The 56,764-nt window shown below is 67.3% G+C and carries 39 protein-coding genes; 18 read left to right on the forward strand and 21 right to left on the reverse strand.

The features are described 5' to 3' along the window. Window positions 1-233 precede the first annotated feature (233 nt). Window positions 234-14,543, forward strand: coding sequence for an ADP-ribosyltransferase (locus ON40_RS23695; protein WP_218008852.1), 14,310 nt, complete (start codon window positions 234-236; stop codon window positions 14,541-14,543). Between the two features lie 104 nt (window positions 14,544-14,647). On the opposite strand, the gene ffh is transcribed toward ON40_RS23695, so the two are convergent. The 6 genes from ffh to ftsY form a co-directional block, all read right to left on the reverse strand. After that, entirely contained in the window at window positions 14,648-16,213 is a 1,566-nt protein-coding gene (ffh, locus tag ON40_RS23700; protein WP_040826255.1) for a signal recognition particle protein, read from the reverse strand. Window positions 16,214-16,357: 144 nt separating this feature from the next. Then, complete coding sequence (locus tag ON40_RS23705) at window positions 16,358-16,669, reverse strand: hypothetical protein (RefSeq protein ID WP_040826300.1); 312 nt, start codon at window positions 16,667-16,669, stop codon at window positions 16,358-16,360. A gap of 320 nt (window positions 16,670-16,989) precedes the next feature. After that, window positions 16,990-19,404 carry a [protein-PII] uridylyltransferase gene (locus ON40_RS23710; protein ID WP_245567958.1) on the reverse strand — a complete coding sequence of 805 codons (2,415 nt, stop codon included), beginning with the start codon at window positions 19,402-19,404 and terminating at the stop codon, window positions 16,990-16,992. 92 nt (window positions 19,405-19,496) lie between these two features. Beyond that, entirely contained in the window at window positions 19,497-19,835 is a 339-nt protein-coding gene (locus ON40_RS23715) for a P-II family nitrogen regulator (RefSeq protein WP_040826256.1), read from the reverse strand. A gap of 5 nt (window positions 19,836-19,840) precedes the next feature. Continuing rightward, window positions 19,841-21,256, reverse strand: a complete 1,416-nt coding sequence (locus tag ON40_RS23720; RefSeq protein WP_085997781.1) for an ammonium transporter — start codon at window positions 21,254-21,256, stop codon at window positions 19,841-19,843. A gap of 478 nt (window positions 21,257-21,734) precedes the next feature. Next, window positions 21,735-23,231, reverse strand: coding sequence for a signal recognition particle-docking protein FtsY (gene ftsY / locus ON40_RS23725; RefSeq protein ID WP_040826259.1), 1,497 nt, complete (start codon window positions 23,229-23,231; stop codon window positions 21,735-21,737). Window positions 23,232-23,498: 267 nt separating this feature from the next. Between ftsY and ON40_RS23730 the strand changes: the two genes are divergently transcribed. Beyond that, on the forward strand, window positions 23,499-23,888 hold the full coding sequence (locus ON40_RS23730) for a DUF2237 family protein (RefSeq protein WP_040826261.1): 390 nt from the start codon (window positions 23,499-23,501) through the stop codon (window positions 23,886-23,888). A gap of 483 nt (window positions 23,889-24,371) precedes the next feature. On the opposite strand, the gene ON40_RS23740 is transcribed toward ON40_RS23730, so the two are convergent. Beyond that, window positions 24,372-25,163 (reverse strand): TetR/AcrR family transcriptional regulator, encoded by a 792-nt coding sequence (locus ON40_RS23740; protein WP_040826264.1) that lies wholly within the window; start codon window positions 25,161-25,163, stop codon window positions 24,372-24,374. 109 nt (window positions 25,164-25,272) lie between these two features. Here ON40_RS23740 and ON40_RS23745 point away from each other — a divergent pair, with 109 nt between their 5' ends. After that, complete coding sequence (locus ON40_RS23745; RefSeq protein ID WP_083895871.1) at window positions 25,273-26,169, forward strand: NmrA family NAD(P)-binding protein; 897 nt, start codon at window positions 25,273-25,275, stop codon at window positions 26,167-26,169. Between the two features lie 44 nt (window positions 26,170-26,213). Here the strand turns inward: ON40_RS23745 and smc are convergent, their stop codons facing one another. Both smc and ON40_RS23755 read right to left on the reverse strand, forming a co-directional pair. Beyond that, the gene (smc, locus tag ON40_RS23750) at window positions 26,214-29,822 is read right to left on the reverse strand and encodes a chromosome segregation protein SMC (protein ID WP_040826265.1); all 3,609 of its coding nucleotides are present in this window, start codon (window positions 29,820-29,822) and stop codon (window positions 26,214-26,216) included. 73 nt (window positions 29,823-29,895) lie between these two features. Next, entirely contained in the window at window positions 29,896-30,336 is a 441-nt protein-coding gene (locus ON40_RS23755) for a DUF1707 SHOCT-like domain-containing protein (RefSeq protein WP_040826266.1), read from the reverse strand. Between the two features lie 167 nt (window positions 30,337-30,503). Between ON40_RS23755 and ON40_RS23760 the strand changes: the two genes are divergently transcribed. From ON40_RS23760 to ON40_RS23770, 3 genes are all read left to right on the forward strand, one after another. Then, the gene (locus ON40_RS23760; protein WP_040826267.1) at window positions 30,504-31,733 is read left to right on the forward strand and encodes an acyl-CoA dehydrogenase family protein; all 1,230 of its coding nucleotides are present in this window, start codon (window positions 30,504-30,506) and stop codon (window positions 31,731-31,733) included. Between the two features lie 16 nt (window positions 31,734-31,749). Further along, window positions 31,750-32,874 carry an acyl-CoA dehydrogenase family protein gene (locus ON40_RS23765; protein ID WP_040826268.1) on the forward strand — a complete coding sequence of 375 codons (1,125 nt, stop codon included), beginning with the start codon at window positions 31,750-31,752 and terminating at the stop codon, window positions 32,872-32,874. 96 nt (window positions 32,875-32,970) lie between these two features. Continuing rightward, window positions 32,971-33,810 (forward strand): DUF72 domain-containing protein, encoded by an 840-nt coding sequence (locus tag ON40_RS23770; protein WP_040826269.1) that lies wholly within the window; start codon window positions 32,971-32,973, stop codon window positions 33,808-33,810. A gap of 91 nt (window positions 33,811-33,901) precedes the next feature. Here the strand turns inward: ON40_RS23770 and thpD are convergent, their stop codons facing one another. The 6 genes from thpD to ON40_RS23800 all read right to left on the reverse strand — a co-directional run bounded on the left by thpD (window position 33,902) and on the right by ON40_RS23800 (window position 38,882). Beyond that, the gene (gene thpD / locus ON40_RS23775) at window positions 33,902-34,792 is read right to left on the reverse strand and encodes an ectoine hydroxylase (protein WP_040826271.1); all 891 of its coding nucleotides are present in this window, start codon (window positions 34,790-34,792) and stop codon (window positions 33,902-33,904) included. A gap of 15 nt (window positions 34,793-34,807) precedes the next feature. Continuing rightward, a complete protein-coding gene (locus tag ON40_RS23780; protein ID WP_040826272.1) occupies window positions 34,808-35,203 on the reverse strand; it encodes an ectoine synthase in 396 nt (131 codons plus the stop codon). A gap of 2 nt (window positions 35,204-35,205) precedes the next feature. Further along, entirely contained in the window at window positions 35,206-36,465 is a 1,260-nt protein-coding gene (gene ectB / locus ON40_RS23785; RefSeq protein ID WP_040826274.1) for a diaminobutyrate--2-oxoglutarate transaminase, read from the reverse strand. Further along, window positions 36,462-37,052 carry a diaminobutyrate acetyltransferase gene (gene ectA, locus ON40_RS23790; protein ID WP_083895874.1) on the reverse strand — a complete coding sequence of 197 codons (591 nt, stop codon included), beginning with the start codon at window positions 37,050-37,052 and terminating at the stop codon, window positions 36,462-36,464. Before ectA ends, ectB begins: the two co-directional genes overlap by 4 nt. Before the next feature lie 74 nt (window positions 37,053-37,126). After that, the gene (locus tag ON40_RS23795; RefSeq protein WP_051193467.1) at window positions 37,127-38,185 is read right to left on the reverse strand and encodes a HAMP domain-containing sensor histidine kinase; all 1,059 of its coding nucleotides are present in this window, start codon (window positions 38,183-38,185) and stop codon (window positions 37,127-37,129) included. Further along, window positions 38,172-38,882 carry a response regulator transcription factor gene (locus ON40_RS23800; protein ID WP_040826278.1) on the reverse strand — a complete coding sequence of 237 codons (711 nt, stop codon included), beginning with the start codon at window positions 38,880-38,882 and terminating at the stop codon, window positions 38,172-38,174. Before ON40_RS23800 ends, ON40_RS23795 begins: the two co-directional genes overlap by 14 nt. A 539-nt stretch (window positions 38,883-39,421) precedes the next feature. Here ON40_RS23800 and ON40_RS23805 point away from each other — a divergent pair. After that, the gene (locus tag ON40_RS23805) at window positions 39,422-40,630 is read left to right on the forward strand and encodes a L,D-transpeptidase (protein ID WP_040826279.1); all 1,209 of its coding nucleotides are present in this window, start codon (window positions 39,422-39,424) and stop codon (window positions 40,628-40,630) included. Window positions 40,631-40,699: 69 nt separating this feature from the next. Here ON40_RS23805 and ON40_RS23810 read toward each other — a convergent pair whose 3' ends face one another. Genes ON40_RS23810 through kdpF form a run of 4 tightly spaced genes read right to left on the reverse strand, consistent with a single transcriptional unit; the run spans window position 40,700 to window position 45,665 of the window. Then, complete coding sequence (locus tag ON40_RS23810) at window positions 40,700-41,635, reverse strand: potassium-transporting ATPase subunit C (protein WP_040826281.1); 936 nt, start codon at window positions 41,633-41,635, stop codon at window positions 40,700-40,702. Beyond that, window positions 41,635-43,794 (reverse strand): potassium-transporting ATPase subunit KdpB, encoded by a 2,160-nt coding sequence (gene kdpB, locus ON40_RS23815; protein WP_040826282.1) that lies wholly within the window; start codon window positions 43,792-43,794, stop codon window positions 41,635-41,637. Before kdpB ends, ON40_RS23810 begins: the two co-directional genes overlap by 1 nt. Then, a complete protein-coding gene (gene kdpA / locus ON40_RS23820; protein WP_040826284.1) occupies window positions 43,794-45,467 on the reverse strand; it encodes a potassium-transporting ATPase subunit KdpA in 1,674 nt (557 codons plus the stop codon). The genes kdpB and kdpA overlap by 1 nt, the downstream gene beginning before the upstream one ends. Beyond that, on the reverse strand, window positions 45,468-45,665 hold the full coding sequence (kdpF, locus tag ON40_RS55795; RefSeq protein WP_040826286.1) for a K(+)-transporting ATPase subunit F: 198 nt from the start codon (window positions 45,663-45,665) through the stop codon (window positions 45,468-45,470). A 297-nt stretch (window positions 45,666-45,962) separates the two neighbouring features. Here kdpF and ON40_RS23830 point away from each other — a divergent pair, with 297 nt between their 5' ends. The 6 genes from ON40_RS23830 (at window position 45,963) to ON40_RS23855 (ending at window position 52,180) form a co-directional block, all read left to right on the forward strand. Continuing rightward, window positions 45,963-48,503: an ATP-binding protein gene (locus ON40_RS23830; protein ID WP_051193468.1), complete on the forward strand. Its 2,541-nt coding sequence runs from the start codon at window positions 45,963-45,965 to the stop codon at window positions 48,501-48,503. 98 nt (window positions 48,504-48,601) lie between these two features. Continuing rightward, a complete protein-coding gene (locus ON40_RS23835) occupies window positions 48,602-49,267 on the forward strand; it encodes a response regulator (protein WP_040826307.1) in 666 nt (221 codons plus the stop codon). A gap of 58 nt (window positions 49,268-49,325) precedes the next feature. Then, window positions 49,326-49,796: an OsmC family protein gene (locus tag ON40_RS23840; RefSeq protein WP_040826288.1), complete on the forward strand. Its 471-nt coding sequence runs from the start codon at window positions 49,326-49,328 to the stop codon at window positions 49,794-49,796. Then, the gene (locus ON40_RS23845) at window positions 49,789-50,088 is read left to right on the forward strand and encodes an acylphosphatase (RefSeq protein ID WP_040826290.1); all 300 of its coding nucleotides are present in this window, start codon (window positions 49,789-49,791) and stop codon (window positions 50,086-50,088) included. The genes ON40_RS23840 and ON40_RS23845 overlap by 8 nt, the downstream gene beginning before the upstream one ends. A gap of 25 nt (window positions 50,089-50,113) precedes the next feature. Continuing rightward, a complete protein-coding gene (locus ON40_RS54745) occupies window positions 50,114-51,010 on the forward strand; it encodes a hypothetical protein (RefSeq protein ID WP_245567959.1) in 897 nt (298 codons plus the stop codon). Then, window positions 51,011-52,180, forward strand: coding sequence for a glutathionylspermidine synthase family protein (locus tag ON40_RS23855; RefSeq protein WP_040826291.1), 1,170 nt, complete (start codon window positions 51,011-51,013; stop codon window positions 52,178-52,180). It begins immediately after the preceding gene. A 6-nt stretch (window positions 52,181-52,186) separates the two neighbouring features. Here the strand turns inward: ON40_RS23855 and coaD are convergent, their stop codons facing one another. Both coaD and ON40_RS23865 read right to left on the reverse strand, forming a co-directional pair. Next, a complete protein-coding gene (gene coaD, locus ON40_RS23860) occupies window positions 52,187-52,672 on the reverse strand; it encodes a pantetheine-phosphate adenylyltransferase (RefSeq protein ID WP_040826293.1) in 486 nt (161 codons plus the stop codon). Window positions 52,673-52,709: 37 nt separating this feature from the next. Beyond that, the gene (locus ON40_RS23865; protein ID WP_245567960.1) at window positions 52,710-53,228 is read right to left on the reverse strand and encodes a GtrA family protein; all 519 of its coding nucleotides are present in this window, start codon (window positions 53,226-53,228) and stop codon (window positions 52,710-52,712) included. A gap of 228 nt (window positions 53,229-53,456) precedes the next feature. On the opposite strand from ON40_RS23865, the gene ON40_RS23870 reads away from it, so the two are divergent. From ON40_RS23870 to mutM, 5 genes are all read left to right on the forward strand, one after another. Beyond that, window positions 53,457-54,203 (forward strand): DivIVA domain-containing protein, encoded by a 747-nt coding sequence (locus tag ON40_RS23870; protein WP_040826310.1) that lies wholly within the window; start codon window positions 53,457-53,459, stop codon window positions 54,201-54,203. A gap of 103 nt (window positions 54,204-54,306) precedes the next feature. After that, window positions 54,307-54,909: a YceD family protein gene (locus tag ON40_RS23875; protein ID WP_174435066.1), complete on the forward strand. Its 603-nt coding sequence runs from the start codon at window positions 54,307-54,309 to the stop codon at window positions 54,907-54,909. A gap of 63 nt (window positions 54,910-54,972) precedes the next feature. Continuing rightward, the gene (rpmF, locus tag ON40_RS23880) at window positions 54,973-55,155 is read left to right on the forward strand and encodes a 50S ribosomal protein L32 (RefSeq protein ID WP_040826295.1); all 183 of its coding nucleotides are present in this window, start codon (window positions 54,973-54,975) and stop codon (window positions 55,153-55,155) included. A gap of 19 nt (window positions 55,156-55,174) precedes the next feature. Continuing rightward, entirely contained in the window at window positions 55,175-55,909 is a 735-nt protein-coding gene (rnc, locus tag ON40_RS23885; protein ID WP_040826296.1) for a ribonuclease III, read from the forward strand. Then, on the forward strand, window positions 55,910-56,764 hold an 855-nt coding region (gene mutM / locus ON40_RS23890), incomplete at its 3' end, for a bifunctional DNA-formamidopyrimidine glycosylase/DNA-(apurinic or apyrimidinic site) lyase (protein ID WP_040826298.1).

Consider the following 56,764-nt stretch of genomic DNA (forward strand, 5'->3'; position numbering starts at 1 on the left):
AACTGGTCAATTCCCGACGCGCACCCACATATTCCGCACACGCACCACCCGAGATCGAATCCATCGACGGGCAACCCACGACACCACCACCACGACAACAAGACTCCTACGACCACCCGGACAACACAGCGTTCGACAACCACCTCCGCAACAACCACTCCCACGACAACCCCCTCCGCGACAACCACTTCCGGGACGACCTCGGCGGCGACCATCTCTCCGACGACGAAACAGTGCCGCGGCCCCGCGCGGGCGCAGCACAGATCGACGACACGAACATCCACAACCCGTTCGCCGCTCGCGGACCGCACTCCCACCGAACACACCCGAACCAGAACACCAACCCCACCGCAAACACAACACATCACGACACCGACACCGACACCGACACCGACACCGACACCGACGAGGCCACCGACGAGGCCACCAACCCGAACGAAACTCAAAGCAACACAACAACTCCCACAAAGAACCGCCCGACAGCCCCCACCACCCACACCTCGGACGGCAGTACACCGCACCGCCCCATCTCGAACGACTCCCCCGCAACCGCCGACGCTCTCGACAACGCCCGCATCGGCATGACCGGCAGCACACACGCCGCCGGATACGACGCTGCCGGACACACCTCATCGACAAACGATTCCCGCGACAACCGATGGGTCGAAGGCGGCCTCTACTCCCCCGCGCGACCGAGCCTGCCGCCGACCGGACAGGATCCCGACAGGTCCCGCGCGGACACCGCACGGAACGTACCGGACATCTTCGACCGGCCGCGCACACTGGACGAGCTGTACACCTCGATCACGCCGCTACAGCCGGACATCTCCTTCGACGACCTGCAACAGCTACGGGAACAGTCCTATCTGCGCAACGGGATCACCCCGGCGTCGTCCTCGCGGGAGGGCCTGGACGCATTCCTACGAGGCGTCTGGGACGCCCGCGAGTTCGTCCGCACCGACGAGGACGTCTACTACCTGTACTCCGACCGGGGAGCGGACGATCCGGTCGAAGATCCGCACGAGTACCTGCACGATCTGGTACAGATCCTCACCGAACGCGCGCCCGGCCCCGCACAACAAGCCGATGTGCAGCACGCGGTCGCGGAACTCGACGGGGTACTCACCGCGGACAGCGCCGATGACTGGATGCCCGAGGACATCTCGTTCCTGCAGTACACCAGGACGCACCCGGCCGACGAAACGCGCTCACAGGACGTCGGATTCAAGGTCTATGTGAACACCCTCGCCCCGGCGCGCCCCCTGATCGCCGCTCGCGTGGTGCACGAAGTCGTCGACGATCCGGTCCGATTCCCGGGAATCTATGCCGCCAAGGCCGCCGGGCCCGCCACTCGGCGGGTGGACGGCATCGTGATCTACGCACGAGACCAGGCCGCGGCGGACCGGGTCACCCGATGGCTGCGGACCGTGCAAGCCGACCACGGCGATCTGTTCCTCTGGGACGTGCCCCCTGGATCCGAACAGGTCCTGGCCGGTGTCGGCATCGGCGCCGAACTGCCCTGGGCGAGTTTCGGCGCCCTCCGATCCCAGCTGACCGCCTCGGCGCTGAACCTGCATCGAGACGGCACCTTCGAGGACTTCCACACCGAGGTACTCACCCAGTTCCGCGCCAACGGCATCGCTCCCGACCGGGTGCACCTCAACCTGGCCACGCCCCCGGCCGCACCGGACAACAATTGCGCACCCCTGGTCCTCGCCGAAATCCGCAGTCGCACCAACAGTCCCGTCATCAGCGCCATCGACCCACCCACCCCCGCCGGAATCACCCGCGCACAACTGGAAAACGCCGCCGGCGCCGCACTCCAGCCGTTCGGCGACCACACCGATATCGCGGAGACCCTGCGTCGACTCGGCCACGGCCATCTCGCTCTGGTCGTCGACGCCTACACCAGCACCGACACGCACGGCATCGGCGCACACGCCTACCTGCTGGCCAACGAGCACGGCGACATCAAAGTCGTCGACCCGGGATTCGGTCTGCTGCACGGCTTCCCGCCGATACCGCGCCGCGAACTCTCCGGCAGCTACGCGATCACCTACACGCCGCAGGGCTATCCGGTCACCCCGGCGCCACACACCGTCATTCCCGCCGCCATGCCCGCCACCAGCCTCATCGGCTCATCCGAACAGACCGCATCGGATACGGACGATATCTCCGAACCGGACCACACCCCCGCGTCCGAACTCGCGACGCAGGACAGCTCACACACGGCCGCACCCCACCGCTATCCAGGAACCGCGCCCGTCGATACCGGGCACGGCGATCGGGGCCGGATCGGCGACGACGGCATCCGCCGATTCGACACGTCCGAGGCCGGTGCCGCGTTCGCCACCCATCACCTGCGGATCTGGGACGAGCTGCCCGACGAGGAGCGCTCCGCACTGCACAGATACGAGTCGGACACCGCGTTGATCGGCTGGGTGCTGCGGCGCTTCTCGGACGAGGACCTCGCCGGGGACTGGATCGAGCTGCTCCGCGACAGCGTGCGAACCAGGGACATCCTGCTCGGAAATCACGGCATCGCCGGAATGACGAAGCGGCGAAACGCATTGCTGGACAGCGCTACTCCCCCACACACCGACGACATCGACGCCGAACTACGGGCACTGAATCAGGTCCTGGACGATCCGAGACCCTTCGCCGCGTGGGATCGGATCGAGGAGGACGCCCGGCTGTACACCAAGCTGGCCAAACGCTTCTCCACCTACACCGACCCCGACGCCGTCCGGGACTACATCGCCCGACTCGATCGTGCGACCGGTCGCCCGCTGCCGTTGAGCGAGCCGATCGTCGTCGTGCGCGGCCTCGACGACCTCGACTTCCTGGCGATCGACGAGCACGGCGCCACGCTGGGCAGTCTCGGTCAGTACGCGCCGGATCTCGACCGGATCGTCAATGTCCCGCAGCGCGATCGCAGTTACCTGTCCACCTCGGTCCGACCCGATACCCCTTGGCCGACGGAATACCGTCTCGAACTGGTGATTCCGCCGGGCACCCGGGGCGTCTACTTCGGCAATGACGCCAATTTCCCTATCCAGCAGGAACTCCTGCTCGCGCGCAACACCCCGTACCGCATCACCGGAATCACGGTGGACGACGACGATGTCACCGTGCTGCATGCCGTGGTCGAGCCCGGTCCGGTGACGCCCGCGCGCCCCACACGCACCGAACCGACCTCGAGCAAGCCGCCCCGCGCCCGCCTCGCACCCGCCCCGTCGAAACTCCAACCGGGCCGTGCCAGGGCGAGCCTCGGCTTCACCCTCCCCGACGGAACCATCGTCGAGATATCCGACGGCAGCAGCACCCACCGCGCACCCGGCACATCGGACGAGCGCGACACCACCACACCGGGTTCCAGCACTGCCGCACGCGCATCCGCCCCGATCCACACCTCCGCCGAGCAGACCGCCCGCTGCGGCCCGCTCACCCTCGACGAACTCCGCCGTCGGACGAACAGTCCCGTCGTCCGCCCCATCACCGGTCACCCGGGTCCGGCCGGGATCACCCGGCAGGACCTCGAGCACGCCGCCGGGGCCTGGCTGCGGCCCTTCGACGACCACGCCCACATCGCCCGTCAGCTACTGAGTCTGGGCCCCGGGCACATCGCCCTGGTCGTGGACGACTACGCCACCGTCGAGAACGGCATCGGAGCACACGCTTACCTGCTCACCAACGACAACGGCGTCATCACCGTCGTCGACCCCGGATTCGATGTGACACACGAGTTCCCGCCGCAACCTCGGCGGGAACTCGCCGCCACGCGCGCCATCCTCTACACCCCCACCGGCCACCCGACCCACGCCCTGCCGAACCCTGGCGCGCCGACCACCCACCCCGACCACCCCCTGGCCCGGTTGGAGCCGCCCACCACCGTCGGCGACGGACCGCTCATCGGTCTCAGCGGCCTGTCCGAGGAGTCGCCGCACATGGAGCCGGCGGACCCGGACGAGGAAGAGGCCGTCGATGATCTTGCGGGCGAACGGTTCCCGCAACTCCACCTCGACGACCTCGGCGTGTTCGACGCGGAATCCCACGCCCTGGACATCGATCGGCTCCCGCAGTTCGAATTCGGCGGCGCGAACCTGTCCGACTCGGATTACGAGGACCAGATTTTCGGCGAGGGTTTCGGCGACGCGGACGATCCCGATTGGGAGATCGACGACGACGGCGTCCTCGGATTCGCCACCGACGCAGCCGGTTCCGAGTACGGGCACCGCATCCTGCGCATCTGGGACGAGGTGCCCGAGGACGAGCGCACGGCCATCCACACCTACGAGCACGTCTCGGTGATCAACGATGTGCTCAAGGGCGATCTGCTGGGCGACGAACTTCCCGGCTGGATCGATGCCCTCCGCGAGACCGCCGCGGTCCACACCCTGCTGACCGCGCCCCACGACACCGATCCGGATCTCACCGCACTGCGCGCCCGGCACACCGATCTGCTCGCCCGCGACACCCGAACCCCCGATGAACAGCGCGAATCGGAGGAGCTGACCAAGATCCTCACCGATCCGCGCCCCGCGGCGCGATGGGAGCAGATGCAGACCGAGGCCGACAGATATCAGCTCTGGGACGACGCCTACCGCGAGCACTTCGACGAGGGGCTCACACCGCAGATCCTGCGGCGGCATCTGACGGACCTGGATCGAGCCACCGCCCGCGTGATCCCGCTGACCAGGCCGATCCGGGTCATCCGCGGTATGCAGGACGCGTACATCAGCGCCCTGGCGATCGACGCGCACGGCACCCCATTGGGTGATCGCGACCCACGCCTGCTGGTCGGCGTTCCGCAACGCGAACGCGGCCTGATGTCCACCTCGGTCAGTTCCGGGGCCATCGAATTCGCCGCCGACCGGAAATACCGCCTGGAACTCACGGTGCCGCCCGGCACGCACGGCATCTACATCGGACTCGACGGTTATGCCCCGACACAGCAGGAACTTCTGCTGGCGCGCGGCACCGACTACCGAATCACCGACGTCGACTACGACAGCGACGAAGGTATCTTCATACTGCGCGCGGCGGTGGACCTCACGCCGGAATCCACTGCGACGCACCCGATCCCGATCCACGACTCCGCGCACGACAGCTACGTCGAGGAGGGCGTGCGCCGGTTCCCCACCGGGATCTCCGGCGACCGCTTCGGCGTCGAAACCCTGGGCTCGGTGAGTTCGCTGCCCGAGGACGAGCGGACCGCGGTGCGCGCGCACGCGAAACTTCCGCTGATCAATACCGTGCTGCGGGAGACGGCCTCGGACGGCGATATCGCCACCCGCATAGGCGAATACGTCCACAACGCCGACCTGGCCGACGCGCTGTCGCACCGCTTCGGCACTCGCGCCGCCATGACCGCCCGACGAGACGAGCTGGACAGCCAGGACCACCGCACCGCGGCCCAGGAACGGGAAAGGCAAGCGCTGCAAGAGATCCTGTCCGACGACTCGCCCGAGGAACGCTGGGCGCGCGTGGACGCCGACTCCTGGACGCATCAGGATCTGGTCACGCTCTACGACGAGCACCTGCACCAGGATTTCACCCCGAGCGCCGTCGGGGACTACCTCGCCCGGCTCGACCGGGCGACCGGACGCGAACTGCCGCTGACCGAGCCGATTCGCGTCGTCACCGGCCTCGACGACATCGGCGACCTGACGATCGACGACGGCACTCGACTGGGCGACGGCGAACCCGAAAATCTGGTCGGCGCACTGCAACGCGAGCGCGGCTATCTGTCCACCGCACTGCGGCCCGATCCGGACGGTGACGCCGAATACCGTCTGGAACTGCTGATTCCGCCGGGCACGCGAGGCGTCTACGTCGGCAGGGAGGGTTCGCACCCGTTCCGGAACGAACTGCTGCTGGCCCGCGACACCGCCTACCGGATCACCGGAGTGCAACACGACCCTTACGGCGTCACCACCCTGTACGCGAGGGTGGAACCGGCGACCGAACCCGCCCACGAGCAGGCGCCCGCCGAACTTCCCACGACCACACCGGCATTCGAGCCCGGAGACGGCGAGACCTACTTCGGTGACGACCTGCTCGATCAGCTGCACCGGCCCGAAAACGGCGTCACCGACATCCCGCGATGGCGGATCGACCCGGTAGGACTCGAACCGCCGCTCCTGCCCGCCGACGAGCTGCTGGAGAACCTCGATGCGGCTGCCCGGGAGAAATTACTGCCCGTCATCGGCGTCCCGCTCGAGGTCCCGCACGCCACCGAGCCCGGCGGGGAGAACAGACTCACCCTCGTCGATCACCGCGGGCAGGTGACTCCGCTGCCGGGAGTCGCGTCGGTTCGCGCGACGTATCGCCCCGAGACGCCCGGGTGGCCCGCGGGCTACACGTTCCTGCGCAACGGGTATTCGCGATTCGTCCACATCGACATGGCGGACGGTTTCGATTTCGAGGCCGACGCTCCCGGCAGCAACTCCGGCATGCTGCGGTGGAACTTCCCGGACGGCGGACTGCGATTCCTCGGCCGCAACCGCGACGGCAACATCGAATCCTCGCACGTGCCACTCGGATACAACCTCGTGGCGAAGGCCGCTGCCTGGCCGCGCCGGATGGTGAAACTCGCCGGGACCGACAGCTGGTTCGAGGTCGAGATTCCGCACAGCGTCCTGCCGAGACTGCCGGTGCTCGCCGACCGTCGCAGAAACCAGCTGTTCGGGATGGACGGGCTGCCGAAACCGGAGGACGTGCGTCAGGGAGCTGCCGGCGATTGCGCGCTGCTCGCGCATCTCAAGGCCAGGGCGGCCCACGATCCGGAATCGATCGTCGAGATGATGAACGACAATCGCGACGGCACCGTCTCGGTTCGATTCACCGTCCGCGACCAGGACCAGCAGTCCGCCCGATTCGAATGGGTCCGCGTCACCAAGGACATCTATGTGACCCGGGGTTCGGGAATCGGGCACTTCGTCGCCCACCGGCGCGGAGAACCCTTGTGGGCCGGCATGATCGAGAAGGCGTTCGCACACCGTTTCGGCAAGGGTGACGGGTACCGCGCCTTGATGGACGGTGCGCACGCGGGCTACGTCACGAAGTTCCTCGACAAGGGCTTCTACCAGGCCGATCCGGATGCACGGCAGCAGCCGGTCCGCAGCCTCACCGCCACCGACATCATGAACCCGCTCGGGTTCGACGTCGACACGCTCTACGACCTGGTGGACGACTTCATGCCCAGCGGCCGTCCCGACCTGGAGTTCGTGCGCGCGATCGCCGACACCTACCGCCAGTGGTACCGGGAACGGCTGGACGTGCCGGATTACCGGACGCCCGAGGGCTTCCGGAACTATCTCGACATACACTTCCCCGACGCCTGGGATGCCGAGAAGAACGCGCTGACGAGCTATTTCCGCGAAGCGTACGGCGGCGAGCCCGAAAATCTGCTGCTGTCCACTCGCTCCGAAGTGGCCGCGCGAGCGGTCGGCTCCCAGATCGACTGGGCGCTGCGGCGCGGGACCAAGATCACCATCGGCACCCGTGCCTTCGGCGACAGCAGCGAAAACACCACGGCCGTACCGGGTTTGGTCGGAAATCACGGGTATGCGGTGCACGGGATCGAACGGGACGACGACGACAATCCGATCCGGATCCTGCTGGAGAATCCACACGACGACGAAGGCCGGTACCCCTCCCCCGCCGCGGGCATCATCTACCGACTGGATCCGGGCGGAACCGGCTATCGCGAACGCGAGGACGGCGGCATCTATCGCCGGGAGCCGAGCCACAGCACCTCGGATCACGACTGGGATGTCGAATACGGCATATACGCCGGCGGCACCCGGTACCGGCGATACCAGGACGGGGTCGAGTACGGCATCACCGCCTCGCAGATCCGGTACCGCAAGGACAGCGACGGCACCACCTACCGGGTCCACCCCGACAGCTCCAGATACCGCCAGGACCACACCGGGCTCGAGTATCTGACCGAGGCGGACGGTACGAAGCTGCGCCGGGATCCCGGGTCCGATTGGCAGCCCGACCCGAACCGGGTAGATCCCGTGCGGGACATGACAATTCCGCCTCGCGGTCTCATCGTCGCGGTCGACCTGACCCATCTGCCCAAGTTCGGCACGTTCGGGATGAGCGGGCCCGGTGCGCACGCCATGTACCCGGCCGACCACCCCGAACCGAAGGCTTCGGGCACCCTCGCCGCACCCCCGGCGCAACGACCGCTCGCCGACACCACAACGCAATTCGAGCCCGAGGACGGCGACACCTACTTCGGCGAGGATCTGCTGGAGAAACTGCAGACCGCTCTCCCCGGCACCACCGATGTCACCCGCCCCCGCCTGGACCACCCCGGACTCGCCCGCCCCACTCTGGCCGACAACGAACGACTGGACAGGCTCGACCCACGGCAGAAGCAGACGCTGCTGCCCGCCCCGGGCGTCAAGGTCGAGATGCCCCGGGCCACCATGCCCGACGGCAGCGACGCTCTGATCCTGGTCGACGCCCGAGGACAGGTGCACCGCCTACCGGCCAGCGGTGCGATCGAAGCGACCCGCACCATCGCACCGGACGGCCGCCCCTACTTCACCATCACCCATCCGGACGGAACGACCGAAGATATCGACCGCGACCTCGCCCGCGGTTTCCGCTACCGTCCGGGCGTCGACGGACGCCCCGGGACGCTGCGCTGGAATATCGCCGGAGGCGGGGTCCGCTTCCTGGGCACCGATCACACCGGACGAACCGGCACGATCGACCTGCCGAACGGGGCCACGCTCGTCGCGCGTCCGGGAGGTTCGACGGCGCGGTGGATCAAACACCCCGACAGCACGGACTGGGGCGCGGTCGAGGCGCCACACAGCGTCCTGCCGGAGCTGCCCACCCTCGCCACGCGACACGACACCCCCTTGTTCGGACCGGGCGGACTGCCCAGACCGCAGGAGGCCCGCCAGGGCTTGGCCGACAGCTGCTCCCTGGTCGCGGCGATGAAACATCTGGCGGAGAAGGATCCGGTCTCGCTCACCGAGGCGTTGGCCGATCACGGCGACGGGACCGTCAGCGTCCGGTTCATGATCGACGGCACTCCCGAATGGGTCCGCGTCGAGAAGTCGATCTACGTGGCACCAGGCACCGATCAGGGGCAATTCGTCGGCCACAGCCCTGGAGAACCGTTGTGGGCCAGCATGATCGACAAGGCCTACGCGGTCCGCTTCGGTAAGGGCAACGGCTATCACGGCATCACCGGCGGACAGCGCGCCGGTCGGACGGCCGGGCTCCTGGGCAAGGGCTTCGGCCAGGTGCACGAGCGGGCGATACATCAGCCGATCCGCAACGTCGACACCGCGCATCTGCTGAACCCGTTGCGGTTCGACCCCGACACACTGCACGCCGTGGTCAGCGCCGCACTGCCGCAGGGGCGCGTGGCCGACACCGCGTTCTCGGACGAGTTCGCCGAGACCATGGACGACTGGGAGCGCGAACTCGAGCAGCGGTACCACTCGACCTGGCAACGACTGCATGCCGATCACCCGGACGACCCGTCCACCAGGGACGCCCGCTGGCAGGAGTTCCTGCGCACCGAGCATCTGGCCTCGGCCGAGGGCTTCCGCACCTACCTGAACACCCTGCACCCGGGGCGCTGGCAAACCGAAAAAAACGCTCTCGCAGAGTATTACCGGGAGATACACCTCGCGCAGCCGGAGAATCGTCTGCTGCCCGACCGCTACCGGGCCGGGGCCGAACTGCTCGCCACCCAGATCGATTACGCCCTGCGGCGAAACACCACGGTGCTCCTGGCGACCGACCGCTTCTCGGACGCGCGCAGCGTTGCGGGTCTGTTCGACAACCACACCTACTCCGTCCTCGGGGTCGAATACGACAGCGGGACAGGAAAACCCGCGCGGCTGCTGCTGGAGAACCCGTGGGACGACCACGACGGCTATCCGGTGCCGCAACCCGGTATCGAATACCGCCTGATGCCCGCCCGGGACGACTTCGTCATCGATCGGACCGACGGGCGCGGCCGGTTCGTGCGGGCAGCGGACGGAACCGAATACGTCATCCATCCCGACGGCGCCCAGCATCGCCGCGATCCGAAGCCGTATCCGGGCGCCCCCGGCCGCCGCGCGGTATACGGCCTCACTCCTCGGGGCGAGCGGTACTACCGCGATCCGGACGGCACGGAATACCGGGCATACCCGGACGGCACGACGACCCTGCGCACCCCCGAGGGCGCCGAATACAAAACGTCCAGCGACGGCAGCGCATTCGCCCGGCGGGACAGCAGTGCCGAGTGGTCGCCGCTGCCGGATCCCCTCGACCTGTGGGCCCCCGTACCGCCCCGCGGCGGCCTGCTCGCCGTCGACCTCGCCCATCTGCCGAAATTCACGAGCGTCGGGATGAGCGGCCCCGGCGCGTACGGCCTGTTCGGGCCCGAGCACTCCGCACCGGCCCATCCGCTGTCCGCCGTGCCGCGTCCCGGCAGCGGCACACACGCCCCGGCCGCCGCGCGCCCGTTCGACCAGCCCCCGGCCGACCACACCGCCTCACTGCTCGACGGCCCGGAAGATGCTGTGCTGCACGGGCTTTTCGACGAGCACGACGATCAGGACACTCGCCCCGTACCGGCGAACTGGGAGCCGGTGCACGACGATCGCGATCCGTTGTTCGCCGCCCTCGCAAAAGTGTGGCGGCTGAAGGGGACCCCGGAGGTCGGGGAACTGGTCGAGGCCTTCTTGGACAAGCGCTATCGAGACGAACGTCGACGCCGCACCATCGCCGACCACGATCGCGGGCGGGGCGGAACCGATGACGCGCAGTGGCGAGCCGAGCAGCGACTGCGCCTCGAATTCGACCGTGGGCTGAGGCGAGAACGGCGGCTGCTGCGGCCCCGCGACCCGGGCGCGCCCCCGGCCGCACACGATCCCGGCGTCGAGGCGGCGCTGCTACGCCTGACCAGCGAAGCAGTCGGCAGAAATGTGATCGGACTGAGCTCGAACGGGCGCAGGTTCGAAGCCATCGGCAACCCGGACAAACCGCTGGTGTTCGTGCGCCGCGCACCCGAGGGACATTACGAGGTCGGTCTCACTCCCACCGGTGGCCTGTTCATGGCGTCGACCGGTGATCGGCGCATGCCCGACTACCTCAGCTCCGCACTCGCGCGAGTGCGGAGCGAGGAAATCCCGCCGCCACTCGATCGGATGCTGGCCTCGCCGCAGATCCCGCTGTTCGCCGGTGCGGCGAAAGTCCGGAGATATATCGGTGACGACGCACCCATCGCAGTCGGATCCACGCTCGATCCCGTCCCGAATCCGAGGAAATTCGGCCGTCCGGGGAGGATGAACCCGGTCCGGCACATGGACGCCGAGGAACTGGAGGCACACCGGGTGTTCATCGGCTCGGACCGCAGGCTGTACCGCGCTGTCGACGGCCGGCTGTTCGACACCCGGGCCATCACCTCCAGCCGGAGGGGCGGCGACGGCCTGGCCATGTTCGTGATGGACGAATTCGGCAACATGTACGCCGCCGACCAGGAGCGCGACGGGCTGCATCACACCTCGTTCCTCGGCGGGCGCACCGTCAGCGCGGCCGGTGAGATCGAGGTCCGCGACGGCGTCCTGGTCACGATGACCGACGGCAGCGGGCACTATCTGCCGCGTCCGGAGGTCAACGACTACGCGCTGGATTGGCTACGGCGGCAAGGACTCACGGTCTCCCACAACTTCGTCCGGCGCGACTTCGCCGGGCGACCGCGCGACCGGTTCGGCGAACTGGACCGTCAGCGCACCGAGGTCGCGCACCGGCAGATTCTGCTCGATGCCGAGCAGGAGGCGCTGACCCGCAAGGAGCACATCCGCACCGAATCCGGCACGCCGAACTCCACGCTGCCCACCATGCGCGAAGATCTCGCCCGGAAACAATCCGCGCTGGACCAGTGGCGTGCGAAACTCGCCAGCGGCGTCATCGACGAGGCGTTGCAGAACCAGATTTTCGCGCATCCCGCGCCTTCGGGCCCGCTCGACCGTCTCATCCCGCCGGAATCCCCACGCGGCTTCGCCGAATCCTCGGTGCCGGACCGGGCCACCTGGTGGCGTCGGCACGGCAGCGACTGGTGGGACGCGCTGCAGTTCCAGGACCTGGCGCCGGCCTATCAACTGGGACTGCTCACCGATCACCCCGGCCTGCGCAACGGCGAAGGCATCCCCGCCACGGTGCGAGACACCTTGAACCGCAAGTATCTTCAGCTCGAGATCGCCCGGCTCAGCGCGCCGGGTGATCCCGAAACACTGCGGCCCGGCCCACAGCGCCAGCTGCGGAATCTACGGTCGATGCTGACCGATCTGTATGCCGCGGACCTGGATTCCGCGCTCGCCGCGCCGGAGTCTCACAGCGGCACACCGGTGATCCACCTACTGTCCTTCGACCAGGACGGCCTAGGACAACGTGCCACCGCGACCATCGCGTTCGGTCCCGTGGACACCGCGTCGACCGTGCACTGGCACGCCCCGGCGAATGCCTCGATCGGATCGATGAGCGACGCGATCACCACCGTGACGCGGCAGCATGCGAAACCGACTGGGGTGCAACAGGACAACGCGACTGTCATCTGGGTCGGCCAGGACGCGGCCTCGGCTACGTTCCTACCGTCACAGCTGCTCTACGGCTGGTTCTCCCGCCCGGACCGGCTCGGTACGGCCGTCTCGGCATTCGTCGACGCGCACCGCACCGGGACCACCGGCGGCGCACTGCGACACCTGCATCTGCACACATCCGAGAATGCAGCGAAAGACGCTGCCCAGCAACTTGATTCATACATCGTCACCGTGCACAGCCCTGTTGCCAAGCGGAGTACGATACCGCTCGACGGATCACGCCCCCGCACCCGGCCGCCCGGCCTGATGCCACGGCGAGCCGCGACCACCGGCGCGATCAGCCGACCGGACATCTCCAACACCACGGTGTTCTCCCGACCGGATTTCCCGGCCCGGCACGACACTACGGCCGGGACCACGCGCCCCGACCCGGTATCCGACGGCAGCGCGGCGCGCACCCGCGCCACCGACCAGGGGCCACTCCCGGAGTCCGGTGAATCCGCAACGGCCACAACACGTATCGGTACGACTCCGCACGACGTCGCCGACGTTTCGCAGTTCCGCCCGGAATCCGACCGCCGGGAATCGGCCGAACCCGTCAACGACTGCGCCCGGTCGGCCATCGCTGAGCTGCTGGAACGCACGAACAGTCCCGTCGTCACACGCCTGGCGGCGCCGGAGGGGATGTCCGGGACCGCACGTGGCGATCTGGAGTTCGCCGCGGGCACCCGGCTCACATCGTTCGAGGACCACACGGCGATCGCGGACAACCTGCGCGAGCTCGGCGACGGCGCGGTGGCGCTGGTGGTCGACAGCTACGCCACCGTCGACCGGAACGGTATCGGCGCCCACGCCTATCTGCTGGTCAACGACAACGGCGACATCATCGTCGTCGACCGCGGACTCGGCGCCGAGCACGGCTTCCCACCGATACCGCGCCGGGAACTGTCCGGCACCGAGGCGATTCTGTATACGGCACAGGGCATTCCACGCGATTTCGTGCAGCACGCCTACGGACCCGTGCACGATCCCGCGAACCAGGGCCACGTCGGCGAGGACAACGTGCGCCGGTTCGATTCCGATGCCGCGGGTGACAGTTTCGGCTTCCACCGGCTCAACGTCTGGCACGACCTGCCCGAACAGGTGCGCAACGCACTGCATTCCTACGAGGAGACCCAGGTCGTCAACTTCGCGCTCCGCAGAACAACCACGGACGACGAACTCGACCGGTGGATCGAGCACCTGCGGCGCAATACCGAGACCGCGCGCCTCGCCGGTCGCCCGCGCGGCACGCTGCCGAAATTCGCCGCGCTGAACGATCGACGAAATGTCCTGTCCGGCAAGCAGAACCGGAATCAAGCCGACGACGAGCAACTGCGACTGCTGGACGATATCCTGTCCGACCCGCGCCCCGAAGCCCGGTGGGACCGGATCGTCGGCGACGCCCGGCTCGCCCGGGTCCTGAGCATGCACTACGAGCTGCACTACGACCGAGAGTTCGACCGCGAAGCCGTCCGGCACGAGATCGCCCTGCTCGACCGGGCCGCCCGGCGTCGGCTGCGCCTGACCGAGCCGGTCCGCATCATCCGCGCTCTCGACGGCATCGGCTTCATGACGATCGACGAGCACGGCACCCCGCTGGGCGACGCGGATCCCCGGCTACTGCTCAACGTCGTCCAGCAGGACCACGGCTACATGTCCACCTCGGTCTCCGCCGCCATGGTCCACCTGGCGAAGGGATCCACCCACCGCATGGAACTGGTCGTCCCGCCCGGCGCCCACGGCGTCTACCTCGGCAACGACGCCACCAATCCGGAACAGCACGAACTCGTGCTCGCCCGCGACACCCGTTATCGGATCACCGGCATCGGCTCCGATGGCGACATCACCGTGCTGTACGCGGAGGTACTGCCGCCACCACCGTCGGACGAACCGGCCCGCGACGAATCACGGATCGGTCAGGGCGAACCGTAGGCATCACCCCGACGGATCGGCCGAGGCGCGCCAATTCGGCTACCTCGCCGAGAACGCCCGGAATATCCCGAGCGCCCTCGAATCCTTCAGCGCCCCGCGGAGTTTCAGTTCTTGGGGAACTTCAGCTTGGACAGATCGATGCCGTCCAGGCCCGGGGGCAGCTGGTCGAGTCCGCCCGGCATCCCGGACAGGTCCGGCATCCCGGGCGGCATGGCGGGCATCCCCGGCATCCCCGGGAAACCGCCGCGCACCTTGGGCGGAGTGGGACCGCGCCCACCCTTCTTGCCCTTCTTGCCCTTCTTGGTGTTGCGCCGGTTGCCGGCACCGGGCATACCCATCTGACGGCCCATCTGAGCCATCATCTTGCGCGCCTCGAAGAAGCGGTCGACCAGCTGGTTCACATCGGTGACCGTGACACCCGAGCCGTTGGCGATGCGCAGACGGCGGGAGGCGTTGATGATCTTCGGATTGGCCCGCTCCCCCGGTGTCATACCGCGGATGATGGCCTGCACCCGGTCCAACTGCTTGTCGTCGACGGCCGCGAGGGCGTCCTTCATCTGACCCGCGCCGGGCAGCATGCCCAGCAGGTTGCCGATCGGGCCCATCTTGCGGATGGCCAGCATCTGATCGAGGAAATCCTCGAGGGTGAGCTCACCGCTGCCGATCTTGCGCGCGGCCTCCTCCGCCTGCTGCGCGTCGTAGACCTGTTCGGCCTGCTCGATCAGGGTGAGCAGATCGCCCATGCCCAGGATGCGGCTGGACATGCGATCGGGGTGGAAGACGTCGAAATCCTCGAGCTTCTCACCGGTGGAGGCGAACAGGATCGGCTGACCGGTCACCTCGCGCACCGACAGCGCCGCACCACCGCGGGCGTCACCGTCGAGCTTGGTGAGCACCACGCCGGTGAAGCCGACGCCGTCGCGGAACGCCTCGGCGGTGGTGACCGCGTCCTGGCCGATCATCGCGTCGAGCACGAACAGGATCTCGTCGGGCTGCACCGCGTCGCGGATGCCCGCGGCCTGCGCCATCAGCTCCTCGTCGATGCCGAGGCGGCCCGCGGTGTCGACGATGACGACGTCGTACTGCTTGCCGCGGGCCTCGGCGATACCCTGCTGCGCGACCGCGACCGGGTCGGCCGCGGTGATGCCCAGCGGGTTGTCGCCGCCACCGATCGAGGTGCCCGGATGCGGTGCGAAGACCGGCACCTCGGCCCGCTCACCGACGACCTGCAACTGCGTCACCGCGCCCGGACGCTGCAGATCGCAGGCCACCAGCAACGGCGTATGCCCTTGGCCCTTCAGCCATTTCGCGAGCTTTCCGGCCAGGGTGGTCTTACCGGCGCCCTGCAGACCCGCGAGCATGACCACCGTCGGCGGGGTCTTGGCGAACTGCAGCCGCCGCGTCTCCCCGCCGAGGATCGCGATCAATTCCTCGTTGACGATCTTGACGACCTGCTGCGCCGGATTCAGCGCGGCGGAGACCTCCGCGCCCTTGGCGCGCTCCTTGACCCGGGTGATGAATCCGCGCACCACCGGCAGCGCGACATCGGCCTCGAGCAGGGCCAGGCGAATCTCCCGGGCGGTAGCGTCGATATCCGCCGGTGACAGCCGCCCCTTGCCGCGCAGATCGCTCAGTACACCGGTCAACCGGTCGGAAAGGGATTCGAACACCGATCGCGCTCCTGATCTCGAGGGACGTCACTCGACATACCAGGGTAATGCGCGCATGCCGATCGAAGGATTCAGCCTAGTCGTTCGTGGTTTCGGTGTTCGCGGCACCGGTGCCTCCCGCGCTCGCGCAGCGGTTCGCGGAAACTATTCCAGCATGCGCCGCCGCGGCCGCGGAGCCTGGCGGATATCGCGATCCTCACTGGCGACCATGCCGAGCGCCTCACGGGCGGTCAGACCCAGTTCCAGGGCCATGGAATCGAGCATCGTCCATTCGGCCTCGGTGGGTGTCCGGCCGTTCACCGTGGAGGCGATCGTCATCGCGGTCACCGCCTGCTGCCCGGACAGGGTCCGCCCGGGAAGCCAGGACACCACCCAGCGATCTCCACCGACGCACCGGGCGATGTGCTGGGTCAGGTCACTGGTCATTGTCGATGCGGAAACGACTTCAATTGCCACCGGCTCGCTCCTCATGCTCGAAAAGCTCGGACAAGCCTCGAACAACACCCGGCATGCGGGCCGACATCGCCGTCGACCCCTGCGCACACCGCCTCCGCCATGTGACTGCACAGATCCGGTCTGATCCTAGAGCGGCTCACCCCAGTAAAGCTCTAGCTTGCAGCAAATCTCACGCAACAATCCGATCACCGGGCAAACGTCCAGTTTGCCCGGAAAGTAGCAGGCAGAACGGCCGACCCCGAATCGCCGCGGAAATCCGGGCGGATGTCCGTTTCGGCCCGCACATTCGATTCCGAATCGAAATCCCGCCCGAGTCCGGCTTATTCGGCGGCCTGCTCCGGTGGCGGCGCGGGCGTCTGCGGCGGAACCACAGCCAGCACCGCGGCCGCGATCTCGTCCCGCCGGGCCGGACTGTCGGTATCCCCCAGATCCAGGCAGAACGCGTCCACAACCGCTGTGCCCCGGGTGATCACCTTCGCCCACCGCACATCCGCACCCGTGCTCGCGAGCGCACCGGCGAGCCGGCTGAGCAGTCCGATCCGGTCCTCCGCACGCAGTTCCAGCAACACCTGACCGGGAATCCCGGTGTCGGCCCAGAGAATGCGCGGCTCGGCCTGCGCGTACTGGCTGATCGGCAGACCCGCCTCACGCTCCTTGCGTTCGAGCACCGCCGCCAGATCCAGGTCACCGCTCACCGCCCGGATCAGATCCTGGCGCAGCAGTCCGGCATCGGGCGGATCGCCGAATTTCGGTGCCACACGGAAGATATCGATCGCCGAATCCCCCTCCGACCCCAGCGAGGCCGACAACACCCGCAGCGAATGCAGGGCCAGCACCCCGGCCGCGTCGGACAGCAATCCGGGCGTATCGGGCGCGACGACGGTCACCACATGACTGAAACGCCCTTCACCGGGCGACAATTCGACGTGCACACCACCGGATTTCGCCTTGACCAGCAGATCCGGATCGATCGGATCGGGCTCGGGCGCCCGTTCCCCGGCCATCGCCAACCGGGAGCGACGCACCAACTCCCCGATCAACGAGGCTTTCCAATCCCCCCACACACCCGGACCGGTGGCCAGCGAATCGGCCTCGGCCAGGGCATGCAGCAGCTCGAGCAGCTGCGAATCACCGCCCAGCGCGGTCACCACCGCCTCGGCGGTCGCCGGATCGGCCAGATCGCGGCGCGTGGCGGTATCGGGCAGCAGCAGGTGATACCGGACGATCGCGCTGAGCGTGCGCACATCCGAGGGCCACAGCCCGAGCCGACGGCCGATCTGGGTGGCCAGCTCCGCACCGACGATGCTGTGATCCTCGGTGCGGCCCTTACCCAGATCGTGCAGCAGCGCGCCGAGCAGCAGCAGATCCGGCCGCGCGACCCGGGTACTCAGCGCACCGGCGTACGCGACGGTCTCCACCAGATGCCGATCCACCGTCCAGGTGTGCACCGCATCGCGCGGAGGCAGATCGCGCACCGCACCCCATTCCGGAAACAGCCTGCCCCACAAGCCCGTTCGATCCAGCGCCTCGACCGCACCGATGGCGGCGCGGCCGGTGCCCAGCAGCACCAGCAGATCGTTGAGCGCCTCGCGCGGCCAGGGCTCCCGCAATTCGGGCGCGTCCTCGGACAGCCGGTTCAACGTGGTCGCCGACATCGGCAACCCGTTCTGCGCCGAGGCCGCGGCCACCCGCAGGATCAGGCCCGGATCCCGTTGCGGGCGAGCGTCGCGAGCCAGCACCACCTCACCGGCGTGTTCGACCACCCCCTCATCGAGTGGTCGACGCACCGGCATGCGGCGAAGCCTGGCCAGCCCGCGACGCGGCAGGGCGTTACCCGCCGTGCGCAACCCGACGTCGACCGAATACCCCACCGTGCGGGCGGCATCACTCAACGTGCGGGCCAGATCGAAACGGTCGCCGATGCGCAACGCCGCGCCGATCTCGTCGGCATCCTGTGCGCGCAACTGGTCGCGGGAGCGTCCGGCCACGCGATGCAGTTCGGTGCGCACATCCAGCAGGCGACGATGTGCGTGTTTCAGGCCGCCGCCCGGGACGTCGGGTCCCAGGCCGGGCATGGCGTCGGTCAGCTGGGCGATGGCGAGCGCGTCGAGCAACTGGATGTCGCGCAGACCGCCGCGCCCGTTCTTCAGATCGGGTTCGGCGCGATGCGCGATCTCGCCGCTGCGCCGCCACCGGGTCTGCGCCTGCTCCACCAATTCGCCGAAGCGGGAACGGATTCCGGTGCGCCACTCGCGACGCACGCCGCCGATGAGCAGATTGCTCAACTCGGCGTCGCCGACGATGTGCCTGGCGTCCAGCATGCCCAGCGCGGCGGTGAGATCATCGGCGGCCACCCGCAGCGCCTGCGGGACGGTGCGCACACTGTGATCGAGTTTGATGTGCGCGTCCCACAGCGGATACCACAGCCGATCGGCCACCTCGGCCACCCGCTCCGGATCGACGTCGTCGTGCAGCAGCACCAGATCCAGATCCGAATACGGCAGCATCTCGCGTCGTCCCAGCCCGCCGACGGCGACCACGGCCAGACCGCTGTCGGCGGTGATCCCCAGTTCGGCGCCCTTACCCGTGAGCCACAGATCGTGCAGGTCCACCAGCGCCTGCCGCAACGCATGGGCGTCCAGTCGCGGACGGCGAACCTGGCCACCTTCCAGGAGCTGATCCCGGGCCCGTACCAGATCCGTTGCACCGCTCGGCGTGTCGCTTTTCACCTGCACCACCCAACCCTCGTGCGGGCGGCCTCGCCCCTACCGTCGTCCGGTGAGAGCGAGGCCGCCGATCGACCCGCTGACCTCTAGAGATGCACGCGCTAGAGCGCGTCGCCGCCACGCTCTCCGGTCCGAACCCGGATCACGGCCTCCACCGGCGTCACCCAGACCTTGCCGTCACCGATCTTCCCGGTACGCGCGGCCTCGACGATCACCTCCACGACCTTCTCGACCGAGGCGTCGTCCACGACGACCTCGACCCGTACCTTCGGCACGAAATCGACCGAGTACTCCGCACCGCGGTAGACCTCCGTGTGGCCCTTCTGCCGTCCATAGCCCTGTACCTCGCTGACGGTCATCCCGAGCACACCCGCCTGCTCCAGACCGCTCTTGACATCCTCGAGCGTGAATGGTTTGACGATTGCAGTGATCAGTTTCATATCGGTCATGCCTCCTTGACGGCGGTACGTGCCGTGCCACCCACAGCAGCGAAATCGTATGCCGTTTCCGCATGCTCCGATTCGTCCATACCCGCGACCTCCTCCTCATCGGTGGCCCGCAACCCGATGGTGAATTTGATGATGTACGCCAGGACGAGCGACACGATGAAGGAGAAAGCCAGCACCGCCGCCGCGCCGACGGCCTGCTTTCCGAGCTGCGTGAAACCGCCGCCGTAGAACAGGCCCTTGGCGCCGTTCAGGCTCGCCGAGGCGCCCGATTCGGGGGCCAGGAACAGTCCGACCATCAGAGTGCCGATCACACCGCCGACCAGGTGAACACCGACCACGTCGAGCGAATCGTCGAAACCGAGTTTGTACTTCAGGCCGACCGCCAGCGCACACGCGATTCCGGCGACCGCGCCGATGGCCAGTGCGCCCAGAACGTTGACCGAGGAGCAGGACGGGGTGATCGCGACCAGACCGGCGACCAGACCCGAGGCCGCACCGAGGCTGGTGGGTTTGCCGTCGCGGATCTTCTCCACCAGCAACCAGCCCAACATCGCCGCACAGGTGGCGAAGGTGGTGGTGAGGAACGTCGAACCGGCCAGTCCGTTCGAGCTCACCGCGGAACCGGCGTTGAAGCCGAACCAGCCGAACCACAGCAGACCGGCGCCGAGCATGACGAAGGTCAGGTTGTGCGGGCGCATCGGCGACTTCGGCCAGCCCTTGCGCCTGCCGAGCACGATGCACAGCGCCAGACCCGCGGCGCCCGCGTTGATGTGCACCGCAGTACCACCGGCGAAGTCGATGGCCTGCAGTTTGTTGGCGATCCAGCCGCCGTGGTGGACGATGTTGCCCGCGGCGTCGGAGACGTTGAAGTCGAACACCCAGTGCGCGACCGGGAAGTACACGACCGTGGCCCAGACCGCGGCGAAGATCAGCCAGGCGCGGAACTTCAGGCGATCGGCCACCGCACCGGAGATCAGCGCGACGGTGATGATCGCGAACATCAGCTGGAATGCGACGAAGACCGTCATCGGGATGGTGCCCGCGAGCGGAATGTCCGCACCGTGCACCGCCGCGGCACCGGTCGCGGGGTCGGCGGGCGAGGCCTTGACGCCGTTCGTCCCGATCAGCCCTTTCAGCCCCAAGAACTGGGCCGGATTGCCGATCACGCCGAATTTGTTGTCCCCGAACGCTTCCGAGAAGCCGTAGATCGACCAGAGCACGCCCACGATGCCCATCGCGCTGACGCTCATCATGATCATGTTCAGGACGTTCTTACTACGGACCATGCCGCCGTAGAAGAACGCCAAGCCCGGTGTCATCAGTAGGACGAGTGCCGAGCTCGCCAGCATCCATGCGGTATCGCCGGTGTCCGGCACACCGACCAAGGGGTACGCCACCTTGTTCCTCCTCATCTCGGGCCCGGCCTGAAATACGGCAAACGAGCCTGCACAGAAGGTTCGCTATTCGGTGTTTCATCTGTGCCGCCCCCGTGTTTCACATGAGTGAACGGATGCGCTTCCCGTGTTGCTACCACGTTTCGTTTCCTACACAGTCGTTTCCGGATCGCTGTGAGGTTCGTGTCGCGCTGCGGAACTCATCGATGAATACGCAGTTCAGCCGATATGCGGGCGAAACTCCGATCGGAAGTGAAGATCACCGTCCGATACAGAGCCCGAAATCAGAACCAACGCCCAGTGAACACCTCGGCTACCCCACCGATCCCGCACACCTGGTTCTGATACCCCGGTCAACGCCGACACCGAAGTTCGCGGCCCGTCTCGCCGCTCGGACGCGTGGCGGGTGCGAGGAACGAGTGCCCGACACGGGGCCGAGCGGTGAGACTCCGGGGGCCGCGAACCCGCCGGAGCGAAGCGGAGGCCAACAACACAGCTACCCCAAAAGAGCGTCGACGAATGCGCCGGGTTCGAAGGGGGCCAGATCGTCCGCGCCCTCACCGAGGCCGACGAGTTTGACCGGGACGCCGAGTTCGTGTTGGACCTGGAACACGATGCCGCCCTTGGCGGTGCCGTCGAGTTTGGTGAGCACGACGCCGGTGATATCGACCACATCGGCGAATACGCGTGCCTGGGTCAGGCCGTTCTGGCCGACGGTGGAGTCCAGCACCAGCAGCACCTCGTCCACGGCGGCCTTCTTCTCCACCACACGCTTGACCTTGCCCAACTCGTCCATCAGGCCGGTCTTGGTGTGCAGGCGGCCCGCGGTGTCGACCAGGACGACGTCCACGCCGTCATCGATGCCGGCGCTGACCGCGTCGAAGGCGACCGAGGCCGGATCCGCGCCCTCACGCCCGCGCACGGTCTGCGCGCCGACGCGCTCACCCCAGGTCTGCAACTGATCGGCGGCCGCGGCGCGGAAGGTGTCCGCCGCGCCCAGCAGCACCCGGCGGCCGTCCGCGACCAGAACGCGTGCGAGCTTGCCCGTGGTGGTGGTCTTACCGGTGCCGTTGACGCCGACCACCAGCAGGATGGAGGGGTGGTCGTCGTGCGGCAGCGCGCGGATCGAGCGATTCAGCTCCGGGCGTAACGCCTCGACCAGAACCGAGCGCAGCGCGGCGCGGGCCTCGTCGGCGGTGCGGACGCTGCGGGAGGCCAGTTCGCTGCGTAAGCGTTCGACGATGATCGCGGTGACGGCCGTTCCGAGGTCGGCCATGACCAGCGTGTCCTCGATCTCCTCCCAGGAGTCCTCGTCCAGGTCGCCGCCGCCGAGCAGGCCGAGAAGGCTCTTGCCGACGGCGTTCTGGGAGCGGGCCAGACGCCCGCGCAGCCTGGTCAGACGCCCCGCGGTGGGTTCGATCTCCTCGAGTTGCGGTGCGGGAGCGGCGGTTTCGGCGGGCGCCGGAGCCGCGTCGACGACTGCGGCCTGCTCGGGCTCCGCTTCGGGTTCGGCCGTCGGAGCCGCCTCGACCGATGCTTCGGCGCCGGGCTGTCCTTCGGCTGCCGCGGGCTTCGCTTCGACCTCGGGCGCTTCGACCTCGGCGACCTCGGGCGCTTCGACCTGCGCCTCGGCCGTCTCGGCCGCTTCGACCTCGGGTTCCGGCAGCCGGACATCGGTGATTCCGCGACGTACCGAATCGCGCGGAATCGCCGCGTCGTCGCCGATATGCGGTTGTCCCTCGTCATCGGTGCGCTCGATCGGCACCGGTTCGGGCTCCGGCGGAGCCAGCGTGCCCGTGCCCGCGCCGCCCTGACTGAAACTGAATCCGCCGGACGCGGTGTACCCACCAGAACGGTCGGTCACCTCCTTGTCCGGTGTCGCGGGAGCCAGCGTCACCCGGCCGCGCTTGTACCGGACGAATCCAGCGACGACGAGCGCCACCACCAGGACGGCGGCGATCACGGCGATCAGAATCCAAGCTTGCGCAGTCACGCCCCCATCCTTACAGAACGTCGGCTACGAACCCGCAGGGCCGCGCGACGGGCGGGAAATCCAAAACTCTCGACCTGAGGTTTCGACTCGGCGCGATCGTCACGAGCCACATCGGCGCGGGCCGGTAACACACGGATCGACAAACGCCGGGACGACACGCCGGAATTGCCACACATGCGCGGTTCGCCTACCGACCGGTCTGCTCGTCTCGGTGTCACGGCGCAGAAGCAGGGGCGAATCCAACACAGAGACAATAGGATCGGCGATGTGACCGATCGAAATGTGCTTGGGGGACCGCTGGAGGAGTGCGGCACCGATCCTCTCACCGGCTTCTACCGGGACGGCTGCTGCAGCACCGGCCCCGAAGACCTGGGCAGTCATACGGTGTGCACTGTCGTTACCGCGGAGTTCCTGGAGCACCAGAAGTCGATCGGCAACGATCTGAGCACCCCGCGGCCGGAGAACAACTTCCCGGGACTGCAACCAGGTGATCGCTGGTGCGTGGTCGCGGTGCGCTGGCTGCACGCCCACGAAGACGGTGTCGCCGCCCCGGTGATCCTGGCCGCGACTCACGAGAACGCGCTCGAGGTCGTCCCGATGGACACACTGCGCAAGTACGCCGTGGACGTCCCGGACGACGTCAGCGACCTGCTCTGAGCCCCGCTCCGGAACTTCAGTGTGTCGTCGGGTGAGTCGGGGCCTGCTTTTCGGGCCTCGTTGGGCTGCAACGGGTGTCGCAGATGGTGAGAAGTTGGTTGTCGGCCGGTGATTGCGGGGGTGGTCGGCACGAGTGTGATGAGTCACACATCGGGTCTCGGATAGCCGACGTCGGGCGTCGGTGACGCGCTCGCTGGCACTGGTACACCGTCCGAGTGGCGCAGATGAGCCATCGGGACGGGTTGATCGATGTGCTCTCCCCGCAGGTTGTTCACGAGTCGGTCGGTACGGATGAGGCCGGGATGACCGTGGATTCCTCGGGCAGCTCACGATTTTCCACTGCCGAGTCGATTCGCTTGTTCGTGTACAGGCTCATTCCGATCAGTACTTCGCAGGCGCCGAACAGGATCAGCAATGTCGCCGGACATTCGGCAGCACTTCCCGGACAACGAGATACCGGTGAATTCCTGTTCGGATTCGAATTCACCGATGGGTGATCGCGGCCCGCTCCGTGCCCGAATTTCTCCTGCGGTGCGCCTTCTGGCGACAGGCGGCCGAACAGTAGCGCGCGGGGCGGCCCAGGCCGGTCGCCTTCAGGACGGAACCGCACATCGGACAACGCGGCGCGGACCCGGTTTCGTTATTACTTTCGTTACGAATCGGATCGTCGTGGCCGGGTTTCGTCACGGCGAGCGCCACCGGGGAACGCAGTGCGTCCAGGGCGATTCGGGCGGCCTTCACGAGTTCCTGATCGGATCCCGAAATGCGCTGTATCGCAACACATCCGGTGAACATTGCGGAGACGTCGGCGACGGTGATGTCGGAGCGGGCCGCACCGCATCGCTGTGCTTCGGTGAGTAGCGCGTGCAGGGCCTGGTGGAATCGGTCGCCCGCACCGCGCATGAGGGTGCGGGGCCAGCCGTCGTCGGCGGTGATCAGGTCGCAGACCGCCCGGCTGCGCGGCGAGGTGAGCACGATCTCGGCGCAGAAGGCGAAGAACGCCTCGCCCACGTCGGGTGCGGCCAGACACGCCGCCGCCCGCGCTGTCATCCGCTCGATACGCTGCTGCATCACCGCTTCGAGCAGATCGGTCTTGGTCGGGAAGTGCCGATACACGGTGCCCGCGCCGACACCGGCGCGACGGGCGATCTCGGCCAGGGAGACCGAGGTGCCGTGATCGGCGAAGGCGCGCTGTGCGGCGGTCAGCACCAGGGCCCGGTTGCGCCGGGCATCGGCGCGCGCCGCGAGCCCGGAACTCTGCGGTACGACGGTCATTTCGTTACGGCACCCCTCTGCGCGGACCTGGCGAACCGGGTCGGGGCACTCGTATCGTCCGAAATACGGGTTGCCCAACCCGTATTCTACCGACAAGAGACAGGTGACCATGTCCTCGCAGCACGATCGGATTCTCGTCACGGGCGCCACCGGCAAACAGGGCGGCGCGACAGCACGCACATTGCTCGCCGACGGCATCCCCGTCCGCGCCCTGGTGCGCGATCCGCATGCTCCGGCCGCACGCGCGCTGGCCGAACTCGGCGCCGAGTTGGCGATCGGCGATTTCGACGCACCGGACACCATCGCCGCCGCGGTGACCGATGTGCGCGCGGTATTTGGTGTGCCACCGGCCGCTTTCGGGCCGGATGGCTGGAATATCGAGGCGGAGACGACCCGCGGCGAGGCGCTCGTCGCAGCCTCCCGCGCGGCGGGAGTCGAACAGTTCGTCTTCACCGGTGTCGCCTCCTTCGCCCGTGACAAGCAATGGGGCACCAACGGAAAACGCCGGATCGAACAGGCCGTCGCCGAGAGCGGTATGCGCTACACCCTGCTGCGGCCGGTGCGATTCATGGAGAACTATCTGGCTCAGGGACTCCCGGTCGACGGCATCCACGACGGCGTGCACCGACACCTGTTCCCGGCGGACCTCCCGGTCCAGATGATCGCCGTCGACGACATCGCCGCCGTCGCGGCCCTGGCCTTCGCCGATCCGGACCGCCTGCAGGGCCGGACCCTGGACCTGGCGGGCGATCAGCTCACCATGCGCGTAGCCGCCGCGAGGATCACCGAGGCCACCGGAATTCCGGTGCGCTACGAGGAGGTTCCCGAATCGGAGGCCGCCGAGCGAGGCCCGCAGATCCACAACGTCTGGCGACTCACCCGCGAGGGCGACAGCTGGAACGCAGACATCCCCGCCCTCCGCGAAATCCACCCCGCCCTACGCACTTTCGACACCTGGCTCACCGAAACCGGTACAGCCCAACTGAAGTCCCTGCTCGCCGGATAGACCCACGACACCCGACGGCGGCATCGGTATCCGCGTCGAGGGCCTCAGCCGTTGGCGCCCACCAGGTTCTCTCCCCGCAGCCGCTGGGAGATGACCTGGGTGATGCCGTCGCCTCGCATGCTCACGCCGTAGAGGGCGTCGGCGATCTCCATGGTGGGCTTCTGGTGGGTGATGACGATCAGCTGGGATTTCTCGCGCAGCTGCTCGAACAGGCCGATCAGGCGGCGCAGGTTGGTGTCGTCGAGAGCCGCCTCGACCTCGTCCATGACGTAGAACGGGGAGGGGCGGGCGCGGAAGATGGCGACCAGCAGGGCGACCGCGGTCAGGGATTTCTCGCCGCCGGACAGCAGCGACAGGCGCTTGACCTTCTTGCCCGGCGGACGCGCCTCCACCTCGATGCCGGTGGTGAGCATATCCGTCGGGTCGGTGAGCAGGAGCCGTCCCTCGCCGCCGGGGAACAGTTTGGCGAAGACGCCGACGAATTCCTGCTCCACGTCCTCCCACGCCTCGGTGAACACCTGCAGGATCCGCGCGTCCACCTCGGCGACCACGTCGAGCAGATCCTGACGCGCCTTGGTGACGTCGTCGAGCTGGGTGGACAGGAAGTTGTAGCGCTCCTCGAGCGCCGCGAACTCTTCCAGCGCAAGGGGATTCACCTTGCCGAGAGTGGTGAGGTCCTTCTCGGCGCGTTTGGCGCGGCGCTGCTGGGTGGCCCGGTCGTACGGCATCGGCTGGGGTTCGCTGACCGACTCGCCGCGCTCCTTGGCCTGCTCGTACTCCTGCCACTCCAGCGCCGAGGGCGGGGTGGGCACATCCGGGCCGTATTCGCCGATCAGCGCATCCAGGGCCATGCCGAACTGTTCGCCGATGGTCGCTTCCAACTGTTCGATGCGCAGCGCGGCCTCGGCGCGGGCGACCTCGTCGCGGTGCACCGCATCGGTCAGCTGGGTCAGCTGGGTGGTCAGCGCGCGGGAGCGCTCCTTGATCTGGTCGACCTGCCCGGCGCATTCGGTGCGACGGCGCACGAGTTCGTCACGGCGCGCGGAGGCTTCGGCGACAACGGATTCCAACTCGGCGGCAACGCGTTCCGCGGATTCGGCGACCACCGAGGCGACCGCGGCCGCCTGCCGACGCGCGGCCTGGGCCCGTTCGGCGCGCGCCCGGGTCTCGCGTTCGGAGCGAGCCGCGCGACGCAGTGAATCCGCTTTGCCCCGAACCGATTCCGCACGTTCCTCGGCAGTGCGCACGGACAGGCGCGCTTCCACCTCCATCGCACGGGCCTCGGCGAGTGCGGCGGCGGCCTCCTCGCGATGCAGGCCGGCGGTCTCGGTTCCCGCGTCGGAGTCCGAATCCAGGCCGGACTGTTCGGATTCCACGCGCCGCAGGCGATCCTCCAGTTCGGCCAGTTTCTCGGAGTTCTCGTCGCGCGCGGTCTCGGCGTCGTCCCGCTGGGTCAGCAGGCGCTCGCATTCGCGCTGCGCATGCCGGGCCGCCTCACCCAACCGGCCCAGCCGATCGTAGATCGCGACCAGCGCCTGATCGGATTCGTGCAGTGCCAGCAGCGCCTGATCGACGGCCTCCTTGCGATCGGTCTGCTCGGCCAGCGCGCCCGACAACGCCGCCTCGAGTTCCTCGGCCCGGCGCTGCCAGGACGTGAGTTCCGCGGCGGCCGCGTCGATATCGGCCTGGATCTCGAGCTGACTGGGCGCGCGATCCGACCCGCCGAGCAGCCAGCCCGAACCGGTCAGATCGCCGTCGCGGGTGACCACCCGCAATTCCGGTCGCGCGGAGAGCAATTCGGCCGCGGCGGGCAGATCCTGCACGACCACGGTGCCCGCGGTCAACGCCACGACCGCGCCGCGCATATTCTCCGGGCAGTCCACCACGTCGATCAGCCGCCGCGCCCCGGCGGGCAGCTCGGTCGGGGCCGAATTCGACAGTGCCGCACCGCCGTACACCACCGCGGCCCGACCGCCGTCGGCCTCCTTCAACGCCCGCAGCGCCGCGTGTGCCGCGCCACCGGAGTCGGCGGTGACCGCGTCGGCGAGCGGTCCCAGCGCGGCGGCGACCGCGGCCTCGAATCCGTTGTGCACCTGCAGAATTCCCGACAGCGGCCCGAGCAGCCCGTCGGCTCGGTGCTCGATGAGCCAGGCAGCGCCGTCGCGGCGGGCCAGCCCCATGGTCAGCGCCTCGATCCGGGCGCCGAGCGAGGCGACCTTCTTGCTCGCCTCCCGATCGCGCTCACGCAGTTCGGTGACGCGCTCCTCGGCCTGCGCGAGCGCCTGGGCGGCATGCTCGTAGGCCGCGTCCAGCCCCTCCTCGCCCGCATCGAGCTCGCTCAATTCGCTTTGCACACGCTCGAATTCGTCCCCGGCGGCCTCGCCCCGGGCGCGCGCCTCGGTCAACGAGGTCGAGAGCCGGGCGATCTCGCCCTCGGCGGACTGCGCCCGCGACCGCAGCGTGTCCACTTGCCCGGACAACCGCGCCAGCCCCTCGCGACGATCGGCGATGGCGCGCACCGCGGCCAGATGCGCCTGTTCGGCGGCCTTGGCGGCCTGTTCGCGCTCGTGCAGCTGATCGCGGGCGGCCTCGAGCGTCTCGGTGGCGATCTCGACCGCCTCGAGCAGTTCGGCCTCCTGCGCCTCCACCCGCGCGGCCTCGGCCTCGAGCTGTTCGGGATCGCGCCCGGTGCCGGTGGGCTGCTCGATGGTCAGGTTGCGGGCGCGGTCGCGGGCGATGCGAATGGTCGCGTTGACCCGCTCCACCAGCGCCGAGAGCTGAAACCAGGTCTGCGCGGCGGCCTCCGCGCCCGGCGTCAGCCGGGAGAGCTGGAATTCCTGTTGTGCGAGTGCGGCATTCGCGGCATCGAGTTCGGCCTGCACGTTGATCTGCTGTTCGCGGGCGTACGCCTGTTTACTCTGCTGACTCTCCAGATCGCGACGACGGGCGACCAGATCGTCGGCCGCCAGGCGCAGCCGCGCATCGCGCAGATCCGCCTGCACGGTGGCCGCGCGCCGCGCCACCTCGGCCTGCCGGCCCAACGGCTTGAGCTGGCGGCGCAACTCGGTGGTCAGGTCGGTCAGCCGCGCCAGATTGGCCTGCATGGCCTCGAGCTTGCGGACCGCCTTCTCCTTGCGCTTGCGGTGTTTGAGCACACCGGCGGCCTCCTCGATGAAGGCCCGGCGATCCTCGGGACGCGATTCCAGGATCGCCGAGAGCTGCCCCTGCCCGACGATGACGTGCATTTCCCGGCCGATACCCGAGTCGCTCAGCAGCTCCTGCACGTCCATCAGACGACACGAGCTGCCGTTGATCTCGTACTCCCCCGCGCCGTCGCGGAACATGCGGCGGGTGATGGACACCTCGGAGTAGTCGATCGGCAGCGCGCCGTCGGAATTGTCGATGGTCAGCGTGACCTCGGCGCGGCCCAGTGGCGCGCGACCAGCGGTTCCGGCGAAGATGACGTCCTGCATCTTGCCCCCGCGCAGCGCCTTGGCGCCCTGCTCGCCCATCACCCAGGTGAGCGCGTCGACCACATTCGACTTACCCGAGCCGTTGGGACCGACCACACAGGTGATCCCCGGCTCGAGGCGAAGTGTCGTCGCGGACGCGAAGGATTTGAACCCCTTCAGCGTCAGGCTCTTCAGGTGCACAGCACGCCAATCTACCTGCTGCCGTGCGATAGCCGCGGGTACGCCGGGCAGATGTGCTGCTCATCGACCCGACTCACCCGGCGAGACCGCGCTTGTGGCAGCCGCGCGCCTCCCACCCGGTCAGCGCCCGGAACGCCAGCGCGACACCCCACGGCCCGATCACCCACATCGGCCACGGATAGCTGAACCGGCCCACCCCGAGGCAGATCAGACCCCAGATGACCAGGCACAGCACGCTCACCCCGAGCCAGGCCGCACCTTCGATGCGCTGCCAGATGGGGATGCGCGCCCCCTGGTTCCCGGGCGCTCTGCCCGCGGGCCGCTCGGCCGCCAGATTCGGCAGATCCGACAGTACGAGTTGCAGATCCTCGCGCGTCGCGGTGGCCCACACCTGCGCGACCCGCTGGTCGTATTCGGTCAGATCGATGCGTCCCGCGCCCAGGTGCCGGGCCAGCAGATCGGCGACCTGCTGCCGCTCGGCGTCGTCGGCGCGGGTTCCGGACGTGATGTCCATCAGCTGTCCCTCTCGGCGATATCAATATTCCAAAGTGGAATGTTTGATATCAGGATCCTACCTCCACAGTGGAATGTCAATGGCAATTCGCTAAGTTAACGACCATTTGCGTTCGATGGCCGACAAATGAGAAGGTAGAGCTCCACTTATCGACCAAGGAGTTCTTCGTGGATCTGGACTTCTCACCCGCCGATCTGGCGTTTCGCGACGAGGTACGAGACTTCCTCGACGAGCATCTGACCCCCGAAACTCGCCGCGCCGGGCGCCTGGCGACGAGCGTGTACCCCGACCACGAGGCCAGCATGCAGTGGCAGCACATCCTGCACGCCCGCGGTTGGGCCGCCCCGGCCTGGCCGGTGGAGCACGGCGGGTGCCCGTGGAGCCTGACCCAGCACTACATCTTCGAGCGCGAGGCGACCCTCGCGGGTGCTCCGCTGCTCTCGCCCATGGGCATCCGGATGGTCTCGCACGCCATCATCGCCTTCGGCACCGAGGAGCAGAAGAACTACTTCCTGCCCGGCATCCTGACCGGCGAGGTGTTCTTCTGCCAGGGCTACTCCGAGCCCGAGTCCGGTTCGGATCTGGCCTCGCTGAGCATGGCCGCGGTGTCCGACGGCGACGATCTGATCGTCACCGGCAGCAAGATCTGGACCACCCACGCCACCGAGGCGAACTGGATCTTCGCCCTGGTCCGCACCTCGAAGCTGGAACGCAAACAGCAGGGCATCACCTTCCTGCTGATCGATATGAACACCCCCGGCATCCAGGTTCGCCCACTGGTCATGACCTCCGGCGAGCAGGTGCAGAACCAGGTGTTCTTCGACGCGGTGCGGGTGCCCAAGGCCAACGTGCTGGGCCGCATCGACGACGGCTGGACCGTGGCCAAATATCTGCTCAACTTCGAACGCGGCGGCGCGATGGGCCCGGCCCTGCAGGTGATGGCCGAATCCCTTGCCGCCCATGCGGTCTCCCAGCCCGGCCCGAACGGCGATGCGCTACTGGATGATCCGGCGTTCGCGGCCAAGCTGGCCGATATCCGCATTCGCGCGGACGTGCTGGAGATCCTGGAATACCGCACCATGTCGGCGATTTCGCGCGGCAAGGACCCGGGCCCGGCCGCATCGACGCTGAAGGTGCTGGGCACCGAACTGAGCCAGCAGCTCACCGAGCTGATTCTCGAGGCAGCCGGTCCGCGCGGGCGCGCCTATCAGCCGCACGCGGCGATGCCCGGCGGTCCGGTGGCCGATTTCGTCCCGCCCGCCGACGGCTACCTCAGCGGCCACGAGTGGCAGGCGGCCGCACCGCTGCGCTACTTCAACGACCGTGCCGGATCGATCTACGCCGGTAGCAACGAAATTCAGCGCAACATCATCGCCAAGGCCGGCCTGGGCCTGTGACGGACGGGATCTGATCATGGACTTCGAATACACCGCAGAACAGCAGTTGCTGCGCGATACCGTCACCGAATTCCTGGCGGCGCGTTACGACCTGGAGAAGAGTCGTGCCGCAGCGCGGATCGGGATCGGCTGGCAGCCGGAGATCTGGCACGCCTTCGCCACCGAGGTCGGCATTCTCGGCGCGGCGCTGCCCGAACAGGTCGGCGGCTTCGACGGCGGACCGATCGAGACGCTCATCATCGCCGAGGCGTTCGGCGGCGCGCTGGTCGTGGAACCCTATGTCGACACCGTCGTGGTCGGCGCGGGTCTGCTGCGGCGCGCGGGCGGGGCGCGTGCGGAGGAGTTGTTGCGCGGCATCGTCTCCGGCGAGGTGATCACCGCGCTGGCCGCCCTGGAAGCCGATTCGGGGTACAACCTCGCGAAGGTCTCGACCACCGCCCGCCGCGACGGCGACGACTGGGTTCTCGACGGCGCCAAGACCGTCGTGACCAGCGCTCCGCTGGCCACCCACCTGCTGGTGACCGCACGCACCCCCGATGCGGACGGTGTGTCGCTGTTCCTGGTGGAGGCCGGTACGGCCGGGCTCACCCTGCACTCCTATCGCACCATCGACGAGCGTCGCGCGGCGGACATCACCCTGGACGGCGTGCGCATTCCGGCCGACGCACTGCTGGGATCGGAAGGGGCAGCGGACGATTCGCTGGCCACGGCCGCCGACGAGGCGATCGCGGCGATCTCCGCAGAGGCGATCGGCGCGATGCGCCGCGTGCTTGCCGACACGGTCGACTACGCCAAGCAGCGCCGTCAGTTCGGTGTGCCGATCGCGAGCTTCCAGGTGCTCCAGCACCGCATGGTCGATATGTACTTCGAACTCGAACAAGCCGTCGCCGCAACATATCTGGTGACGTTGAAGCTCGGTGCGCCGAAGCAGGAACGTGCCCGCGCCGCCGCGGCGGCCAAGGCCACGATCGGCCGCGCTGCCCGCTTCCTCGGACAGTCCGCGGTGCAGTTGCACGGCGCGATGGGGATGACCGAGGAACTCGCGATCGGTCATTTCTTCAAGCGGCTCACCGCGATTCAGTTCGAGTGGGGCACCACCGACCAGCACATCGCGCGCTACGCCGCGCTCACTCGCCCCTGAACCAGACCCCGCCGGGCTCAGGGCGGGGCTGACGCCGCCCGATCCGGCCCGCCCGCCGGATTCGGCGTCGGCGCCGGCATTGGCTAACGTCGGGGGATGCGATTGTCCGTGGGATGTGCGCAGTGGACGCATACCGCCTGGCAGGAGCAGCAGCCCGATCCGCGGGAACGTTTGCGCGGCTACGCCGGTTGGTGCACCGCCGTGGAGACCAACACCACCTTCTATGCGATTCCGGCGCGCAAGACCGTGGAATCCTGGGCGCGGCAGACCCCGCCCGAGTTCCGATTCGTGGTGAAACTGTCGAAGATCATCACCCACGAACGCCGGATGAGCGGCGCGGAGCACGAGCTGAACGCGTTCCTCACCGCGATCGAACCACTCGGCCCGCGGGTGCACGCGCTGTGGGTGCAGCTACCGGCCTCGTTCGGGCCCACCGATCTCGGTGTGCTGGCCGGATTCCTGCGCCAACTCCCCCGCGAGTACCGCAGCGCCGTGGAGGTCCGCCACCCTGCCTTCTTCACCGACGAGCGGGCCGCGGGACAACTGGAGTACGTGCTGAACCGCGTCGGCGCGGAATGGATACCCTTCGACACCACAACGCTTTTCGCCGCCCGCCCGATCACCGCGGGTGAGCGCGAGGCGTGGGGCAAGAAGCCGCGCCTGCCCCGCCGCGATCGGGCGCTCACCGAGTTCCCGATCGTGCGGTACCACGGCCGCGACGACGCCGAGACCACCATCGCGGGCTGGCAGCCGTGGACCGAGGTGGTGGCCGACTGGCTGCGAGAAGGCCGCTCCCCCACGGTCTTCGTGCACACCCCCGACAATGCCGAGTCGCTGACCCTGGCCCGGCGCTTCCACGAGCAGATGCGCACGCTGGTACCCGAACTCGAACCGCTGCCCCGGCCGCCGGAGACCTCCCCGATGACGTTGTTCTGAACCGGTACGCGGCGAATCGTGATGCCCCCGAACAGCCGAAAGCCCCGCTCGCCCGAGATATCCAGGGCGACGGGGCATTCGAGGGACGAGATCAGCGAACGGGATCGAATTCCCGTGCCGCGATGTACGTCGGCCGTGACGCCGGCGCGGAATACGGTGCCACGAGCTCGTTCTCGACGCTGTTGAACACCAGGAAGATGTTCGAGCGCGGGAACGGAGTGATGTTGCTGGCCGAACCGTGCATGATGTTCGAATCGAACAGCAACGCCGAGCCACGCGCACCGGTGAACTGGGCGATGCCGCACTTCTCGGCCATCTCGGTGATGTGCTCGTGCGAGGGCACACCGATCCACTGCTCCTGCAACGATTCCCGGTAATAGTCGGTCGGTGTGGCGCCCTGACACGGCACGAACGTGCGGTGTGAACCGGGCATCAGCATCAGACTGCCGTTGAACGGGTAGTTGTCGGTCAGTGCGATGGACAGGCTCACCGCCCGCGGCGCGGGCATCCCGTCCTCCGCATGCCAGGTTTCGAAGTCCGAATGCCAATAGAATCCGGTGCCCTCGAAACCCGGCATGTAGTTGACCCGGCTCTGGTGGATGTACACATCCGAACCCAGAACGTGCCGTGCCAGCTCGATGACCCGGGGATCGTGCACCAGATCGGCCACCATGGGGCTGATCCGGTGCACCTCGAAGATCGACCGCACGCGGTTCGACTTCTTCTCGACGATCACCCGTTCATCCAGTCGCAACTCCGGATCACTTGCGAGCCGGTCGATCTCGGCGGAAAAGTCCGCGACCTCAGCGGTCGTGAGCAGTTCGTCGATGATCGCGTACCCGTCCGATTCGAAGCTCGCCAACGATTCGAGCGCCCCCGACTCCGGCTCGCCCCACACCGTGGGGTCGAGCCGGTCCAGCATCGCCTGCGGCGACGGGGTCCGTGTCGGGTAGCGATCGATTCTGCTGTCGGCCAACGTCATCCGGCAGATTCCTCCTTACAGATCCGGAACGGCCACCAACGGGTAGACACCGTTCTCGTCGTGCACCTCCTGGCCCGTTACCGGCGGGTTGAACACACACAGCATCCGCATCTGCGTACGGGTCTCGACGCGATGACGTTCGTGCCCGTTGAGCAGATACATGGTGCCGGGGGCCAAGTCGTAGGTCTTGTCGTTCGTGAGGTCGTGGAGCGTGCCCTCGCCCTCGACGAGCCAGACCGCCTCCACATGGTTCTGATAGTGGAATTCGTGCACGGTGCCGGCCTGGATCGTGGTCTCGTGGAACGAGAATCCGACCCGGTCACCGCCCAGGACGATGCGCTTGCTGCGCCACTGTTCCTGACCGACATCGCGGCTGGTACCGGTGATTTCAGCAGTGGTACGAACGATCATTTTCAGCGACCTTCCCGAATGGTGTGCACGGCGTCGGTGAGGATGCTCAAACCGTGCGAGAGCTCGTCATCGGTGATGGTCAGCGGCGGCAGCAGCTTGACCACCTGGTCCTCGGCGCCGGATGTTTCCACGATCAGCCCCTTCTCGAAGCCGATGCGGCAGACCTTACTCGCCTGCGACGCATCTTCGAAGACAAGACCCTGGACCATGCCGCGACCGCGGGTGGAGATTCCCTTGTACTCGCTGCTGAGCGCCTCGAAGGACTTTCGGATCTGCTCGCCCTTCGCCAGGGTGCTCTCCTCGAGCTTTCGATCGCTCCAGAAGTGCTCCAGCGACACCTTCGCGGTCACGAAGGCCGGGTTGTTGCCGCGGAAGGTGCCGTTGTGCTCACCGGGCGCCCACTGGTCGAGCTCGGGACGCATCAGCACCAGCGCCATCGGCATGCCGTAACCGCTGATGGACTTGGACAGCGTCACGATGTCGGGGGTGATGCCCGCGGTCTCGAAGGAGAAGAACGGCCCGGTGCGTCCGCAGCCCATCTGCACGTCGTCGACGATGAGCAGGATGCCGCGCGCGGCGCACAGGTCGGCCAGCGCACGCAGCCATTCGTGCCGCGCGACGTTCACGCCGCCCTCGCCCTGCACCGTCTCGACGATGACCGCGGCCGGCTTCTCCACGCCCGAGGAGTTGTCATCCAGCACGCGCTCCATCCAGGTGAAGTCCGCGCCCTCGACATAGCCGTCGTACGGCATCGGATTCACATGCACCAGAGGCACTCCCGCGCCCGCGCGCTTGGCGGCGTTACCGGTCACCGACAACGCGCCGAGGGTCATGCCGTGAAATGCGTTGGTGAAGTTGAGAATTGTGGTGCGGCCGGTGATCTTACGCGCCAGTTTCAGCGCGGACTCGACGGCGTTCGCGCCGGTGGGCCCGGGGAACTGCACCTTGTACTCCAAGCCGCGCGGGCTCAGCAGAACCTGCTCCATCGTCTCGAGCAGTTCACGCTTGGCAACGGTGGACATATCCAGTCCGTGCGTAATTCCATCACGCGCGATGTAATCCAGCAGCGCCGATTTGAGGACCGGGTTGTTGTGCCCGTAGTTCAGCGCGCCCGCGCCCGCGAAGAAGTCCAGATAATCCCGGCCACTCGCGTCGCGCAGCCACGCGCCCTGAGCGGTGTCGAACAATGTCGGCCACGCCCGGCAGTATCCGCGAACGTTCGATTCCATCGACTCGAAAATTGTCAGTTCGGCGGTGGTCATCGGTGATCCTCCGTGATGTGATCGCCACTGTGTTGCAGCGGCGAGATCCGGTACAGGTCTTCGGGTTCGTGCCCGTCCGGAAAGTCTTCGGGTGCGAACAACGACTCGCGACTCATTTCCGCGCCGCGTCGGCGCGCAAGTGAGGCGAACATCGCCACTGATGCCTCGTTGTCCGGGGAGACCGTTGTCTCCAGTGTCGAAATACCTTGTTCTGCTGCAGCATTGACCAGGTGATCGAGCATTGCCACGCCTACTCCGCGTCCGCGGAAGGCGTGGTTCACCGCCACCTGCCAAACAAAAACCACCTCCGGTGCTTCAGGACGCAGATATCCGGTGACGAAACCCGCAATGTCGCCGTCGATTTCGGCGACAACCGATGTGGATCCGAAGTCCCGGCACCACAGGAGATACGCATAGCTCGAATTGGCGTCCAGCACTTGGGAATCCACTGCGATCTGCCACATCGCGGCACCGTCGCCGATTCGCGGGGAACGGATCACCACCGAGGAATCGGTGGGGGCTCGGCGGCTGCTGCCATCATCGGAATGCGAGGAACTCAAAGTGGTGCTCCGCGTTCGTGTCTGCATCACCTCTATAGGCTTCCCACCCAACGTTGAGGGAACCCGGTCCGTTACTTTACGGTCGTGTTACAGGTTTGTTTTCAGTGAGTTTCGTCACTTAACGGCATAGTGACGACGAAGCGCGCGCCGCCGCCCGGTCGATCACTGCAAACGACGTTTCCGCCATGTGCGGCAATGGTTTCCGCAACCAGCGCCAAACCGATCCCGGTTCCGCTTCCTGAGCGGCGAGTTCGGCGGACCGTGACGAAACGATCGAATATGCGTTCACGATCCTCCGGTGCGACACCCGGCCCGGCATCGTCGACCGTAATGACAACGTCATCTCCCACCGGTCCCGCAGTGATCGCGACCGCGCCACCGCCGTGCCGTTCGGCATTCTCCAGCAGATTCGCCAGAGCGCGTTCGAGTTCGATTTTGCGGCCGATGACGGTGGCATCGGCCGAGACGGTCAACAAATCGGGTTGATAGTGCAACTCCTTCAGGGTGTGGGTCAGCAATTCGCGCACCGATAACGGTTCGGCATCCGCGCGGTGAATCCGGGCCTCGGCGCGAGCCAGCGCCAGCAGGTCGTCCAGCAACCTGCGCAGATGATCGAGTTCGGCCCGCACCAGCCCCAGCGCCCGGCGGGAGCGCTCGGGCAGTTCGTCCTCGTGCCGGACCATCACCCCGACGCTGGTGGTCAACGTGGTCAACGGGGTGCGCAGTTCGTGGCTGACGTCGCCGACCAGCCGATGTTCGCGATCGATGCGACGTTGCAGCGAATCCACCATGGCGTTGAAGGCGTCCACCGTCGGCGCGAGGTCGGGATCGTCGGTATCGGGCAGGCGGGTGCCCAGCTCACCCGAGGCGATCTTGGCCGCGGTGCGGGTGACCCGCTGCAACGGTTCGAGCAACCGGCGACTCAGCCACAATCCGACGATCGCGCCGATCGCGGTGCCGAACACCGCGCAGGCGATCAACGTCATCCACACGCCGCGGTCCACCACCGTCACCGCGACCGCGAGCACCGAGGAGACCAGGCCCGCGGTCAGCGCGAAGGCGATGACCGCGCGTCCGCGCAGACTCTGGCGACGCGGTAGGACCCGCCGACGACGCGGCGGCAGTTCGGCAGTGGTTCGAGTCAGCTCAGCGCTGCACATCGAGTCGGTAGCCGAGCCCGCGCACGGTCACCACGATGACGGGATCGGACGGATCGCGCTCGATCTTGGTGCGCAACCGGCGCACATGCACGTCCACTATCCGCTCGTCACCGAAAAACCCGCGGTCCCAGACTCTTTCGAGCAGGACGCTGCGCGAGAGCACCCGGCCCGGCGTCTCGGCCAGCTCGCACAGCAACCGGAATTCGGTGAGGGTGAGATGCAACTCCTCCTCGCCGCGGTGCACGGTGCCGGCCTCGGGCGAGAGGATCAGCGGAACCTCGGGATCCGAATCGAGCACCAGTTCCTGGGGAGCCTGCGGCTCGACCACCTGATTCGCCCGCCGTCGCAGCGCCCGCATCCGGGCGGTGATCTCCTTGATCTCGAAGGGCTTGGTCACGAAATCGTCGGCGCCGGCCTCCAGGGCGGCCACCACATCGTGGGTATCGTCACGCGCGCTGACCACTATGATCGGCACGTCGTGGTCCCGGCGGATCTCCCGGATACAGGTGAATCCGTCCATGTTGCCGAGCATCAGATCGACGATCATCACATCGGGCGCACCGTTGTCGCGCAGGTGTTCGAGGGCGTCCTCGGCCTCCTCGGCCTCGGCTACGTCGTAGCCCTCGTCCTCCATGGCCAGTCGCAGTGCGTCGCGGACCCGGTCGTCGTCCTCCACGATCATCAGGTTCGCTGTCATATTCCAATCCCTGCTAGCACGCGGCGAGGGCACCCTCGGGCACGGCATCCTCTTCGGGCAACGGTCATCTGAATACCCACGACCACGCTGAAGTAAACGTAGGGCAATCGGGTCGAGGGCATCAACCGGCCGGTCGAGACGAACCCGGTCTGCGAAACCGTTATCGGCCTGTTACATTGACGTTTGCCACCGAACGAACACGACGTGATTAATGCCACAGTGGGTCACAGGCACGACGTGGGAGGACCGAACCGACCGACACTCCAGCCCCGTGTCACCGAGCGTGCGCTCAAAGGTAACGGGGTACCCCACAACTGCACCCGGAAACATTCGGCAATCACCGCGATGTGCCGCCGCTCTCGCGCGCCCCGTAAGCTGGTCGCGAACAGTTCGGCGATGGTGCGCAGCGGGGGCGAAGGCCCGGCGCGCGCACGGGCAAGCGCAGGAGACACACCATGTCAGGTCGCCCAGTATGGAGCGACAGCCTCACAGGCGTGCGGTATCAGGGCGGGGCTCGTAACAAACTCATCCGATTCGGCATGGGCAAGGGCGGTGTCGCGCTGTGCCTTGCGCTGACGGCAGCGCTGCTCGCCGCATGCTCCTCCTCGGCGAGTTCGTCCTCCAACGGGAGTCCGGCGTCCAGTGCGCCCGCGGCCAAGATCTCGGTAACCCCGGGTGGCGGCGACAAAGTCGACCCGCTGGGCAAGATCGAGGTCAGCACCTCACAGGGACAGCTGACCTCGGTCACGATGACCAACGAGGACGGCAAGCAGATCGACGGGATCTACACCCCGGACAAGACGGCGTGGAAGCCCTCCGAGCCGCTGGGCTACAACCACACCTATTCGGTCGCCGCCCAGGGCGTCACGGTGACCGGTCCGATCCCCGCTGCCAAGACCTCGTTCACCACGCTCACCCCGAGCAATCAGACCAAGGCGTATCTGACCACCACCGGTGGTAAGGAGATCGACGGCGGGACCTACGGCGTCGGGACGGTCATCGTCGCGCACTTCGACGAGTCGATCCCGGACAAGGCCGCCGCGGAGAAGAAGCTGTCGGTCACGACCAACCCACCGGTGCAGGGCTCCTGGTACTGGCTCGACGACCGCAACGCGCACTGGCGGCCCGAGAAGTACTGGGCGCCGGGCACCAAGGTGACGGTGCAGGCCAACATCTTCGGCGCGCAACTGGGCGACGGCCTGTACGGGCAGGAGAACTCCAAGGCCGCCTTCACCATCGGCCCCTCGCACGTGTCGATCGCCGACGACAACACCCATCAGGTGCAGGTGTTCGAGAACGGCAAACTGATCCGCACCATGCCGACCTCGATGGGTATGGGCGGCACACAGGTCGTCGACGGCAAGACCATCTACTTCTGGACCATGCCCGGCAACTACACGGTGATGGGCAGAGGCAATCCGGTGATCATGGACTCCTCCACCTTCGGCCTGCCGGTCAACTCCCGGCTCGGCTACAAGGAGGCGATCAACTGGGCCACCCAGATCAGCGCCGACGGGATCTACCTGCACCAGCTGGATTCGACCGTCTCGGCCCAGGGTGTCCGGAACACCTCGCACGGCTGTCTGAATCTCAACGAAACCAACGCCCAGTGGTTCTACAACTACTCCGTCCTGGGCGACGTGGTCGAGGTGCACAACACCGGCGGCCCGGCGCTGCAGGTGTGGGACAACGGCGACTGGACCCTGCCGTGGAACCAGTGGCTGCAGGGCAGCGCACTGAGCAAGTAGTTCGAGCGCGAAGTAGCCGGGCCGCCTTCATCGTTCGATGAAGGCGGCCCGGCTGCTTCGGGTGAGTTTTCAGCCCCGGAAGGGGTATTTTCCGTCCAGGTCCAGGTTGAGCTGCAGGACGTTGACCCGGGGCTCGCCCAGGAAGCCGAGATCACGGCCCTGGGTGTGCGCCGCGACCAGGGCTCGCACCTGGTCCTGGGAGATGCCGCGGGCCTTGGCCACGCGCGCGACCTGGATGTTCGCGTAGGCCGGGGAGATGTTCGGGTCCAGGCCCGAGGCCGAGGCGGTGACCGCGTCGGTGGGCACGGGGGTGTCGGCCGTCGCATTGCCCCGGATCGGCACGATCTGCCCGGCCGAGTAGTCCTGCTCCGGCTTGGCCGATTGCACCGCAACACCCTCGTAGAACGCCAGGAACGGGGTTTTCGTGGTGCGCGAATCCTCGTTCACGCTGATCACCGCGGTCGGATTGATCACGGTTCCGTGTGAATCGCGCGGGCCCATCACCGCCAGCACCGCACCGACGCCGCCGGAGGTGCAGAACGGGCGAGCACCGTCCACGCCCTCCAACGCGCCCACGGCCTGACTGCGCGAGCACACCGTGGACAGCAGCGACAGCTTGTTCTTCTTCGGATCCTTCGGGTCCAGGGTGTCCACGATGCTCTCCGGGCCCATATTGCCGAAGGTGGAACTGGCCGGGTCGTAGCCGTCCGGGATGGCGCCGACGCCGGTGGCCGGATCGGCCGCGGGCGCGGCGTTGGACGGGCGGGTCTGGAAGTACTGCACCTTCGCAGCGCCCTTGCCGTCGGTGAACGCCTGGCCGATCAGGCTGCTGCCCACCACCTTTCCGTTCTGCTCGACCAGCGAGCCCTCCGCCCTGTCGTGCAGGCCGGGCAGCTGGGCGACCACGAAAACCAGTAGCGGATAGGCGATTCCGAGAATCACCGTCATGACCAGCAACGCGCGTAGTGCCGCGAGATGCTGTCTGATCCAGGTCGAAATACGCATTAGGACATCCCGGGGAAGAATTGGATGATCAGGTCGATCACCTTGATGCCGATGAACGGGGCGACGATGCCGCCCAGGCCGTAGAGGGAAAGGTTGCGGCTCAACAACTTCGACGCACTCGACGGCCGGTAGTTCACCCCGCGCAGCGCCAGCGGGATCAGCGCGACGATGACCAGCGCGTTGAAGATGACCGCGGACAGGATCGCGGACTGCGGACTGTGCAGGCGCATGATGTTGAGCACGTCCAGACCCGGGAACAGCGAGACGAACATCGCCGGGATGATCGCGAAGTACTTGGCGATGTCGTTCGCGATCGAGAACGTGGTGAGCGCACCGCGGGTGATCAGCAACTGCTTACCGATCTCGACGATCTCGATCAGCTTGGTCGGATCCGAATCCAGATCGACCATGTTCCCGGCTTCCTTGGCCGCGGAGGTGCCGGTGTTCATGGCGACGCCGACGTCGGCCTGGGCCAGTGCGGGCGCGTCGTTGGTGCCGTCACCGGTCATGGCGACCATCCGGCCGCCCTCCTGCTCCCGCCGGATCAGCGCGAGTTTGTCCTCGGGCGTGGCCTCGGCGAGGAAGTCGTCCACCCCGGCCTCGTCGGCGATCGCCTTGGCGGTCAGGGGATTGTCGCCGGTGATCATGACCGTGCGGATGCCCATCCGGCGCATCTCGTCGAAACGTTCGCGCATGCCCTGTTTGACGACGTCCTTGAGGTGGATGACGCCGAGCAGTCGCGCCGCGCCGTCCTGCACCTCACCCACGACCAGGGGCGTGCCGCCGGAGGCGGAGATACCGTCGACGGTCTGTCCCAGTTCCGGTGGAATCCGCCCGCCCTGCGAGCGCACCCATTCGGTGACCGCGCTGGCCGCACCCTTGCGCAGTTGATGCCCGTCGGACAGGTCCACCCCCGACATGCGGGTCTGCGCGGTGAACTCCACCCAGGTCGCACCGGTCAGCTCGCCGGCGGTGCGTTCGCGCTTGCCGAACGCCTCCTTGGCGTACACCACGATCGAACGCCCTTCGGGCGTCTCGTCCGCGAGGCTGGAAAGCTGTGCGGCATCGGCCAATTCGTCCGCGGACAGACCCGGCATCGGCACGAAGTCCGACGCCTGGCGATTGCCGAGGGTGATGGTGCCGGTCTTGTCCAGCAGCAGGGTGTTCACATCGCCCGCGGCCTCGACCGCACGTCCGGACATGGCCAGCACGTTGCGCTGCACGAGGCGGTCCATCCCGGCGATGCCGATCGCGGACAGCAGTGCGCCGATCGTCGTCGGGATCAGGCACACCAACAGGGAGACCATGACGATTCCGGTGACGCCGTCGGCATCGAGCGTCTGATTGTCCGCGACGCCGGGATTGTTCGCCTTCGAGAAGATCGCCAGCGGCTGCAGCGTCGCGACGGCGAAGACGAAGATGATCGTCAACGCGGCCAGCAGGATGTTCAGCGCGATCTCGTTCGGCGTCTTCTGCCTGCTCGCACCCTCGACCAGCGCGATCATCTTGTCGATGAACGAGCCGCCGGGTTCCTGGGTGATCCGCACGACGATCCGGTCCGAGAGCACCGTGGTGCCGCCGGTCACCGCGGAACGATCGCCGCCGGATTCCCGGATCACCGGTGCGGATTCACCGGTGATGGCCGATTCGTCCACGGACGCAATGCCTTCCACGACATCGCCGTCACCCGGAATGACCTGGCCGGCCTCGACCACGACATGATCGCCGCGCTGCAGTTCCGGCGCCGGGACGCTCTCCTCGATCACCCGGCCGCCCGGTGACCAGTTCACCAGCCGCCGGGCGACGGTGTCGGTCTTGGCTTTTCGCAACGTGTCGGCCTGCGCCTTGCCGCGCCCCTCCGCGACCGCCTCGGCAAGGTTGGCGAAAAGCACTGTGAGCCACAGCCATACGACGATCGCCCAGGCGAAGAACGTCGGATGGACCAGGGCCAGCACCGTGGTCCAGACCGCGCCGATCTCGACGATCAACATGACCGGATTTCGCCACAGCGTGCGCGGATCCAGTTTCCGCAACGCGTCGGGCAGCGATTTCACCAGCATCTTCGGATCGAACAGACCCGCCGAGACCCGGCCCTTGTGCGCCTGCGCGGCCTCCTGCGGCGTGATCGCCGGACTCTGATCAATGGTGGGAGTGGTCATCAGTGGATTCCTTCGGCGAGCGGCCCGAGCGCCAGCGCGGGCAGGAAGGTGAGGGCGACCAGGATGATCGTCACCCCGGCGACCATGCCGACGAAAAGCGGCCGGTGGGTGGGCAGCGTGCCGTCCGAGGCGGGCGTACGGCCCTGTGCAGCAAGGGATCCGGCCAGTGCCAGCACGAAGATGATCGGCACGAAGCGGCCGAACACCATGGCCAGGCCCAGCGCGGTGTTCCACCACGGAGTGTTCGCGCTCAGGCCCGCGAAGGCCGAGCCGTTGTTGTTCGCCGCGGATGTGAAGGCGTACAACACTTCCGAGAGGCCGTGCGGACCGGTATTGGCCATCGAGGCGCGTTCACCCGGCAGCGCCATCGCCGCGGCGGTGCCGGTCAGCACGATCAGCGGTGTGACCAGGAAATAGGCTGCGGCCAGCTTGATCTCGCGCGGGGTGATCTTCTTGCCGAGGTACTCCGGGGTCCGGCCGACCATCAGGCCGGCGACGAAGACCGTGATCACCGCCAGGATCAGCATGCCGTACAGACCCGAGCCGGTACCGCCCGGCGCGACCTCACCGAGTTGCATGTTGAACATCGCCATCATGCCGCCGGTACTGGTCATCGAATCGTGTGCGGAGTCCACCGCACCGGTCGAGGTCAGCGTCGTCGCACTCGCGAACGTCGCGGAATCCGCTACGCCGAAACGGGTTTCGACGCCCTCCATGGCCGCCCCCACCGCGGTCGGCACGGTGCCGTGGTGATGCAGCTGGAAGAAATTGGTCAGGATCGTGCTGAACAGCGCCAGCGTGCCCATCACCGCGACGATCGCGAATCCGTGCTTCTTGCTGCCGACCATGCGCCCGAAGGTGCGCGGCAGCGAGAAACTGATCACCAGCAGCAGGAAGATCTCCACGAAATTCGTCCAGGCCGTGGGGTTTTCGAACGGATGCGCGGAGTTCACGTTGAAGAATCCGCCGCCGTTGGTGCCCAGCAGCTTGATGACCTCCTGGCTGGCCACCGGACCGCCCGGCAGCGTCTGGGAGCCGGTGTTGGCGACCGTGCTCGCGGTCTGCGAGAACAGGTGGAAGTTCTCGATCACCCCGCCGCAGATCAGCACGATCGCGAAGACGAACGCCATGGGCAGCAGAATCCGGATGGTCCCCCTCACGAGATCAACCCAGAAGTTGCCCAGATCGCCGGTGCGGTGCCGGGCGAAGCCGCGGACCAGGGCGATCGCCACGGCGATACCGACGGCGGCGGAGACGAAGTTCTGCACCGCCAGACCGCACATCTGCACGATGTGCCCCATCGTGGACTCACCGGCATAGCTCTGCCAGTTGGTGTTCGTCACGAAGCTGATCGCGGTGTTCCAGGCCAGATCTCCGGTCATCGGAGTACCCGGATCGTGCAGATGCAGCGGCAGCCTGCCCTGCAGCAGTTGCAGGAAGAACAGGAACAGCACGCCGACCGCCGAGAACGCCAGCACGCTGCGGGCGTAGACCCCCCACGTCTGCTCGACCCCCGGTTGCACGCCGATGAGCCGGTAGATGACGCGTTCGGCGCGAGAGTGCTTCTCCCGAGCGAAGACCCGATACATGTAGTCGCCGAGTGGTACGTGGACCACGGCGAGCGCGATGACGAGGGCCGCCACGAAGACGATCCCCGCAGTGGTCGTGTTCACCTAGAACCTTTCCGGGTACAGCAGGGCCGCGACCAGGTAGATCGCGATTCCGACGGCGAGGACGAGACCGATGATGTTCTGCGTCACAGCCGTTCGACTCCCCGTTGGATGAGCCCGAGCAGGGCGAAGATCGCCACGGTCAGAACCGTGAACACCACGACAGACATGGATCGAACCTTTCTTGGACCAGCGGCGCACACGAGTGCGCCGTTGTGAGTCAAGCGTCCGAATGGTGTCTTTACGAGGGTCCTTGACGCCTTCTTAGCGCCCGGGGCGACGGCTTTGACGGGTCACTTACGGGCGGGTCCGGACGGGCCGCTCGAAGGGCGTAAAGGTCCAGGTCCGGGCCGTCAAGAAACCGTCAATTCCCCGGTCGATCGGTGTGGCGACGGTAGACAGGTAGGGCCCGGCCGCACATTCTCCCGGCCGTTCCTTTACACCGCCTCAGGAGACGTGCATGCCGGACCACGCCGCGACAGCGCCCCACCAGCCACGATGGTTCCCACGCGAGATGATGGACGCGTGAAACGCGGTCAGCTACGCATCTACCTAGGCGCCGCGCCTGGCGTGGGCAAGACCTTCGCGATGCTCGGTGAGGCACATCGGCGGCTGGATCGCGGTCGTGACGTGGTCGCCGCGGTGGTCGAGACGCACAACCGGAGCAAGACCGCCGCACTGCTCGAGGGCATCGAGCGCATCCCGGTCAAGACGATGACCTATCGCGGCGCGACGCTGACCGAACTCGACGTCGAGGCCGTCCTGCGCCGCGCACCCGCGGTGGTGCTGGTCGACGAACTCGCGCACACGAACGTGCCCGGGTCGAAGAACGACAAGCGCTGGCAGGACGTGCACGAACTGCTCGCCGCCGGGATCGATGTGATCTCCACGGTCAACGTGCAGCATCTGGAGAGCCTGAACGACGTGGTCGAGCAGATCACCGGCGTCGTCCAGCGAGAAACCGTGCCGGACTGGGTGGTTCGCGGGGCGGACCAGGTCGAGCTGGTCGACATCACCCCGGAAGCGTTGCGGCGCAGACTCTCCCACGGGAACGTCTACGCAGCGGACAAGGTCGACGCCGCGCTGCGCAACTACTTCCGTCCCGGAAACCTCACCGCGCTACGGGAATTGGCGCTGCTGTGGCTGGCCGACCAGGTCGACGCGGCACTGGCGAAATACCGCGAGGACCATCGGATCACCGACACCTGGGAGGCACGCGAGCGCGTCATCGTCGCGGTCACCGGCGGGCCCGAATCGGAGACCATCGTGCGCCGGGCCAGCCGGATCGCCGCCAAGTCCAGCGCCGATCTGATCGTCGTGCACGTGGTGCGCGGTGACGGCCTGGCCGGGGTGTCCACCCAGCGGCTGAACCGGTTGCGCGAGCTGGCCACCGGACTGGGCGCGAGCCTGCACACCGTGACCGGCGAGGACGTGCCCACCGCACTGCTGGATTTCGCCCGCGGGGTCAATGCCACCCAACTGGTGCTGGGCACCTCCCGGCGCTCGCGCTGGGCGCGGATGCTCGACGAGGGGATCGGCTCGACCGTTGTGCAACTGTCGGGCAAGATCGATGTCCACATGGTCACCCACGAGGAGTCCAATCGGGGATTTCGCTGGTCGTCGCTGATGCCGCCGGAACGCAAGCTCTCCTCCTGGCTCGCGGCGCTGCTGGTGCCCGCGCTGATCACCGCGATCTGCTACTACTTCCTGGACTCGCGCCTGGATCTGGCCGGGGAGAGCGCGCTGTTCTTCATCGGCGTGATCGCGGTGGCCCTGCTGGGCGGCGTCGCACCGGCCTCGCTGTCCGCGGTCCTGGGCGGACTGCTGCTGAACTGGTTCTTCGTCTCCCCGCGCTACAGCCTGACCATCGCCGAGCTGAACAACTTCCTCACCATCGTGGTGATGGCGATGGTCGCCGTCGCCGTGGCCGCCCTGGTCGACATCTCCAAACGACGGGCCAGCGAGGCGCGCACGGCGTCGCGTCAGGCGGAACTGCTGACCCTGTTCGCGGGTGCGGTGCTGCACGGCGCGGATCTGCCCGATCTGCTCGAACACGCCCGCGAGACCTACGGACAGCGCGCGGTCGCCCTGTACACCGACGGCGAGGTGATCGCCTGTGTCGGTACGGATCCCGCGCGCCGGGTGAGCGACGCGGACACCGCCATCGAGGCCGGGGACGATCAGCACTGGCTCCTGCTCAACGGCCGCTCGCTCACCGCCGCCGATCGCGTCGTGCTCGGCGCGGTGGCCAATCAGGCGGCCGGGCTGGTCCGTCAGCGCCGCCTCGCCGACGAGGCGCAGGCCGCGGCCGGAGTGATGGAGGCCGACCGGCTGCGCCGTGCGCTGCTCTCGGCGGTGAGTCACGATCTGCGCACTCCGCTCGCGGCGGCCAAGGCCGCGGTGTCCAGTCTGCGCAGCGACGACGTGGAGTTCTCCCCCGAGGACACCGCCGAACTGCTGGAAACCGTCGAGGAATCGGTCGATCAGCTGACCGGACTGGTCGGCAACCTGCTCGATTCCTCGCGACTGGCTGTCGGGGTGGTCACCCCGCGGCTCAAGCCGGTGTATCTGGAGGAGGTCGTGAACCGCGCGGTGGTCGGCGTGGGCATGGGCACGCGCGGATTGCGCCGCGCGGTGCACGACCGGGTGAAAGTGGAGGTCGGCGATGTCGAGGTGCTCGCCGACAGTGGTCTGCTGGACCGCGTACTGGCCAATCTGATCGATAATGCGCTGCGCTACTCCCCGCCCGATACGCCCATCCGGGTCACCGCCGAGCACACCGGAGACCGGGTCTCGCTCACCGTCGTCGACTACGGTCCCGGGGTGCCGACCGGGCTGGAGGACCAGCTGTTCGAACCGTTCCAGCGGCTCGGCGACCGGGACAACTCCACCGGCGTCGGCCTGGGCCTGTCGGTGGTGCGCGGATTCGTCGAGGCGATGGGCGGCAGTGTGCACGCCGAACCGACGCCGGGCGGAGGTCTGACCGTGGTGATCGATCTACCGGCCGTTCGACAGGAAGAACAGGAGGAACTCGGGTGACGACACCGGCGAGCACGAACGACGGGGAACGCGCCACGCGCCCCCAGAGCGGATCGCGCGACCGCGATCAGACCAGCGCAGCAGCGACGAAAGTCCTTGTGGTGGACGATGAACCGCAGATCCTGCGCGCGCTGCGAATCAACCTGTCGGTGCGCGGCTACGAGGTGATCACCGCCGCCACCGGTGCGGCGGCGCTGCGGGCGGCGGCGGAGAAACACCCCGACGTGGTGGTGCTCGATCTCGGCCTGCCCGATATGGACGGTATCGATGTGCTGGCCGGTCTGCGCGGGTGGAGTACCTCCCCGGTGATCGTGCTGTCCGCGCGCACCGACTCCGCGGACAAGGTCGAGGCGCTGGACGCCGGAGCCGACGACTACGTCACCAAACCCTTCGGCATGGACGAGTTGCTGGCCCGCCTGCGTGCCGCGGTCCGGCGCGGCGCGACCGCCACCGAGGGGATCGATCCGATCGTGGAGACGTCCTCGTTCACCGTGGACCTGTCGGCCAAGAAGGTCGTCAAACACGGCGGCGACGTCCACCTGACGCCCACCGAATGGGGTGTGCTGGAAATGCTCGTGCGCAATCAGGGCAAACTCGTCGGTCGCCGCGAACTGCTGCGCGAGGTCTGGGGGCCGTCCTATGCCACCGAAACCCATTATCTGCGTGTGTATCTCGCCCAACTGCGCCGCAAACTCGAGGACGACCCGTCGCATCCGAAACACCTGATCACCGAGGCAGGCATGGGTTACCGCTTCGCGCTCTAGTCGTGCATCGTCCGGCCGAGCGAAGCGGGGGCAATCGAACACATGGCAGGATCGTCGTATGGGTGAACAGAGCTCGACCAGTACTGCCGCGGCTTCCTCGGGCGCGGGTGGCAAGACGCCGACCTCGCTGTGGGTGGAGCGCACCGGGACGCGGCGGTACACCGGTCGCAGTTCGCGCGGAGCCGAGGTGCTGGTCGGCTCGGACGGGGTGGAGGGTGTGTTCACTCCCGGTGAGCTGCTGAAGATCGCACTGGCCGCGTGCACGGGGATGAGTTCGGACTTCCCGCTGTCGAATCGGCTCGGCGAGAACTACGACGTCACCATCCGGGTTTCCGGCGACGCCGACCGCGAGAGCGAGGTGTATCCGGAGCTGAACGAGATCGTCGAACTCGATCTGTCCGAACTGGACGAGGCCGGGCGCGAACGTCTGCTGGTGACCGTGCAGCGGGCCATCGACAAGGTGTGCACCGTCGGCCGCACGTTGAAGGCCGGATCGCAGGTGAATCTCTCCTTCCAGGTGGATGCGTGAGCGAGGCTCGGTCGTGAGCGATGACGTCCGGCTGAGCGCCTGGGTGCACGGCCTGGTGCAGGGTGTCGGTTTTCGCTGGTGGACCCGCGCCCGCGCACTCGAACTGGGTCTGACCGGATCCGCGCGGAACACCTCCGACAGCCGGGTGCACGTCATCGCGGAGGGTTCGCGGGCGGATTGCGAGAAGCTGCTGGGACTGCTGCGGTCGGGAACAACCCCGGGTCGAGTGGATCTGGTTGTGGAAGACTGGGGTCCCGCCCAGGGCGAGTTCTCGGGCTTCGTGGAGCGGTAACCGGTGGGGAACAGGGAGTAGATCGGTGGCAACGGAACATCCGGGCATGGGGCGCTACAACCCCGACCCCGGCGAAACAGGCAACACACACCCCACCGAGGATTCCGGGCCCACCGAACGCATGAATCTGCCCGGACAGCAGGGCCCCGGCTTCGCCGAACCCCAGCCGACGCACCCACTGCCGGGAATGCCGAATCCGACCCTGCCCATGCCCGGCCTCGGCAGCGAATTTCCGCTCGCGAGCGCGTCCGGCGCCGGCGAACCGGACGCGACGCCGACCACACCCGGACTCGGCATCCCCGACGAGACGAAGGTCGGCTCCCAACCCTCGGACCCCGACGTCGGCGGTGCGGTCCATCCCCCGCCCGACGATCCGCCGCACGGCCGGATCGAACGTCAGGAAGCGGGCGTCACCCAACCCCGCCCGCCGACGGTCGCCGAGGCGCGCGCCCGGGACAAGGCGCGCAAGCGGGCCGAGGAGGCCGAACGCGCGGCGGCGGTCGCCCTGGAGACCAAACAGCGCAACCGCAAGCGGATGCTCATCGGCGGCGCGGCGATCGTCGGCGTGGCCGCGGTGGTCGGCGCGGGCTATCTGGCCTGCCAGCCGTCCGAACCCGATGTCACCGCCTACTGCACCACCGATACCAACGGCCAGCAGACCGTCGTCGACGACAACGACTGTGTCGCCGCGCAGAACTACGCCACCAGCACCGGCGCGTACCACAGCGGACTGCCCGCGGTGTTCTTCTTCAACGGTCACCAGTACCGGTACTACTACGGCGGCGCGAACAACACCGTCGGCCGTCCACCGGTCGGCGGTAGTTTCAGCGCACCGTCCAATGCACACGTCAGCACCAAGAGCGGCACCGTGATTCGCGGTGGCCTGGGTTCCAGCAGCGGTGGAAAGTCGGGAGGTTCATAGATGCGCCGGGTGCGCGAGCGGCCACGGGCCGGCTGGCAGCGGATCATCGCCGATCAGGGTCTGGTATTCGGTTCCCCCGGCCGCGACGCGAACGGGCAGCCCCGCCCCTACTGGGACGAATCGGTGCACTACGCCTTCGATCTGGACGAGATCCTCGCGATGGAAGCGCAGGTCGAGGTGTTGCACACCATGTGCCTGCACGCCGCCGAACAGGTCGTGCTGACCGAGCGGTTCGCCGATTTCGGTCTGCCCGAATGGAGTTGGGGCCCGATCGCCGAATCCTGGCGTCGCTCGGACCCTTTCGTCTACGGCCGCTTCGATCTGCGCTACGACGGCCGCGGTCCGGCGAAACTGCTGGAGTACAACGCCGATACGCCGACCTCACTGCTGGAGGCGGCGATCGTGCAGTGGCACTGGCTCACCGACGTGCACGAAGGTGACGACCAGTGGAATTCGTTGCACGAGAAACTCGTCGAGCGCTGGGGCGAGCTGCGCCCGCAACTCCCCAAGGGCGCACTGCACTTCACCTGGTCCTCGGCCGACGGCAGCGGTGAGGACAACGTCACCACCGCCTATATGCAGGAGACCGCCGCCGAAGCCGGATTCGACACGGTCGCACTGCCGATCGAGGAGATCGGCTGGGACAGCGAACTGGAACGTTTCGTGGATCTGGCCGAAGCGCCGATCGAATCCATCTTCAAGCTGTATCCGTGGGAATGGGCCCTGGACGACGACTTCGGCAAACGCGTGGTCGACTCACTCCCGGAGACCATGTGGGTCGAACCGCTGTGGAAGGCGCTGCTGTCCAACAAGGCGCTGCTCGCGGTGCTGTGGGAGATGTACCCCGGCCACCCGAATCTGTTGCCCGCCTATATCGATGAGCCGCACGAACTCACCGAATACATCCGCAAACCCAAACTCGGCCGCGAGGGCGCGAACATGACCATCGTCGGCGGCGGTATGGAAACCTCCACCGGCGGCGTCTACGGCGAAGAAGGCTACGTCTACCAATTGCTGGATCCGCTACCGGATTTCGACGGTATGCGCCCGGTCCTGGGCGCATGGATCGTCGGCGACGAGGCCGCGGGCCTGGGCATTCGCGAAACCCCGGGCCTGATCACCGACGACTCCTCGACGTTCGTCCCCCACCTCATCCCCACGAAGAAATAGGAACGCTCAGCCGCGACGTTCGGCGATCCGGGCCAGCAGACGCTTGTGCACGCTCGGCGGGAGCATGTCGGTGACGTCGCCGCCGAAGGTGGCGACCTCCTTCACCAGAGAGCTGGACAGGAAGCTGTAGAGCGGATTGGTCGCGATGAAGAAGGTGTCGACGCCGGAGAGCTTCTTGTTCATCTGCGCCATCTGCAGCTCGTAGCCGAAGTCGGTGGCATCGCGCAGACCCTTGACGATGGCGGTGATGCCCTGTTCCCGGGCGAAGTCGACCGTCAGGCCGTACCAGGAATCCACCCGGACGTTCGGCAGATCGGCAGTGACCTCGCGCAACATCTCGACGCGCTCGTCCACATCGAACATGCCCTGCTTCTTCTTGTTGATCGTCACCGTCACGACGACCTCGTCGAATTGCGCTGCCGCGCGGGCGAAGACGTCCAGATGTCCATACGTCACCGGATCGAACGATCCGGGGCACATTGCTCCAGCCATGGTTGAACGCTAACAGGATGTGAGCATCGGGTGAGCGTCAGAAGACCCACAGTCGCAAGCTGAGGAAACGCAGGGTCCCCACTGCCGCGGTGATCACGATGACGGCGATCGCCTCGGCGATATCGCCCATCCCGGGAGCCACCACGTCCAGCAGGGCCAGCGCCGCCGACGTGATCGCCAGCCCGGCCAGAGCCAGACCGCCCCCCTCTATCTGGGCGGTCAGCCAGCCGACGCGGTCGGCGGCGTGGAAGGTCAGGCGACGATGCAGTTCGTTGGCGATCGCGGTACTCACGACCGACCCGATCAGATTGGCCAGCTGCGGTCCACTGCCGTAGCAGGCCGTGAACAGCAGGAAGTAGCCGATATTGCTGAATCCACCGACCAGAGCGAAACGGATCAGCTGAGCCAGCCATCGGTCACTACGCAGATAGTCCCCGATCAGGCCGAACGCACCCCGAAGCCGGGTCGTCACGGTCTGCTCGGGTTCGGTGGATGCGGCGGACTCGGGCTCAGGGGTCATCCCCATGCCCGGATCTGCTGGATACACCACAGCCATCGTTCATTCCGATCGAGACATCGCCGGACCCAGGCCCGGCTGATCTACCGCTCGGTAAGAATTTAGCACCAACCGGAGAGAATTCCTCCACTTGATTGTGTGGGATAGGAAACACCCAGCCGACACACCGCCGTCGAACCCGGTTGACGCCGCCGATCAGAGGCACACTGGGCTACGACGGCAGAGATGTTCGCCATCGCAGGTTCGGCAGGAGAGTGGGGTCAGCAGATGTACCGCGTATTCGAGGCACTCGACGAACTCGTCGCGATCGTCGAAGAGGCACGCGGGATCCCTCCCACGCGCAACTGCATCATCCCCCGCGGTGACGTACTCGAACTCCTGGACGACGTGCGCGAGGCATTTCCCGGCGAACTGGACGACGCCCAGGACGTGCTCGATCACCGCGACAAGATCGTCAACGACGCCACCGATTCCGCCGAGAACACCGTCACCAGCGCCAACGCCCAGGCCGATCAGACCGTGTCCGCCGCCCGCGAGGAGGCCGACCGGATTCTCGCCGACGCCAAGGCACACGCCGACCGCATGGTCGCCGAGGCCCGCGCGCACGCCGATCACATGGTCGCCACCGCCACCGGCGAGGCCGACCGGGTCGTCGCCGAAGGCAAAGCCGAATTCGAGGCCGTCACCGGGCGCGCGCGAGTGGAGTCCGAGCGGATGATCGCCGCCGGTCAGTCCTCCTACGAACGTTCGGTCGCCGAGGGCCAGGCCGAACAGGATCGCCTGGTCCAGCAGACCGAGGTGGTGCGGGCCGCGCACGCCGAGTCCGCGCGGCTGATCGATTCGGCGCAGGCCGAGGCGGACCGGTTGCGCGGGGAGTGCGACCAGTACGTCGACGGCAAGCTCGCCGATTTCGAGGAGATCCTGCATGGCACGATGCGCATCGTGGACCGCGGTCGGCATCAGCTGCGCACCGGCACCGGCATCCCGGATTACGCCGGCGACTTCCGCCGCTGACGCCGCAGGCACCGGCCGTATCCGCGCGATTTCGGTTCGGCCATACGTATTCGGTATCGTGAACTGGCTATCCATCCATGCCTACAGGTGAAGTGAGTTCGTGATGCCCGCCGACTCCGGTTCCGGTTCGCGTCGTCGTCCCAGCGACGCGGGTTTCGTGCTGGATACACGCAGCCTCGGCCGCAAACCGGGCTCGATGAAGACACTGCAGCGTTCGATGACCGTGCCGGATCAGATCGGGCTCGACCTGATCGGCGTCCCGGCCGGGGCCGAGGTGAACTTGGATATGACGCTGCAATCGGTGTCCGAGGGTGTGCTGGTCACCGGTTCGGTGACCGCGCCGATCGCCGGGGAGTGCTCACGCTGCCTGGAATCGTTCACCGACGAGATCGTCCTGCAGGTGACCGAGCTGTTCGCGTATCCGGACAGCGTCACCGAGCAGACCACCGAGGAGGACGAGATCTACCGCCTCGTGGACGACATGATCGACCTCGAACCGGTGGTCACGGATATGGTCGGCCTGGAACTTCCGCTGCAACCACTGTGCGAACCGGACTGCCCCGGATTGTGCGCCGAATGCGGTGTGCGGATGGCGATTGCGGGTTCGGACCATCGGCATGAGATACTGGATCCTCGCTGGGCGGGGCTCGCCAAATTCACGGCCGAATCCCCCGGCACCGGCGGCACCGCCGCCGACCTCAATTAGACGTAGACGGATTTCCTGCGGCCCGGACCGGTCCGGCAGGAGAGACTTTAAGGAGAAGCAGTCGTGGCCGTTCCGAAGCGCCGGATGTCCCGTTCCAACACCCGCTCCCGGCGCAGCCAGTGGAAGGCCACCGCGCCGACCCTGATCACCTGCCCGAACCGGGCCTGCGGCGAGAAGACCCTGCCGCACATCGCGTGCCCGAACTGCGGCACCTACAAGGGCCGCCAGGTCGCGTCGGCGGTTTGATCGCACCGGCAGCGCAGAAGTGACCGCCAGTAAGGACCGCGCGGACGCCCCCGCCGTGGGTAAGTCCGCCGATCATGCGAGCCTGCTCGAAGCACTCGGCGTCGACCTGCGCGAGGATCTGCTGCGCCTGGCCCTCACCCATCGTTCCTACGCGTACGAGAACGGTGGGCTGCCGACCAACGAGCGCCTGGAATTCCTGGGCGATTCGGTGCTCGGCCTGAGCATCACCGAGCGGCTGTATCTCGAGCACCCGGACAAGTCCGAGGGCGAACTCGCGAAGTTGCGCGCCAGCGTGGTGAACATGCACGCGCTGGCCGAGGTCGCTCGCGGGTTGGGCGAAGGCGGCCTGGGTCGGCATCTGCTGCTGGGCAAGGGCGAGGAGATGACCGGCGGTCGCGACAAGCCGAGCATTCTCGCCGACGGGATGGAATCGCTGCTGGGCGCGGTCCACCTCGATCACGGTATCGAGGTGGCGCGTGAAGTGGTGCTGCGGCTGTTCGCCGAACTGCTCGAGCGTGGTCCTCGCATGGGCGCGGGTCTGGATTGGAAAACCAGCCTGCAGGAGCTGACCGCCGAGCGCGGTATCGGCGTGCCCGCGTACGAGATCACCTCGACCGGCCCGGATCACGACAAGGAGTTCACCGCGACCGCGGTGATCGGTGGTCAGGCGTACGGTTCGGGTGTCGGCCGGTCCAAGAAGGAAGCCGAACAGAAGGCCGCCGGGGCTGCCTGGCAGTCCCTGAACGAGGGGTAGATGCCCGAACTTCCCGAGGTCGAGGTCGTTCGACGTGGCCTCGCCGATCATGTGGTCGGTCATATCGTCGAATCCGTCACGGTGAAACATCCCCGCTCGGTGCGCAGACATGTGCTCGGCGGGGATGATCTGTCGGCGCGGATGTCCGGTCTGCGGGTCGAATCCGCCCAGCGCCGCGGCAAATTCCTCTGGCTGACCTTCGACGACCCGGAAACCGCGCTGGTGGTGCATCTCGGAATGAGCGGGCAGATGCTGGTGCAGCCCGCCGACGCTCCCCTGGAGAAGCACGCGCACATCGTGGCCACCCTCGATTCGGGTGCGCAGCTGCGGTTCGTGGATCAGCGCACCTTCGGCGGCTGGGCGCTGCACCCGCTGGTCGAGGTCGACGGCACGTCGTTGCCCGAGGCGGTCGCGCACATCGCCCGCGATCCACTGGACCCGCTGTTCGACGCCGACGCGGTGGTGCGCGCGATGCGCGCCAAACACTCCGACGTGAAACGGGTGCTGCTGGATCAGACCGTGGTGTCCGGCATCGGCAACATCTACGCCGACGAGGCGCTGTGGCGGGCGAGCATCCACGGTGAGCGCATCGCGAGCAAACTCACCCGTCCCGCGGTGCACGGGCTGCTCACCGAGGTGCAGACGGTGATGTCCGAGGCGTTGCGCGCGGGTGGCACCTCCTTCGACGCGCTGTACGTCAACGTGAACGGGCAGTCCGGCTACTTCGAACGCTCCCTTGCCGCCTACGGGCGCGAGGACGAGCCGTGCCGCCGGTGCGGTGCGCCGATCCGGCGGGAGAAATTCATGAACCGGTCCTCCTACTCCTGCCCGCGCTGTCAGCCCCGCCCGCGACGC

The sequence above is a fragment of the Nocardia jiangxiensis NBRC 101359 genome, from assembly GCF_000308615.1.
GTDB lineage: Bacteria > Actinomycetota > Actinomycetes > Mycobacteriales > Mycobacteriaceae > Nocardia > Nocardia jiangxiensis.

Coding starts and splice junctions, on each gene's coding strand:
- ON40_RS23715 (WP_040826256.1), bottom strand. CDS start 19,835: ATGAAACTGATCACTGCAATCGTCAAACCATTCACGCTCGAGGATGTC.
- ON40_RS23720 (WP_085997781.1), bottom strand. CDS start 21,256: ATGAGGAGGAACAAGGTGGCGTACCCCTTGGTCGGTGTGCCGGACACC.
- ON40_RS23740 (WP_040826264.1), bottom strand. CDS start 25,163: ATGACCGTCGTACCGCAGAGTTCCGGGCTCGCGGCGCGCGCCGATGCC.
- ON40_RS23745 (WP_083895871.1), top strand. CDS start 25,273: ATGTCCTCGCAGCACGATCGGATTCTCGTCACGGGCGCCACCGGCAAA.
- ON40_RS23755 (WP_040826266.1), bottom strand. CDS start 30,336: ATGGACATCACGTCCGGAACCCGCGCCGACGACGCCGAGCGGCAGCAG.
- ON40_RS23765 (WP_040826268.1), top strand. CDS start 31,750: ATGGACTTCGAATACACCGCAGAACAGCAGTTGCTGCGCGATACCGTC.
- ON40_RS23770 (WP_040826269.1), top strand. CDS start 32,971: ATGCGATTGTCCGTGGGATGTGCGCAGTGGACGCATACCGCCTGGCAG.
- thpD (WP_040826271.1), bottom strand. CDS start 34,792: ATGACGTTGGCCGACAGCAGAATCGATCGCTACCCGACACGGACCCCG.
- ON40_RS23780 (WP_040826272.1), bottom strand. CDS start 35,203: ATGATCGTTCGTACCACTGCTGAAATCACCGGTACCAGCCGCGATGTC.
- ectB (WP_040826274.1), bottom strand. CDS start 36,465: ATGACCACCGCCGAACTGACAATTTTCGAGTCGATGGAATCGAACGTT.
- ectA (WP_083895874.1), bottom strand. CDS start 37,052: ATGCAGACACGAACGCGGAGCACCACTTTGAGTTCCTCGCATTCCGAT.
- ON40_RS23795 (WP_051193467.1), bottom strand. CDS start 38,185: ATGTGCAGCGCTGAGCTGACTCGAACCACTGCCGAACTGCCGCCGCGT.
- ON40_RS23800 (WP_040826278.1), bottom strand. CDS start 38,882: ATGACAGCGAACCTGATGATCGTGGAGGACGACGACCGGGTCCGCGAC.
- ON40_RS23805 (WP_040826279.1), top strand. CDS start 39,422: ATGGGCAAGGGCGGTGTCGCGCTGTGCCTTGCGCTGACGGCAGCGCTG.
- ON40_RS23810 (WP_040826281.1), bottom strand. CDS start 41,635: ATGCGTATTTCGACCTGGATCAGACAGCATCTCGCGGCACTACGCGCG.
- kdpB (WP_040826282.1), bottom strand. CDS start 43,794: ATGACCACTCCCACCATTGATCAGAGTCCGGCGATCACGCCGCAGGAG.
- ON40_RS23830 (WP_051193468.1), top strand. CDS start 45,963: ATGGTTCCCACGCGAGATGATGGACGCGTGAAACGCGGTCAGCTACGC.
- ON40_RS23840 (WP_040826288.1), top strand. CDS start 49,326: ATGGGTGAACAGAGCTCGACCAGTACTGCCGCGGCTTCCTCGGGCGCG.
- ON40_RS23845 (WP_040826290.1), top strand. CDS start 49,789: ATGCGTGAGCGAGGCTCGGTCGTGAGCGATGACGTCCGGCTGAGCGCC.
- ON40_RS23855 (WP_040826291.1), top strand. CDS start 51,011: ATGCGCCGGGTGCGCGAGCGGCCACGGGCCGGCTGGCAGCGGATCATC.
- coaD (WP_040826293.1), bottom strand. CDS start 52,672: ATGGCTGGAGCAATGTGCCCCGGATCGTTCGATCCGGTGACGTATGGA.
- ON40_RS23865 (WP_245567960.1), bottom strand. CDS start 53,228: ATGGCTGTGGTGTATCCAGCAGATCCGGGCATGGGGATGACCCCTGAG.
- ON40_RS23870 (WP_040826310.1), top strand. CDS start 53,457: ATGTACCGCGTATTCGAGGCACTCGACGAACTCGTCGCGATCGTCGAA.
- ON40_RS23875 (WP_174435066.1), top strand. CDS start 54,307: ATGCCCGCCGACTCCGGTTCCGGTTCGCGTCGTCGTCCCAGCGACGCG.